Consider the following 55,763-nt stretch of genomic DNA (forward strand, 5'->3'; position numbering starts at 1 on the left):
GCGGCGGTGGAGGCGTCGGCGGCGACGTCAGCGGCGGGGGCGGCGGCCGGAGCGGCCGCGCCTTCCGGCGCCGGCGGGGTCATCGAACCGCCCTTGGAGACGACCCAGGCCTCGAACTCGGCCTGGCTGACGACGCGGATCTCGATCGGCATGAAGGCGTGGTCGACGCCGCACAGCTCGGAGCACTGGCCGTAGAAGGTGCCGACGCGGTCGGCGCGGAACCAGGTTTCATTCAGGCGACCCGGGACGGCGTCGATCTTCAGACCGAAGGCCGGCAGGGCGAAGGCGTGGATCACGTCCGCGGCGGTGACCTGGATACGGATGGTCTTGCCGACCGGCACGACGATCGGTTCGTCGGCGGCCAGACGGTAGAGGCCGTGATCCATGCCGCGCTCGGCGATCTCTTCCTCGGACAGCATGTTCGAGACGTACTCGGTGATGCCCTGGTCGGGGTATTCGTAGCCCCAGTTCCACTGGTTCCCGGTGGCCTTAACGGTCAGGTACGGGTCCGGCATGTTGTTGTAGGCGAACAGCAGGCGGAACGAGAACAGGGAGATGAACACCAGGATCAGGACCGGCAGCACCGTCCAGATCACCTCGATCAGGGTGTTGTGGCTCCACTTCGCCGGGACCGGGTTGGCCTTCTTGTTGTAGCGGACCACGATCCAGATCAGCAGCGCCAGCACGAGGATGGTGATGGCCGTGATGATCGGCAGCAGAATCCAGTCGTGGAAGAAGTGCGCCTCGACCTTGAGCGGCGAGGCCGCCGGCTGAAGCGTGATGCCGCCCGGCGTCGGTTGACCCATCCGGTCGCCTTCCGAAGCCAAGGCCGGCGTGGCGGCGAAAACGGCCAGGCTCAAGGCGGCGATACCGCCACCGATCAGCGCCCGGGCCCGCGTGCCCATCCCCATGCGAGACATCCTCATAAAACCGTTTCGTCGCAATCGTTTGCGAGTGAATCGCAAACAGACGCCGGGGCACGTGGCCCGCAGCGATACTTCGGGCGGTCCATATCGCCCCCTCCGGCGCTTGCCAAGCGTTCCGACCGATCCGCGACGTTCGGGCGCCGGATTAAATCGCATTCATGTTTCGCCAGCTACCTTGCAGCGCAAGATACCTTGCGTTACCCCTTCGGCCATCACAGGAGACCTTGATGTGCCTGAAACCATAGAGATCCAGCTGAAGAAGGGGGCCCTGACGCTATGCGTCCTGGCCGTTCTGAACCGGCGTGAAAGCTACGCCTACGAGATCGCCTCGACCCTGTCGGATGCGATCGGCATGGGCGAAGGAACCATCTATCCGCTGATGCGGCGGATGCAGGCCGACGGGCAGGTGGAGACCTATCTGGTCGAATCGCCCTCGGGCCCTTCGCGCAAATATTACCGCCTGACCGACGCGGGACGCCGGGCCCTCGAAGCCCAGCGCGCCGAGTGGCGCGCCTTCGCCGAGGCGGTCGACACCATTCTGGACGATACGGCGGCCCCCGCCGGGATCGCCAGCGGAGAGGGAGCTGAACAATGACCCGCGCCGAATTCATGGCCCGGCTGAGACAGGGCCTCGTGGGCCTGCCGATGACCACGGCCGCAGAAATCGCCGCCGACTACGACCTGCATTTCACCGACGGCCTGGCCGCCGGTCGCAGCGAGGCGGAGATCGCCACGGCCTTGGGCGACCCGTCACGCCTGGCGCGGGAGCTGCGCGCCGAAGCGGGCGCCCGCCGCTGGACCCAGGAGCAGAACCCGTCGAGCGCGGCGGGGGCCGTGCTGGGCCTGATCGGGCTGGGCGCCCTGGACATCTTCATCCTGATGTTCCTCGTCACGCCGATCTTCGGCTCGGTCCTGTCCATGCTTTTGGGCGGCATCGCCATCTTCGTCTCCGGCGGGGTCTTCGCCGTGGTCGCCCCGTTCTTCGACGGGCCCGGCGGCATCGCGGCGGCGATTCTGGGCGGGGTCGGCCTGATGGGTCTGGGCGTCTTCCTGACCGGTCTGATGGTCATGGTGTCCAAGCTGCTGATCGACCTGACCGTCTGGTACGCCCGCCTGCACTACCGCGTGCTGAAACCGGCGCTGGGCGCCCAATCCGACAACCAGGCCTGAGGGAGGACCTGACATGATGCGCAATCTTCTGGTCATCACCGGGGTCGGCTTCCTGCTGGCCCTCGTCGGCCTCGGCGGCGCGATCGCCCTCGTCGGCAACGATGTCCGCAAGCACGACTGGACCTGGGTCGTCACCGACGACGGCCCCGGCGACTCGAACTTCCGGTTCGAGCGCGGCCCGGTCCAGCCGGACATCGAACGCACCCTCGACTGGACCGGCGGCGACAGCCTCGCGGTCGACGTTCCCGGCGAGGTCACCTACGTCCAGGGCGATACGGCGGGCATCCGCATCAGCGGACCGAAGGACATCGTGGACAGCATCCGCTTCTCGAACGGCCGGCTGACCCTGGCCGGCGACGACCGGCCGGAGCGCGGCTACATCCGCTGGAACGGTTCGGGCATCCGGGTGTGGAGCGAAAGCGAAGCGCTGCGGATCACCGTCACCGCCCCGTCGGTCACGACGTTCGAGATGGGCGACAACGGCGTCCTGCGGGTCCGCGACTACGACCAGCCGACCCTGACGGTGAACAGCCAGGGCGAAGGCCGGGTCAATGCCGAGGGCCGCACGGACACGGCGACGATCGCGGTCAACGGCGACGGCGACGTGAACCTGTCCCGCCTGCTCGTCACCGACGCCACGATCACGGTGCCGGGCGACGGCGACGTGAGGGTCGGCCCGACCGGCAAGGCCGAAATCGACATCTCCGGCCACGGCGACGTCACCCTGACCCGCAACCCGGCCCAGTTGAACCAGGTCATCACCGGCTGGGGCGAGGTCGAGTTCGACTGACGGCGGTTATCGCCGGCCGAAATCTGAGCCGGACCAGGCTTCGTCTGGTCCGGCCGATTTCGGACCATGGTGACGCGGGGACGGTCAGCCCCTACTTAGGGATCATGACCGTCCTCGTTTCCCCGCCCGCCATCCTCGACAGCGCCGAGGTCGGCGCCGACGAAGCCCTCTCGATCCTGCAGGACGCCCTGACGGGAGCCGACGACGGCGAATTGTTTCTGGAGCGCTCCGAGTCGGAGTCGCTCGTTTTCGACGACGGCCGCCTGAAATCCGCGGCCTATGACGCGACCGAGGGCTTCGGCCTGCGCGTCGTCGCCGGCGAGACCGCCGGCTACGCCCACGCCAACGAAATCAGCGGCCCCGCCCTGCGCCGCGCCGCCGACAGCGCCGCCCTGGCCAGGTCGGGGCATGCGGGCGTCGCCGCGGACGCGCCGCAGGCGACCAATCGCAAGCTCTATGACGAGGTCGACCCCCTCGCCTCGCCGGCCTTCTCCGACAAGATCGCCCTGCTGGCCGAGATCGACGCCTGGGCCCGCGCCCGCGACCCGCGCGTGGTGCAGGTCTCCGCCTCTCTGGTGGGCGAGCATCGCCAGATCGAGATCCTGCGCGGCGACGGCCGGCTGATGCGCGACATGCGCCCGCTGGTGCGCCTCAACGTCTCCGTCACGGTCGAGAAGGACGGCAAGCGCGAGAGCGCCTCCTCCGGCGCCGGCGGCCGTGCGGGCTTCGAGGCCTGGATCGCCCCGGAGCGCTGGCAGGCCCAGGTCGACGAGGCCCTGCGCCAGGCCCTGGTCAACCTGGACGCCGTCGACTGCCCCGCCGGCGAGATGGACGTGGTCCTGGGGGCGGGCTGGCCGGGCGTCCTGCTGCACGAGGCCATCGGCCACGGGTTCGAGGGCGACTTCCACCGCAAGGGCTCCTCGGTCTTCACCGGCATGATGGGCAAGCGGGTCGCCGCTCCGGGCGTGACCGTGGTCGACGACGGCTCCATCGCCGGTCGTCGCGGCTCCCTGACGATCGACGACGAGGGCACCCCGACCAACCGCACGGTCCTGATCGAGGACGGAATCATGGTCGGGCTGATGCACGACCGGCTGTCGGCGCGTCAGCTGGGCGCCGCGGCGACCGGCAACGGCCGCCGCCAGTCCTTCGCCCACATGCCGATGCCGCGCATGACCAACACCTTCATGGAAGGCGGCAAGGATTCGAAGGCGGACATGATCGCCAGCACGAAGCGCGGCCTCTACGCCGCCAATTTCGGCGGCGGCCAGGTGGACATCACCAACGGCAAGTTCGTTTTCCAGTGCACCGAAGCCTACCTGATCGAGGACGGTCGGATCACTGCCCCGGTGCGCGGCGCGACCCTGATCGGCGACGGCGCCACGGCCCTGACGCAGGTCCGGATGATCGGCGACGACTTCGAGTTCGATCCGGGCGTCGGGGTCTGCGGCAAGGCCGGCCAGGGCGTCCCCGTCGGCATCGGCCAGCCCTCGCTGAAGATCGGCGGACTGACGGTGGGCGGAACGGCGGTCTAGGAATTAGGGATTAGGGATTAGGGATTAGGGATTAGGGATTATCGACGCCGGGAAAGTGATCGCCAGCCTCGCGCTCGAACCTAATCCCTAGTCCCTAATCCCTTCCTTCACTTCCACTCCGGCCCCTCGATTTCAAACCCGCGGGCCTTCAGGCTGTCCAGAACGCCCCCCTCCTCCGCCAGCAGGCGGACCGGAGCGACGCCCATGGTCGTGCCGGGCGAGATCATCGCGGTTTCGACCGCCGCCGCCCATTGCTGGTGCAATTGCGGGGCGATCTCCGGGTCGCCCCAGGGCCAGCAGACGTTCAGCGCCTGCTCGATCGGCGACCCGACCACCTCGGGAACGCGGAAGGCGCGCCAGTCCATCGCCCGGTCGCGTGACGCCTCCGGGCCCGCCTCGGCGGCGGCGATGGCCCGCTCGACGCAGGGGACGTGGGTCGCCTGGGGCGCCGAGATCAGGCTCTCGACCATCTCGTCCCCGCGCACGATCCCGACCGGACGCACATCGACCCGGGCCTGACGGCCGGAGCGCCGAACGACGTCGATCGCGTCCTGCCCTTCCCGGCCGGCGCGGAAGCCGGCCTTGTCCTGCATCAGGTCCAGCCCGAGCATCAGGAGACTCTTGCGGCGCCAGTCCTGGCTTCGCTCGCCCGCCATCACCGCCTCCAGCCGGGCCTGGGCGTCGGGCGACAGGTAGTCGGCCGTCGTGGTGCCCTCGGGCAGGCGACTGATGGTGCGCATGCGCCAGATCAAACGAAACAGATCGCTCAGGGACGCCCGCCCCTCCTGCGGCAGCAGGATCAGGTCCGCGCGGGCGGCCGCCGCCTCGAGCGCCTCGGGCCGCCAGGTGACGTCGCGGGGAATGCTGCGGATCGATCCGACCAGGATCAGGGTGCTGTCCCCGCGGGAGACCGTCCACATCGGCGCGCCGGACCGGCGCGCGAGCACGACCACCTCGTCGAGTTCGGTCGTCCCGTCCTGGGCGACCGGAACCGGGGCGGCGCCGGCGGCCTGCCCCACCGCCTGGGCCGCGACCGACGGCGCGACAGCGGAGGCGGCCAGAAACAGCAACGATGCGAAAGCGACGGATTTCATTTTCACGCCCGTTAGACTTGATGAACGACAGTATTGAATGGACACAGCAAGAACACGAAGATGACAGACCGGTAATGATGTCGCCGATTTAATCCACCTGTCCGTGATGTAACTGGAGACAGGCGGTCCGTGCGGTCACACCTCTCGTCACACGACGAGGGGAGTTCCGCAATGACCAAGATGATCCTGATGGCGACGACCGCCCTGGCGCTGTCCGCCGGCGCCGCCGTCGCCCAGACCCCGCCGCAGGCTCCCCGCGCCGCCCAGGCCGAGGCAGGCCAACAGGGCGTGCTGGTGTTCACGCCCGATTTCTTCGCTGACCAGCAGCCGACCACCGCCCTGGACATGGTCAACCGGGTCCCCGGCTTCAGCATCGTCGACGGGGACGGCAGCCGCGGCTTCGAGGGCTCGGTCGGCAATGTGCTGATCAACGGGGCCCGTCCCGCCTCGAAGAACGACAGCGGCTCGAGCGTCCTGGGCCGCACCCTGGCGGCCAATGTCGAGCGGATCGAACTGGTCCGCGGCGGCGCCCCGGGCATCGACATGCAGAGCTTCGCGATGGTGGTGAACGTCATCACCCGCAGCCAGTCGAGCCAGGAGACCATCGTCACGGGGAACGCCGTCCTGTTCGAGGGCGGACAGGATGTCTACGGCGGTTCGATCCAGTTCACCGCCCGCGACGGCGACCGGACCTGGGGCTTCACCCTCAGCGACGGTCTGTCGATGAGCGATTCGAACGGCATGGGCCCGGTCATCCGCCGCGACGGCGCCGGCGCGATCCTGCGGAACGAGACCTTCTTCAACGACCAGAGCGGCGGCAGCCAGTCGGCCCGCGTCAACTACGCCAGCCCCTTCCTGGGCGGGAAGATCGACCTGACGGCGCGATACGGGGTCAACGACTTCGGCAACATCAACCTGCAGACCGCCCCCGACATCCGCCGGGAGAGCCGGTACGGCGAGGACGGCTCCTTCGGCGAACTGGGTGTCGTCTATACCCGGCCGCTGAGCGCGCGACTGAATCTGGAGACCCGCTTCATCCACGAGTTCAGCGACTTCGACGGGGTCTCCACCAGCCGCTCGACGCTGTCCGGCGTCGACAGCCCCGAACAGCGCTTCGAGTCCGTCGGCGAGAGCTCCGAGACCATCCTGCGCGGACTGGTCCGCTTCGAGCAGAGCCCCGGCCTGACCTGGGAGACCGGCGGCGAGATCGCCTACAACATGCTGGAGACCGAACAGGCCTTCAGCATCGGCGGCGCGCCCGTTCCGCTGCCGTCGGCCTCGGTCAAGGTCGAGGAGACCCGCGGCGAGCTGTTCGGCAAGGGCACCTGGCGGGTGCGGGAGAACCTCACGGTGGAGGGCGGCCTGCGACTGGAGGGGTCGACCATCACCCAGTCCGGCGACGCCGACCAGGAAAAGAGCTTCTTCTTCGCCAAGCCCCGCCTGCAGGCCACCTGGACCCCGATGGCCAACAACCAGTTCCGCCTGCGCTTCGAACGCGAGGTCGGCCAGCTGGACTTCAGCGACTTCGCCGCCTCGGCCGATCTGGAGGACGAGAATGTCTTCGGCGGCAATATCGATCTGGAGCCCGAGCAGCGCTGGATCAGCGAACTGACCTATGAGCGGCGCTTCATGGGGGACGGCATCGTCAGCATCGGCCTGCGCCACGACGAGATCACGGACGCCATCGACTCGATTCCGCTGGACGCCGGCCTGTCGGCGGTCGGCAATATCGGCGACGGCACGTTGGACCAGCTGGCGGTGAACATCCTGGTCCCGATGGACTGGGCCGGCTTCACCGGCGGGCGCCTGGGCTTCCGCAACACCTGGAACAAGACCGAGGTGACCGATCCGACCACGGGCGAGCGTCGCCCGATCTCGGGGGTCCGCCCCTCGCAGGCCACCTTCACCGTCGCCCAGGACATCGCCTCCTGGAAGCTGCAGTGGGGCGGCGCCTGGATCCCGCTGCTGGGCCAGACCAGCTTTGATCCGGACCAGCGCTTCAGCTGGCGCGGGCGCGACTATTTTGAACTGTGGGCCGAGTACAAGCCGACCCCGACCCTCTCGATCCGCGCGCAGATGAACATCTGGGACAATTTCGACCAGGAGCGGATCGCCTACGGCAATCGCACCACCCGGCCGGTCGACTTCATCGAAACCAGGCAGATCGACCCGCGCACCTTCTACCAGATCCGTCTGCGCAAGACCTTCTGATCTCGACTCCGGTCCCGCCTCCTGGGACCGGAGGCCCGACGGCGGCGGAGGTTCCCTTGCCCTCCGCCGCCATTTTCCCGATCGCAAAGAAAAAGGGCGGAGCCGTAAGGCTCCGCCCTTTCGCTTTCAGGCGACAGATCCGGCGATCAGTGGATGCCCGCCATGCCCTTCTTGAGCAGCGGCGAGATGATCAGAAGGAAGATGCCGACGCCGACGCCGACCCAACCGATCGTTCCGAAGATCGAGCCGTAGGTCGCCAGGGCGCCCGCGCGGTCGGTGACCACGCCGGCCACCGTATCCGTCGCCGTCGCCTTGGCGATGATGCCGGCCACGATGTGCGCGACCGAGCTCGACAGGAACCACACGCCCATCATCATGCCGACGACGCGCGGCAGCGACAGCTTGGTGATCATCGACAGGCCCACCGGCGACAGGCAGAGCTCGCCGATGGTGTGGAAGAAGTAGGTCAGGAACAGGAACAGCAGCGGCACGCGGAAGTCCGCGTTGGCCATGTTTCCGGCGGCCCACATCAGAACCAGGAAGCCGAGGCCCACGAACATCAGGCCGAACGAGAACTTCACCGGGGTCGACGGCTCGGCGTTGCGCTTGCCCAGCCAGACCCACAGGCCGGCGAGGATCGGTCCGCCGATGACGATGATGCCCGGGTTGAACATCTGCGTCATGGCGGCATTGAACCACGACGGCATCTCGGTCGACTGGTCGGCGAACAGGGTCAGCGACGAACCGGCCTGTTCGAACAGGGCCCAGAACAGGACGGAGAAGAAGATCAGCACCTGCGCCACCAGCATCCGGCTGCGCTCCGAGCCCTTCAGGCGGAAGACGGTGTAGCCGACGACCAGGGCGAAGATGACGCCCGCGATCCACGGCAGGCCCGTTTCGATGATCTCGTGGCTGCGCATCAGCAGCCAGGTCGGGAAGACCGCGACCAGACCGGCGATCCAGAAGAAGGGCACCAGAGGAACCCCGAGGATGCTGCGGCCCTGGATCGGCACAGGCGGTCCGCCGCGGCCTTCCAGCCAGTTCTGGCCGAGCACGAAGGTCAGCAGACCGAACAGCATGCCGATACCGGCGAGGCCGAAGCCGTAGGCCCAGCCATATTTGATGCCGAGGTAGGAACAGGCGGCGGTGGCCAGGAACGAGCCCAGGTTGATGCCGACGTAGAAGATGGTGAAGCCGCCGTCGCGACGCGGATCGTTCTCTTCGTAGAGCGAGCCGACGACGGTCGAGATATTGGCCTTCAGGAAGCCCACGCCGACGATGATCAGCGACAGGGCCAGGAACAGCACCGGCTCGCCCAGCGCCGTGTCGCGCGAGGTTTCCAGCGAGTATCCGCCGGTGGCCGTGAAGGCCGGGAAACCTGCGGCGGCGGCGGCGACCGGCGCGGCCTGGGTCGCCGGATCCAGCGAACCGGCCGGGGCGGCGCCCTCGGTCGCTTCAGCGACGGCGGCGACCGCGGCGTCGGCGGCGTTCGCAGCCGAGGGCTCGGCGCCGACGGTCGACACGCCTTCCGGCGTGATCGCGATCTGGACGCGTTCGTCACCGTTCACGGCGAACATCTGACGATTCTGGTCCCGACCGACGACCTCGATCTGGTAGGTCGTGTCGCCGATGGTCAGGCTTTCCTTGCCGCCCGTCCCCTCGAACGCCATCGTGAAGTGACCGGCGACCAGAAGAACGGCGCCGATGATCACGGCCTTGCGCGATCCGAGATAACGGTCGGCGATCATGCCGCCCAGCACCGGCATCAGGTACACCAGCGCCGCATAGGCCGCGTAGATGCCCTGGGCTTCAGCCGGTCCGAACAGGAAGTGCTGGGTCAGGTACAGGACCAGCAGCGCCCGCATCCCGTAGTAGGAAAAGCGCTCCCACATCTCGGTGAAGAACAGGATCACCAGCCCGCGCGGATGGCCCAGAAATGTCTTTCGGGGCGACGCGGTAAGCTCGCCCCCGATGTCCGTCGTACTCAACGGCCAACTCCCATAATGCTTGCGCCCCAACCTGACGCGATGGGCGCATAAGCAGCACGCGGAGCAACACCCGACAAGGGTAAAGGGTAAATTGGCCGGAAACCGGCTTGTCCCGCCCCCTCCCAGCACGCTAGGCGCAACCCTGTATCGGCGCAGGCGAATCCCATGCCCACACGGCGCAGCACCCTGATCGGACTTGGGACGTCGCTCGCGGCGGCCGCCTGTTCGCGCGCGCCCGCCCACCACCGCAATGTGATCGCCGCGGGACAGCCGGCGGCGGTTCTGATCTGGGCCGTGGCCCGGGACCGCCTGGCCGGCTGGCCGCGTCGCCCGGATCCCGAATGCCTGACCGGTCTGGCGGCGGGGGCGGCGGATTTGCCCGAACTGGGAGCGCTGTCCGGACCGTCCCCGACGGCGGATGTCGCCGCCCTCTCGGCCTTGAGACCCCGCCTGATCCTCGACTACGGCGACACCACCCGGAAGGCCGTGGCCCGCGGACGCGCCGCCGGCGAGACCCTGGGCGTGCCCTGGGCCCTGATTGACGGCGCGCTGGAAAAGATCCCCGACGCCTTCCGCCAGGCCGGACGTCTGCTCGACGTCCGGGACCGCGGCGGATCCCTGGCCGAGGCGGCGGAACAGATCCTGTCCGAATGGCGGACCCTCTCCGGCGGCCCCAGCTTCTACTACGCCCGCGGCGCCGACGGCCTGCAGACCGGCTTCGGCGGCGCCCTGGCGACCGAGGTGCTGGAAGGCGGCGGCTGGACCAATGTCGCGGTCGGCGGCGAGGGGATCGGCCGGGTGACCCTCGAGCAGGTCATCGACTGGGACCCCGAGTTCCTGGTGACGCTCAACCCGGACTTTGCGCGGACCATACACGCCGATCCGGATTGGCGGCGGCGACGGGACGGCAGCCGGCGACGCCTGATCCTGATGCCCGACCGGCCGTTCGGCTGGGTCGATCGGCCGCCATCCGTCAACCGGCTGCTGGGCTGCATCTGGCTCACACACCACCACACCGGCCCCTCGACCCGGCTCGCGATGCTGAGCCGCCGCCTCTACGGCATGGCCCCGGCGGAGATCCAGTTGCCGCGCTGGGTTGTCTGACGGCTTGAGTTCCCCGATCGGCTGGTCGAGGTTGCGGTCATGACCCGTCACCGCCTCGCGCTCGCCGCCGCCGTCCTGTCCCTGACCGCCGCACCGGCCTTCGCACAGGAGCCGCCCCGCTGGTCCTTCGCCATCCACGGCGGCGCCGGGGTCATCGAGCGTGACAGCCTGACGCCGGAACAGGACGCCGCCTACCGCGCCGCCCTGCACCGCGCGCTGGAGGCCGGGCAGGCGATCCTGGCCGAGGGCGGCTCCGCCATGGACGCGGTGCAGGCGGCGATCCAGATCATGGAGGACGATCCGCTGTTCAACGCCGGACGCGGCGCCGTCTTCACCGCCGAGGGCCGCAACGAGCTGGACGCCGCCGTCATGGACGGCTCGACCCTGAACGCCGGATCGGTCGCGGGCCTGACCACCACCCGCCACCCCATCGCCGCCGCCCGCGCGGTGATGGATCAGTCGCCCCACGTCATGCTGATCGGCCCCGGCGCCGACAGCTTCGCCGCCTCGGTCGGGCTGGAGCAGGTGGACCCGGGCTTCTTCTTCACCGAGCGCCGCTGGCGGGGGCTGGAGACCGCCCTGCGCGCCCAGAACCTGCCCATCCCGCCGCGTCCCGCCGGCGCCCCCGGTCCGCAGGCGGAGAACACCCTGCCCGCCCCGCCCCTGAACGAGCGTAAGTTCGGCACCGTCGGCGCGGTGGCGCTGGACCAGCAGGGCCGACTGGCGGCGGGCACCTCGACCGGCGGCATGACCGCCAAGCGCTGGGGCCGCGTCGGCGACGTGCCGGTGATCGGCGCCGGCACCTACGCCTCCAACGGCGACGGCTGCGCGGTCTCGGCCACGGGTTCGGGCGAGTATTTCATCCGCGCGACGGTGGCGCGGGACATCTGCGCGACAATGAGCGTCATGCCCTACATATCAGAGCACCGTGATTTCGACCGGACGCCGGGCGGATTGGCCCAACACGTCGCTGATGAAGAAATCGGCGAGGTCGGCGCGCTGGGCGGCGAAGGCGGCGTCATCGTCATGCCGCTGAGCGGAGTCCCCGCCTTCGCCATGAACACCTCCGGCATGTATCGCGGCGCGGTCTCCAACAATGAACCCGCGAAGGTCGCCATCTACGGCGACGAAGAGCTCCGCCCGTGACCGCGGCCGTCGATCTGACCGAAAAGTTCGCCGCCTTCTCAGACCACTGGCGGCCCCGCATCGCCGCCCAGCTGAACGGGCAGGACGTGCGGCTGGTGAAGGTGCAGGGCGTCTTCCCCTGGCACAGCCACGAGGCCGCCGACGAGATGTTCCTGGTCTGGAAGGGCCGCTTCCGGGTCGAGTTCCGCGACCGGATCGTCAGCCTCGATCCCGGCCAGTTCGTCGTCGTCCCGCGCGGGATCGAGCATCGCACCGCCGCCGACGAGGAGGCCGAGGTGATGATCTTCGAGCCGTCCGAGGTCATCAACACCGGCGACGCCCCGGTGTCCGAGTTCACCGCGCCTTCAGGACAGACCGTATGACATCCAGCACCGCCGGCCCCGTCCGCTTCCCGCCGCCGCTGATCTATGTCGCCTTCCTGTTCGCGGGATGGGGCCTGGGGTCGTTGATCGGCGAGCCCACGCTGGGCCTGTCCGTGGAGCTGCGGCGCGGCCTGGCCCTGGGCCTGATCGTGCTCGGCCTGGTCGCCGAGATGGCCGCCCTGACCCGGTTCCGCCGGCTCGGCACGCCGCCCGAGCCGTGGAAGGCGACGACAGCGCTGGCCACCGACGGCCTCTACGCGTTCAGCCGTAATCCGATCTATCTCGGCTTCGCCCTGATCTACATCGGCTTCGCCATCTCCATGGACAGCTGGACCGCCCTCGCCCTGCTGATCCCCTGCATGGTGGTGGTCGACCGGTTTGTGGTCCTGCGCGAGGAACGCTATCTCGCCGCCCGGTTCGGCGCCGAGTGGGACGCCTATCGCTCGAAGGTGCGCCGATGGCTGTGAAAGACGACGAACTGTCCGAAATGGCTATCGAGGAGCTGGACGCCGCCTGCGCCCTGCCCTGGCCGGACATGAAGGCCGTCACCCCCTGGGGCGACACCTATGAAGGCGTCGCGCCGTCGGGCCGCGATGTTGAGGTCGAGCGCCGCTACCTGTGGGCGCACCAGCCCGAGGGGGCGATCAGCGTCGAGGTCGAGGTCCGGCTGATCGGCGGGCGCGAGGGCGCCGAGGCCAAGGCCCTGATCCACCCGCCGGGTTGAATCCACAGCGGCGTTAACCTTTCCCGTTGCCAAGCGGGGCTGGTCGCGCAGAATGATGTTCGGTCATTCAGCGGGAGCCATCATGTCCTACGGTGCAGACTTTCCCGCGGCCGATCCGGCCGGCGCCCCGCTGGACGCCCCCATCTTCATCGGCGCGGACCCGGCCCTGTGGGCCGTCCTGATCCTCGCCGTCCTGCTGGCCGGCCTCGCCGGCTGGGTTTTACGCGGACAATCGACCGCCCGGGGCGGAGACGCCTCGGAATCGATCTGGAAGGCGATCGACGCCGCCGCCAAGGACGCCATGAAGGCCGACGACAACGCGCTGAAGGGGCGGGCCGAGCACCTGCGGACCGTGATCGACGCGAGGCTGGGCAAGGTGCTCGCCGTGGCCGGCGGCAAGGGCGGGCTGGCGACGCGCGTCGCGACGCTCGACAAGGCGATCGAGGGCAAGCGCCCGGCGGAGAAAAAGGACGCTCACGGAACCCCGGGCCACGGTCACGGGGAGGGCCACGACCAGAAGCACGACGATCACGGCGGAGCCGAAGGACACGGCCAGACGGCGGGCGCAGCGGCGGCCGCCGCCGCGGCGAGCATCGTCATCAATGTCGCCCCGTCCGCCTCGCCCGCCACGGACAAGCCGGATCATGGCGGCCATCCGCCCCATCCGCCGGCGCAGGACGACCAGATGACGACCCGTCAGCAGATCGACGCGCTCCGGCTGGCGGTGGCGGCCTTCAACGAACACTGGCGGCACAGCAAGGCCCGGGAGACAGAGCTGCAGGAGGCTCTGGCCCAGCTGTCGGGCGAGGCCTGATCCGCCACCGACAGGGTCCCGGTTTCCCCCCGCGAGGAAACCGGCTAGGCGTTCGGCATGAAACTCGCCTCGCTCAAGCACGGCCGTGACGGCCGCCTCGTCGTCGTCTCCAGCGACCTCGCCTGGTTCACCGACGCCTTCCTGATCGCCCCGACGCTGCAGGCGGCGCTGGACAACTGGGACCGGGTCGAGCCCGATCTGAGGGCCCTCGCCGAAAGCCTGGAGCACGGCGGCGTGCCGCGCGGCCGCTTCCACGAACGCGACGCCGCCTCGCCCCTGCCCCGCGCCTATCAGTGGGCCGACGGCTCGGCCTATGTGAACCACGTCGAACTGGTCCGTAAGGCGCGCGGCGCCGAGATGCCCGAGAGCTTCTGGACCGACCCCCTGATGTACCAGGGCGGCTCGGACGGCTTCCTGAACCCGCGTGATTCGATCCCCCTGGCCGACGAAAGCTGGGGCTGTGACCTCGAGGCCGAAATCGTCGTCGTGACCGGCGACGTGCCGCAGGGTGTGACCCGCGAAGAGGCGCTGACGCACATCCGTCTGGTCGGCCTCGTCAACGACGTGAGCCTGCGCAACCTGATCCCGGCGGAACTGTCCAAGGGCTTCGGCTTCGTCCAGTCCAAGCCCGCCAGCGCCCTGTCGCCGGTCTTCGTCACCCCGGACGCCCTGGGCGACCGCTGGAAGGACGGGAAACTGCACGGCGCCCTGTCGGTCCAGCTGAACGGCGAGGACTTCGGCAAGGCCGACGCCGGGGTCGACATGACCTTCGACTTCGGGACCCTGATCGCGCATCTGGCCAAGACCCGCGCCCTGTGCGCCGGCACGGTCATCGGCTCGGGCACGGTCTCGAACCGCGACGCCGACGGCGGTCCGGGCAAGCCGGTGGCCGAGGGCGGGCTGGGCTACAGCTGCATCGCCGAGGTCCGCACCGTCGAGACCCTCCTGCGCGGCAAGCCGGAGACCAGCTTCCTCAAGCACGGCGACACCGTCCGCATCGAGATGCTGGACGAGAAGCACCATTCCATCTTCGGCGCGATCGAACAGACCGTCGGCCCGGTCGGGGGCTGAGCCCCGAAACCGCTTTACGCCCCGGCCCGGAGGGATAATCTCCGCCCCGTTCGCCTGTCATCAGTTTCGCGAACGGGGGAGGCTGCCGTGACGCCTGAACAACTGATCCCGCTGATTGTGATCGCGGCCGTGGTCCCGCTGGTGCTTCTGCGGAACCGGAAGCCGCGGACCCTGCGGCCCGAGTTTCTCTGGGTGTCGCCGCTGATCATCGTCCTGGCCATCGGCGCGGGCCTGTGGGGCATCAGCGCCAGCGGACAGGGTCAGCTTCCGGTCGATCCGATCTCCCTGCTGATCCTCGCCGCCGGCCTCGGCCTGGGCGCCGCCTTCGGCTGGCAGCGCGGCAGGATGACCACCATCCACAAGGAGGCCGACGGCACGCTGAAGGCCCAGGCCTCGCCGATCGGGCTGATCATCATCATCGCCGTCCTCGTCGCCCGTCGGGCGCTCGAACCCTGGCTTCAGGCCCACGCCGCCGACTGGCACGTCAATCCGCTCGCCATCATCGAGGCCTTCATGCTGTTCGCCGCGGCCATGGTCGTGACCCAGCGCATCGAGATGTTCATCCGCGCCCGCAACATCCGGCGCGGCGGCACGGACGCCCACGTCGAGGTCGAGGCCTGACGCCGGAGACGGTTGCTTTCCCCGGGCCGCGCCTGTAGGCGCAGACCCACGCGGGCGTGGTGAAACTGGTAGACGCGCCGGACTCAAAATCCGGTTCCGCAAGGAGTGTCGGTTCGAGCCCGACCGCCCGCACCATCAGCGCGAGCCCGGCTTCGGCCGGGCTTTTGCATTTCAGGCGATGGTTTCACCCGGGACGTAGACCCAGCCGTCCATCAGGCGGCGGGCGCTGCGGCTCATGATAGCGCGGGTGACGGTCCATTCGCCGTTGTTCTGCACGGCCTCGGCGCCGACCCGCAGCGTGCCGGACGGATGGCCGAAGCGCACCGCCTTCCGCTCGCCGCCGCCCGCCGCCAGATTGACCAGGGTGCCCGGCACCGCCGCCGCGGCCCCGATGGCCACCGCCGCCGTGCCCATCATGGCGTGGTGCAGCTTGCCCATCGACAGGGCGCGGACCAGCAGGTCCACCTCGCCCGCCGTGATCGCCCTGCCGCTGGAGGAGACGTAATCTTTCGGCGGAGAGACGAAGGCGATCTTCGGCGTATGCTGGCGCTTGGCCGCGCCTTCCAGCGTATCGATCAGGCCCATCTTCAGCGCCCCGATAGCCCGCAGCGCCTCGAACCGCTTGAGAATGGCCGGGTCGCCGTTGATAGCGTCCTGCAGCTCGGTCCCGGCGAAGCCCAGGTCGGCGGCGTTGACGAAGATGGTGGGGATGCCCGCATTGATCAGGGTGGCGGTCAGCCTACCGCCCGCGACGAGGTCCTCGGGCACGTCCAGCTCATCGACCAGGTTGCCGGTCGGGAACATCGCTCCGCCATCCTCACCCTCGTCGGCGGGATCGAGGAACTCCAGCACGATCTCGGCGGCGGGGAAGGTCACCCCGTCCAGTTCGAAGTCGCCGGTCTCCTGCACGGCGCCGCCGCTGACGGGCACATGGGCGAGGATGGTCTTGCCGATATTGGCCTGCCAGATGCGCACCTCGCGCACGCCGTCCGGCCCGGCGTCGACATAGCCCGCATGGATGGCGAAGGCCCCGGCCGCGGTCGATAGGTTTCCGCAATTGCCCGACCAGTCGACGAAGTCGGTGTCGATCGAGACCTGTCCGTACAGATAGTCGACGTCGTGTCCCGGACGGTCGCTGGGCGAGATGATGACGCATTTCGAGGTGCTGGAGGTCGCCCCGCCCATGCCGTCGATGTGTTTGGCGTAGGGGTCGGGACTGCCGATCACCCGCTGGAACAGCCGGTCCCGCGCCGGGCCGGGAACGCGACACGACGCGGGCAGGTCCTCCAGCCGGAAGAAGACGCCCTTGGACGTCCCGCCGCGCATATAGGTGGCGGGGATGCGGATCTGCGGACCGTGCGGCATCAGGCGGCGGCCTCCGAGTCGAGGAAGTCCTGGGCGAAGCGCTGCAGCACCCCGCCGGCCTCGTAGATCGAGACCTCCTCGGCGGTGTCGAGGCGGCACTTCACCGCCACCGTCTCTTCCGTCCCGTCGACGCGGCGGATGACCAGGGTCAGCTCGGCGCCCGGCGCGGGCGTCCCGACGACATCATAGGTCTCGGTTCCGTCCAGCTTCAGGCCCAGACGGGTCACGCCGTTGATGAACTCCAGCGGCATCACGCCCATGCCGATCAGATTGGTGCGGTGGATGCGCTCGAAGCCCTCGGCCACGATGGCCTCGACGCCGGCCAGACGCACGCCCTTGGCGGCCCAGTCGCGCGACGAGCCCTGGCCATAGTCGGCTCCGGCGATGATGATCAGCGGCTGGCGGCGGCCCAGATAGGTTTCGATCGCCTCCCACATGCGGACCACCTCGCCCTCGGGCTCCAGCCGCGCCAGCGAACCCTTCTTCACCGCCCCGTCGACCACGGCCATCTCATTGACCAGCTGGGGGTTGGCGAAGGTGGCGCGCATGGCGGTCAGGTGGTCGCCGCGGTGGGTGGCGTAGGAGTTGTAGTCCTCTTCCGGCACGCCCATCGCGGTCAGGTATTCGCCCGCCGCCGAGGTCGGCAGGATGGCGTTGGACGGCGACAGGTGATCGGTCGTGATGTTGTCCGGCAGGATGGCCAGCGGCCGCATCCCCTTCAGCGTCCGCGGGCTGGCCGCCAGTGCGCCGAGGCCTTCCGTGTCCCAGTAGGGCGGTCGGCGGATGTAGGTCGACTGCGGACGCCAGTCGTACAGCGGGCTGACCGGCGCGCCGATGATGGTCCGGCGCGCGAACATCGGCTCATAGACGTTCCGGAACTGCTCGGGCTTCACATACTCGCCGACGATGGCGTCGATCTCGGCGTCCGTCGGCCAAAGGTCCTTCAGGCGGATCTCGGCGCCGTCCGGGGCGATCCCCAGCACGTCCTTCTCGATATCGAACCGCACCGTCCCGGCGATGGCGTAGGCGACCACCAGCGGCGGCGAGGCAAGGAAGGCCTGCTTGGCGTAGGGGTGGATGCGGCCGTCGAAATTGCGGTTCCCGGACAGGACGGCGGTCGTATAGAGGTCGCGATCCACGATCTCCTTCTGGATCACCGGGTCCAGCGCGCCCGACATGCCGTTGCAGGTGGTGCAGGCAAAGCCGACGATGCCGAAGCCCAGGCTCTCCAGCTCGGGCAGCAGGCCGGCCTCTTCCAGATACAGCTGCGCCACCTTCGATCCCGGGGCGAAGGACGTCTTCACCCACGGCTTGCGGACCAGACCCAGGGCATTGGCCTTGCGGGCCACCAGGCCGGCGGCCACGACATTGCGCGGGTTGGAGGTGTTGGTGCAGCTGGTGATAGCGGCGATGATCACCGCCCCGTCCGGCATCAGGCCTTCGCGCTCCTCGGCCAGGGCGCCGTCCAGATCAACGGCGATGCCGCGGTCGTGCAGGGCCGAGGTCGGCAGGCGGCGGTGCGGGTTCGACGGCCCGGCCAGATTGCGCTCGACCGTCGACAGGTCGAACTCGAGCACGCGCTCATATTCGGCGCCCTTCAGCGCGTCGGCCCACAGGCCGGTCGTCTTCGCATAGGTCTCGACCAGGGCGATCTGGTCGGATTCGCGGCCGGTCAGACGCAGATAGTCGATCGTCTGCTGGTCGATGTGGAACATCGCCGCCGTCGCCCCGTACTCCGGGCACATGTTCGAGATGGTGGCGCGGTCGCCGATGGTCAGGCTGTCCGCCCCCTCGCCGAAGAACTCCAGCCAGGCGCCGACCACCCGCTCCTTGCGCAGGAACTCGGTCAGGGCCAGCACGATGTCGGTGGCGGTGATGCCTTCGTGGCGACGGCCGGTCAGCTTGACGCCGACGATGTCCGGCAGGCGCATCATCGACGGACGGCCCAGCATGACCGTCTCCGCCTCCAGCCCCCCGACCCCGATGGCGATGACGCCCAGCGCATCCACGTGCGGCGTATGGCTGTCGGTGCCGACGCAGGTGTCGGGGAAGGCCACGCCGTCGCGCGCCTGGATGACCGGGCTCATCTTCTCCAGATTGATCTGGTGCATGATGCCGTTGCCGGCCGGGATGACGTCGACGTTCTCGAAGGCGCGCTTGGTCCACTCGATGAAGTGGAAACGGTCCTCGTTGCGGCGGTCCTCGATGGCGCGGTTCTTGGCGAAGGCCTCGCGATCAAAGCCCGGCGCCTCGACGGCCAGCGAGTGATCGACGATCAGCTGGGTCGGCACCACCGGATTGATCTTGGCCGGGTCGCCGCCCTGTTCGGCGATGGCGTCGCGCAGGCCCGCCAGATCGACCAGCGCCGTCTGTCCCAGGATGTCGTGGCAGACCACGCGGGCCGGATACCAGGGGAAGTCCAGGTCGCGCTGGCGCTCGACGATCTGCGTCAGGGCGGCGGTCAGCGAGGCCGGATCACAGCGGCGCACCAGCTGTTCGGCCAGCACGCGCGAGACATACGGCAGGCCGTCATAGCTGCCCGGGCGGATCGCCTCGACCGCCGCGCGGGTGTCGAAATAGTCCAGCGCCGTGCCCGGCAGCGGCTTGCGGAAGGCGGTATTCATGACAGCACTCTCGTCTCGTCGTCTGGTCACAACGAATGCGGACGGACAGCGTCGAAAGCGCCTTCTTCCCTGCCGTTTGCGTTCCCGTGGCCATTTGGCCCTGTTTTGCCAAGTGGTAGCACGCCCCGACCGCGCAAGTCGCGCCTGAAGCAGATTCACCCTTCACCCGGCGTGGAATTCCGCTATTTCGTGCCCATCAACAGGGCGGACGCGCGATCAACGGGCGCCGCCGCGTGCAGGCTCGGGCCCGCGTCTCGCCTTCGGGGCGCCAGATGTCGCGCAGCGCTGCATTGGCCAGTGAGGAAATCGATGACCGACGCCGCCGCCCCCGCGTTCAAGCCCAAGAAGTCCGTCGCCCTGTCCGGCGTCGCCGCGGGCAACACCGCCCTGTGCACGGTCGGCAAGACCGGCAACGACCTGCACTACCGCGGCTATGACATCCTGGACTTCGCCGAGACGGCCGAGTTCGAGGAGGTCGCCCACCTGCTGATCCACGGCTCGCTGCCCAACGCCGCCGAGCTGAAGGCCTACAAGGCCAAGCTGAAGGCCCTGCGCGGCCTGCCCGCCGCCGTCATGGACGCGCTGGAGTGCGTCCCCGCCGCCGCCCACCCGATGGATGTGATGCGCACCGGCGTCTCGGCCCTCGGCTGCGTCCTGCCGGAAGCCCATGACCACAACCATCCGGGCGCGCGCGACATCGCCGACCGCCTGATGGCCTCGCTGGGCTCCATGCTGCTGTACTGGCACCACTTCAGCCAGAACGGCCGCCGCATTGAGGTCGAGACCGACGACGAGACCATCGGCGGCCACTTCCTGCACCTGCTGCACGGCAAGGAACCGTCGGACAGCTGGGTGCGGGCCATGCACACCTCGCTGATCCTCTACGCCGAGCACGAGTTCAACGCCTCGACCTTCACCGCCCGCGTCATCGCCGGCACCGGGTCGGACATGTTCTCGGCCATCGCCGGCGCCATCGGCGCCCTGCGCGGGCCCAAGCACGGCGGCGCCAACGAGGTCGCCTTCGAAATCCAGAAGCGCTACGCCAACCCGGACGAGGCCGAGGCCGACATCCGCCGCCGCATGGACGCCAAGGAAGTCATCATCGGCTTCGGCCACCCGGTCTATACGATCTCGGACCCGCGCAACGTCGTCATCAAGCGCGTCGCCAAACAGCTGTCCGACGAGGCCGGCTCGACGAAGATGTACGACATCGCCGAGCGCATCGAGAGCGTCATGATGGACGCCAAGAAGATGTTCCCGAACCTCGATTGGTTCTCGGCCGTCAGCTACCACATGATGGGCGTGCCCACGGCCATGTTCACCCCCCTGTTCGTCATCTCGCGCGTCACCGGCTGGTCCGCCCACGTCATCGAACAGCGCCAGGACGGCAAGATCATCCGCCCGACGGCCAACTATACCGGTCCCGAAAATCTCGAGTTCGTCCCGCTGTCGAAGCGCGGCTGAGTTCACGGAGTCCCCATGCCCTACCTCCTCGCCTCCGACCTCCCCACTGAATCCGCCGGCAAGCGGTTCCGCGCCGCCCTGGCCCGTGACGGCATCTGGCAGCTGCCGGGCGCGCACAACGGTCAGGCGGCCCTGCAGGCGAAGAAGGCGGGCTTCGACGGCGTCTATCTGTCGGGCGCGGCCATGACCGCCTCCATGGGCCTGCCGGACCTCGGCATCATCACCGTGGATGAAGTGGCCTTCTTCATCCGCCAGATCGCGCGCGCCTCGGGCCTGCCGCTGCTGGTGGACGGCGACACCGGCTACGGCGAGGCGCTGAACGTCATGCACATGGTGCGTACGTTTGAAGAGGCCGGCGCCGGCGCCGTGCACCTTGAAGACCAGATCCTGCCCAAGAAGTGCGGCCACCTGAACGGCAAGTCGCTGGTGCCCGCCATGGACATGGCCGCCAAGGTCGCCGCCGCCGCCAAGGCCCGCCGCGACCTGGTCATCATGGCCCGCACCGACGCGGTCGGGGTCGAGGGCTTCGACGCCGCTGTTGATCGCGCGAAGCTCTATGTCGAGGCCGGGGCCGACGCCATCTTCCCCGAGGGCCTGACCAGCCGCGAGATGTTCGAGAAATTCGCCGCCGCCATGCCCGGCGTGCCGCTGCTGGCCAACATGACCGAGTTCGGAAAGACGCCCTTCTTCACCGCGAAGGAATTCGAGGAGATGGGCTACAAGATGGTGATCTGGCCGGTGTCCTCGCTGCGCGCCGCCAACAAGGCGCAGGAAGAACTCTACGCCTCAATCGCCGAGCACGGCGGCACCCACAAATACATCGACCGCATGCAGACCCGTCAGGAGCTGTACGACACCATCGGCCTGCACGCCTTCGAGGAACTGGACGCCTCGATCATCAAGACCATCGTCCCGCAGGGCATGCCGCAGGACAGCTGACGCGTCCCTTCAGGGGAAACAGACGCCGCGCGCTCCGCAGGGACCGCGCGGCGTTTTCGTTTCGGCTAGAGAACCTCCAGCACCGTCTCCTTCGGCCGGGCCAGCACCGTCCCCCTGGGCGTCCGCACGAACGGACGCTCGACCAGCACGGGATGCTCGACCATGGCCGACAGGATCGTCGCGTCCGACGTGCCTTCGTTCAGCAGCCCCAGCCCCTCGGCCAGGTCGCCCCGGGTCCGCATCGCCTCGCGCGGCGTCAGCCCGGCGGCGGCGAACAGGGCGGTCAGCTGGTCGGCCGTCCAGCCGGTCTTCAGATACTCCACCACCTCGGGCTCAACGCCGGTGTCGCGGATCATCTGCAGCACATTGCGCGAGGTGCCGCAGTTCGGATTGTGAAAGATGGTGATGCTCATGGGGGCTGATTTACAGCCCCGCTGCGGACTTTTCACCCTTTTGCGGTTGCGATTGTCGCACCGTCACCGCATCTGGCCCGGATGACCTCCCCCCAGTCTGAACCCGCCCCCTCCGCCGCGAAGGGACCGGGTTTTCCCGAATTCGTCTGCCTGATCGCCTGCCTGATGGCGCTCAACGCCCTGGCCATCGATTCCATGCTCCCGGCCCTGCCCGACATCGGCAATGCGCTCGGCGTCGCGCGCGAGAACGATCGTCAGTGGATCATCACCGCCTATCTGCTCGGCTTCGGCGTCGCCCAGATCTTCTACGGCCCGCTGGCCGACCGGTACGGCCGCAAGCCCGTGCTGATGGTCGGCGTCGGGCTCTACGCCCTGTTCGGCCTGCTGGCCGCCCTGGCCCCGACCTTCGAGCTGCTGATCCTCGCCCGCGTCGGTTCAGGCATCGGCGCCGCCGGCCTGCGGGTGCTCGCCGTCTCCATCGTCCGCGACCGCTATGAGGGCCGGACCATGGCGCGGGTCATGTCGCTCAGCTTCCTGGTCTTCCTGGGCGTTCCGATCATCGCCCCCAGCCTCGGCGCCGCCATCCTCCATGTCGCCCCCTGGCCGTGGATTTTCGGCGTGCTGGCGACGGCCGGCATTCTGGTCATGAGCTGGGCCGCGCTCCGCCTGCCCGAAACCCTGAAGCCCGAGGACCGGCTGCCGATCCAGCCGGCCCGGATCGGCGCGGCCTTCCGCGAGGCCCTGACCGAGCGTCAGTCGCTGGGCTACACCCTGGCGATGACGGCGATCACCGGCGCCCTGTTCGGCTTCCTGAACTCATCGCAGTCGATCTTCGCCCATGTGTTCAACGCCGCGGACCTGTTCCCGCTGGTCTTCGCCGCCGTCGCGGGCGGCATCGCCGCGGCCAGCCTGCTGAACGCCACCTTCGTCGAGCGCTTCGGCAGCCGGCTGATCTCCCACACCGCCCTGCTCGGCTTCATCACCCTGGCGGCGATCCACGCCACCGTCTCCGCGACGGGCCATGAGACGATCTGGACCTTCGGCGTGCTGCAGGCCCTGACCATGTTCTGCTTCGGCTTCATCGCCGGAAATTTCGGCGCCATGGCCATGGAGAAGATGGGGCACATCGCCGGCACCGCATCCTCGGCCCAGGGCTTCCTGTCGACCACCTTCGGCTCGATCGCCGGTTTCGCCATCGGCCAGCAGTTCGCGGGCACGGCGACGCCCATGCTGCTGGGCTTCACCGTCATGGGGCTTCTGGCCCTCTGCGCGGTCCTGTTCGCCGAGCGCGGACGGCTGTTCCGGTCGCACCACGCCGCCGCGGCGACGCCCGCCCCTTGATCTTTTCCGTCCCGCGAGGCGTTGTCCGCCCAGCTTTGTGAAGAGGAACATCCGATGATCCGTACGGCCGGTCTGGTCTCCGCCCTCGCCCTTGCCCTCGCCACGGGAGGCTGCGCCACGATGAACGCCTCCGGTTCGGACATGCCGCCCCTGCCCCCCTCGGCGACCGCGCCGGTGGACTACGTCCGCGACGTCCACTCCTACGCCCGGCCCGAGATCGCCCACGTCCGCCACGTGTCGCTCGATCTCGCCGTCGACTTCGCGACGAAGCGGCTGTCGGGGGTGGCGACGCTGGATGTGCAGGGCGCGCCCGGCGCGACCGAGATCATTCTGGACGTCCGCGATCTGGACATCCGCGGCGTCTCCGACGCCTCCGGCGCGGCCCTGGCCTACACGGTCGGCGCCGCCGACCCGATCCTGGGCGCGCCCCTGACCATCCGCTTCCCGGCCCTCGCCACCGGCGAGCCGCAGAAGCTGGTCATCACCTATGCGACCCGCCCTGAAGCCGCGGCGCTGCAGTGGCTGACCCCGGCCCAGACGGCCGGCGGCCGCCAGCCCTACATGTTCAGCCAGGGGCAGGCGATCCTGACCCGGACCTGGGTCCCCACCCAGGACAGCCCCGGCATTCGCCAGACCTGGGACGCCCGCATCGTCGCCCCGTCCGACCTCAAGGTGGTGATGAGCGCCGAGACCCTGACCACCGACGGCGAGAGCGTCGCGGGCGGAAAGGCCTGGCGCTTCCGCATGACCAATCCGGTCCCGCCCTATCTGATCGCCATCGGCGTGGGCGATGTGGACTTCGCCGCCATCGACGAACGCACCGGGGTCTGGACCGAGCCGTCGCGCCTGCACGCCGCCCATGACGAACTGGTCCCGACCGCCGAGATGGTCGATGTGGCCGAGGGCCTGTACGGTCCCTACCGCTGGGGCCGCTATGACCTGCTGGTCCTGCCGCCGTCGTTCCCGTTCGGCGGCATGGAGAACCCGCGCCTGACCTTCGCCACCCCGACCATCATCGCGGGCGACCGCTCGCTGGTCTCGCTGGTCGCGCACGAGCTGGCCCACAGCTGGTCGGGCAATCTGGTCACCAACGCCACCTGGGACGATTTCTGGCTCAACGAGGGCTTCACCGTCTATTTCGAGAACCGGATCATGGAGGCCCTCTACGGCGAGGAGCGCGCCCTGATGCTGCAGTCGCTCGGCTGGGGTGATCTGCAGTCGACACTGGCCGACCTGCCCGCCGCGGACACCCGGCTGAAGCTCGACCTGACCGGGCGCGACCCGGATGAGGGCCTGACCGACATCGCCTACGAAAAGGGCGCCGCCTTCCTGCGCACCATCGAACGCATCGTCGGTCGCGAGCGCTTCGACGCCTGGCTGAAGGGCTATTTCGAGCGCAACGCCTTCCGTCCGATGACCACCGAGCGCTTCCTCGAGGACATCCGCACCCATCTGGTCAGGGGCGATGCGGCGCTGGAGCGTCAGCTGATGATGGACGCCTGGATCTACCAGCCCGGCATGCCGTCCAACTGGGTCCCGCCCGTGTCGAACGCCTTCGTTCCCGTCGATGCGGCGGCCCAGGCCTTCGTGGCCGGCGGCCCGGCCTCGGCTATTCCGTGGGCCGGGTGGTCGACGCAGGAGCGCCAGCGCTTCCTCGCCTGGCGGCCCGCGAACCGGACCGAGGGCGCCGACTGGCTGACCCCCGCCCAGCTGGCCGATCTGGAATCGACCCTGAACCTGAAGACCGAGGGCAATGCCGAGGTCCTGTACGCCTGGCTGCAGATCGCGGTTCAGCACCGCTATCAGCCCGCCGTGCCGACGCTGGAGCATTTCCTGACCACCCAGGGCCGCCGGAAATTCGTCCTGCCGTTGTTCGCCAGCCTGTGGGCCGAAGGCGACTGGGGCCGTCCGATCGCCACCCGCGTCTACGCGATCGCCCGCCCGGGCTATCACCCGGTCACCACCGGCTCGGTGGATGCGGTCGTGGGGCGGCCGAACTAGAAAATCTCCCTCCCCTCATGGGGAGGGTGGCTCGCGAAGCGAGACGGGTGGGGAACGGTCGCACGGTCAAGCTTTGCGGCGGCTTCGCCATTCCCCACCCGGTCGTCGCTGCGCGCGCCGACATCCCTCCCCACGAACCTGTGTCCCGCTCCACCTTGGCTTCGGGGGTTCCGGACACTAGGTTCCGCGCCAGAACAGCCGCCCCGGATCAACCGGGGCCGCGCGCCTATTTCAGGAGACGCCCCATGACTGACGCTGCCCGCATCGATCAGGAAAACCCGCTCGGCGTCGACGGCTTCGAGTTCGTCGAATTCACCGGCCCCGAGCCCGAGGCCATGGTCGGCCGTCTGGAGCTGATGGGCTTCACCCGCACCCATGTGAACCCGGCCACCAACGCCGTCCGCCTGAAGCAGGGCGACATCACCATGTTGGTGAACCTGTCGCCCAAGGGGCAGGCCGCGGACTTCGCCCGCGACCACGGTCCGTCGGCCAACGGCATGGCCTTCCGCGTCGCCAATGCGAAGGAGGCCTATGAAGGCGCTCTCGCTCGCGGCGCCGTCGCCGCCACGGACGCCGCCGGCGGCGCCCTGGGCAACGACTATCCCTGGATCCTGCAGGGCATCGGCGGTTCGCTGCTCTACGTCATCGACCAGTACGGCGCGCAGGGCTCGCTCTACGACGGCTGGACAGAGATCGAGGGCTGGCAGGCGGCCGAGAAGGCGAACTCGATGGGTCTCGAGGTGCTCGACCACCTGACCCATAACGTCCGTCGCGGCCAGATGCGGACCTGGTCCGGCTTCTACAACTCGATCTTCAATTTCGAGGAGCAGAAGTATTTCGACATCAAGGGCAAGGCGACCGGCCTGTTCTCGCAGGCGATGATCGCGCCGGACCGCGCCATCCGCATCCCGCTGAACGAAAGCCAGGACGACAACTCGCAGATCGAGGAGTTCCTGCGTCGCTACAATGGCGAGGGCATCCAGCACATCGCCCTGACGACGGAGAACATCTACGAGACCGTCGAGGCCATGAAGGCGCGCGGCGTCGACTTCCAGGACACCATCGAAACCTATTTCGAGCTGATCGACAAACGCCTGCCCGGCCACGGCGAGGACGTGGCGCGGATGCGCAAGAACCGCATCCTGATCGACGGATCGGACGAGGAGGGCCTGCTGCTGCAGATCTTCACCCAGGACACCTTCGGGCCGATCTTCTTCGAGATCATCCAGCGCAAGGGCAATGAAGGCTTCGGCAACGGCAATTTCCAGGCCCTGTTCGACTCCATCGAGCTGGACCAGATCCGTCGCGGCGTCATCAAGGTCGACGCCTGAATGCAGATGCGCCCGCCGTCCTGGCTGCCCTGGCTCGGCCCCGTCCTCGCGGCCGGGGTCGGGGCGCTGGCGGGCGAATTCTGGCTGGGCGGCGGCTTCTGGACCGTCCTGATCGCCGCCCTCGTCTGCGGCTTCGCCCCCATCATCGGCTACCGCATCTGGAAATGGCGCTGGTTCCGGAAGGGGTAGGGGCCGCTCCATGACGGTCCGCTACCTGCACCTGCCCGCCGGATCGGAACCGCCCGTCATCGGACAGGACGGACCGTTCAAGGCCGTGGTGGTGATCGAGCAGGAGACCCCGCAAGATTGGCGGGACCGGATCGGCGACTGGCTGGTCCGCAGCGGCTGCCTCTTCATGATGGCGTGGGGACGGGACGCGTCGGCCTGGCACGACAGCGTCGACTGGGCGCTGCTGACCCTTCACGACTTCGGGGACATCCCGGACGACAAGCACGTCCTGACCACCTGGCATGACGATGAGCCGCTGGCCGAGGTGTTCTGGTTCTCGGGCTACGGCGCCTGGCATGACGCTGCGCCCGGGATGGGCGTCTGGATCATCGATATCAATCCCGACGACCGTCAGGCCCTCATGCTTGAGGACTATGCCGCGGCGCAGGACGCCGAACCGCCTGCCTAGTGAAAATCCCGCGACCCCGGCAGCACCCGCACATCCCTCGGATGCCGTCCGCGCGTCGGCGCATGGCCTGAGCCGGGCGCCGCATCCGGCGACAGGTGGCCCAGCATCGGGGTCCAGTCCTCCAGGTCCTCGACGACCAGATGGGTCACGCCCTCGGCGGTCTGCACCTTGCCCCGGGCCAGCACCATCCGCGCCCCCATGGCGACCGGGCGCAGGCGTTCGAAGACGTCGGGCCACAGCACCAGATTGGCGACGCCGGTCTCGTCCTCCACGGTCATGAAGCAGACGCCCTTGGCCGTGCCGGGCCGCTGGCGGACCAGCACCACGCCCCCGACCACCACCCGCCTCCCGTTCGCCACGGCCGGATAATCCGCCGCCGTCGACGCCCCCGCCGCCGCCAGCCGGTCGCGCAGATAGCGGACCGGGTGGCCCTTCAGGGACAGACGGATCGTCTGGTAATCGCCGACCACCTCCTCGGAGGGCGCCAGCTCCGGCAGGGCCTCCGGTGGCCGCCCGTCCGCCTCGCGCAGGCCCATGGCCTCGAACAGGGGCGCGCTCGACACTGGCGGCGCCCCGCGCGCGGCCCACATCCCCTGTCGCCGGCTCAGCTTCAGCGAGCCATAGGCGTCGGCTTCAGCCAGACGGTCCATCGCCGCCGGGGTCAGCCGGGCCCGCAGACGCAGGTCGTCCAGATCGGCGAACGGTCCTTCGGCCCGCGCCGCCATGATGGCCTCGGCCCAGCTCTCCTTGAACCCGTCGATGGCGCGGAAGCCCAGTCGCATGGCCCGCCGCCGCCGCCGGGGCCGCGGCTCCAGCGTCGCATCCCAGTCGCTCATGTTCACATCCGGATGCCGCACCTCGACCCCGTGCTCGCGCGCATCCCGCACGATCTGGGCCGGGGCGTAGAAGCCCATCGGCTGGCTGTTCAGCAGGCAGGCGGCGAACACATCCGGGTACAGCCACTTCACCCAGGCCGACACATAGACGAGGTGGGCGAAGGAACAGGCGTGGCTCTCCGGGAAGCCGTACTCCCCGAAGCCCTTAATCTGGTTGAAGCAGTTCTGGGCGAACTCGGGGTCATAGCCGCGCGCGACCATCCGCCCGATCATCAGGTCCTCATAGTTTCCGATGGTGCCGTTGTGCCGGAAGGTCGCCATCGCCCGTCGCAGGCCGTTGGCCTCATCACCGGTGAACTCGGCGGCCACCATGGCGATCTTCATCGCCTGCTCCTGGAACAGGGGCACGCCCAGCGTCTTGCGCAGCACATTGGCCAGCTCATCGGGATCCGCCGCCGAGCCCGGCATCGAAAACCGGTAGCTGCCCGGCCCATGGGCCCGCTCATGCGCCCGCCGTTCCGCCCGGCGCTGCAGATAGGGATGCACCATCTTGCCCTGGATCGGACCGGGCCGGACGATGGCCACCTGCACCACCAGATCGTAGAACTCGCGCGGCTGCAGCCTCGGCAGCATCGACATCTGCGCCCGGCTCTCGACCTGGAAGACGCCCAGCGAGTCCGCCCTGCACAGCATCCGGTAGACGCCCCGCCGCTCGGGCGGCGCGGCCGCGGTGTCCTTCAGCGGCCGCCCGTAGGTGGTCTCGATCATGCGGAAGGCGCGCTTCATCGCCGTCAACATGCCCAGCGCCAGCACATCGACCTTCATCAGCTTCAGATGATCGATGTCGTCCTTGTCCCATTCGATGAAGGTCCGGTCGGCCATGGCCGCATTGCCGATGGGAACGATCTCCACCAGCGGCGTCTGGCTCAGCACGAACCCGCCCACATGCTGACTCAGATGGCGGGGGAATTTGATGATCTCGGCCGTCAGCTCCAGCGCCAGCTTCATCCGCGCATCGTCCCGGCTCAGGCCCGTGCGGTCGACGTGCTCATCCTTCACCGCGTCGCCCCACGACCCCCAGACGGTGTCGGCCATGCGCGCCGTCACGTCCTCGGTCAGCCCCAGCGCCTTGCCCACGTCGCGGATGGCCGAGCGGGGGCGATAGTGGATGACGGTCGCCACGATAGCCGCCCGGTCCCGCCCGTAGCGGGCATAGACGTACTGCATCACCTGCTCGCGCCGCTCGTGCTCGAAGTCGACGTCGATGTCGGGCGGCTCGGATCGCTCCGACGAGATGAAACGCTCGATCAGCACGTCCTGTCTGGTCGGATCGACATTGGTGATGCCCAGACAGAAGCAGATCACCGAGTTCGCCGCCGAGCCCCGCCCCTGGCACAGGATCGGGTCGGGCCGCGACCGCGCCCAGGCGACGACGTCGTGCACCGTCAGGAAGTAGGGGGCGTAGTCCAGCGTGCGGACCAGCCGCAGCTCCTTCAGGATCGTCGCGCGAATGTTCGGCGGCACGCCCTGCGGCCAGCGCATCCTCGCCCCCTTCAGGGTCAGCCGCGCCAGCCAGCCCTGCGCCGAATACCCCGCGGGAACCGGTTCGTCCGGGTACTGATAACTGAGCTCGCGCAAGGAGAAGGTGCAGGCCCGCGCCACCTCCATGGTCCGCGCCAGCGCCGCCTCATACCCCCGGAACAGCCGCGCCATCTGGGCAGGCGGCTTCAGGAAGCGCTCGCCGTTGGCCTGCAGCCGTCGCCCCGCCCGATCAATGGTCGTCCCCTCGCGGATACAGGTCAGCACGTCCTGCAGCATGCGCCGGTCGGGGTGGTGGTAGAGCACCGCATTGGTGGCGATCATCGGCGCCCCGGTCCGCTCGGCCATGGCCGCCAGACGGGCCAGCCGCCGCCGGTCATCCCCGCGCCACAGCGGCGCCGCGGCCAGATACAAATCGTCCGGCCACGCCGCCCGCCAGCGCTCCAGCCGGGCCTCGAAGACCGCATCCGGCATCTCCGGCGCGGGGACCAGCGCGATCATCCCCTCACCCAGCCCGGCGGCCTGTTCGAAGATCAGCCGGGTCTCGGCCTTCTCGATGCGGTCGCCATCGGCCTGGGCGCCAGCCTGTGGCACCGCCTCGCTCTTGCCCAGGGTCAGCAGGCGGCACAGGCGGCCATAGGCGGCGCGGTCGCGCGGGAAGACGATCAGGTCCGTCCCGTCGGTGAAGCCCAGACGGGCGCCGACGATCAGGGGGATGTCCGCCTCCTCCGCCCCCATCAGGGCGCGCACCATCCCGGCCAGGGTGTTGCGATCGGCCACCCCGACGGCGGTCAGCCCCAGGGCCTTGGCCTGATGCATCACCTCGCCCGGATGCGAGGCCCCCTCAAGGAAGCTGAAGTTGGTGATGGCTCCCAACTCCGCATACTGACCATCCCAGCCATTCACGCCAGCACCCCGTGCATCCACCAACTCGGCGCCCGGCGGTGATCGCCCTCGCCCGTATAGTCCCAGCCGTAGCGGCCCTCCCGGAACAGCCAGTAGCGCCCGCCCTCGCCGTCCTCGACGCGGTAGTAGTCGCGGGTCCGGGTCTCGCGCCCGTCCGGACGGGGCCGCCACCATTCGGGCGACAGCCGCTCCGGTCCCTCGGCCCGCACGATGCGTCGGCTGACGCGTCGCCAGGTGAACCGGGCGGGCGCCCCGTCCGGCAGGTCGAACACCGGGTCCTCCAGCGGCTCGGGCGGATCCAGCAGCAGAATGGGCCGCCGCCCCACCTCCGCCGTATCCGGCGCGGGGACCCGTCCAAGGGCGGGGACCAGACGCTCGGCCCGTTCGGGGATCCAGCTGTCCACCGGCTCGGACGTCAGCACCCGCCCCTCGCCCAGCCGCGCCGTCAGCCGGTCGATCAGCACCGCCAGATCCTCCGCCTGCCTCGCCTCCGCCTCACTCTCCAGCGCGCCCTGCCGCGCCGCCATGACCTCGGTCTCGTCCGCGGTCAGCATCAGGGCGTCCAGCCCGAAGCCCAGCTCCAGCCGCCCGAACCCGGCCTCGCGGAACAGCCGCATCCAGATCGTCCCATCGCGGCCGGGCAGCCCCATCCGCACCGACAGCGACGTCGTCTCCCCATCGGTGCGGAAGCCGGTCAGGGTGAGGGCCTTGGCGCCCTGCCCATCCCGCTCAAGCGCCCGTGACAGGTCGGCCGCCAGCTCCGGCAGGCGCGCCTCCACCCCGGCGATATCGCCCAGCGGCTCGGCGAAGGCCTGCCAGGCGCGATAGCGGGCGGGCGGACGCACGGGCGTCAGCGCCTCTCCCACATGGCCCCGCGCCTGGTCCAGCCGCCTCACCAGCCCGACGGCGTCACCGTCGCGGAAACGCCGCGCCAGCCCTGAGCGCGGCATGGCGCACAGGCTGCCGATGGTCTTCAGACCCAGCCGCCGCGCCCCGGTGATCGTCCGCTCGTCCAGCCGCAAGGCCTCCACCGGCAGGTCGGCCAGCAGGTCCGAAACCGTCTCGTCGGTGGCGATCGGGTCCCGTCCCTCGCCCCAGCGCGCCAGCGCCCAGGCCGCCCCCGGCGTCGGGGCCATGGCCACGCGCGCGGCGGTCCCGGTCTCGGCCAGCCGCCCCCGGATCGCCGCCAGCAGGGCCGCCTCGCCGCCGAACAGATGCGCCGCCCCCGTCACATCCAGGAACAGCCCCTCCAGCCCCTCTTCCGACGGGTCGAGGCTGACCGACGGCGACCACCGCTCGGCCCACACCGCCAGCGCCTCAAGCGCCCGGCCGTCGGCGGCGACGTCGGCGGGCTGGCACAGCAGGTGCGGGATCATGGCCAGGGCGTCCGCCTGGGTCTGGTCGCGCCTCAGCCCCGCCGCTCGCGCCGCCGGGTTCAGGGCATGGATCACCGCCGCCCCCCGGCGGTTCTTCAGGATCAGGGCGAAGGGGTTGGCCGGGTCGAGCGCCGGATCAGGCGGCGAGGCCGGTCGCCGCGCCCGTTCCAGCGATCGACGGCGGACCGAAACCGGCCAGTCGATCAGCCAGACGGAGACGATGCGTCTCATCATCCTGCTCCATCATCCAGACGCCGGGTCGCTCGCCCCGGCCCCGCGTCATCCCGGCCGCCAGCCGCGTCCGCCCCGGCGCGCGCGGGTCCTCGGCATCCGGTGCGGACAGGGCCGTTTCGATGCGCCAGCGGCGACGGGCCGCGGTCAGCCCCTCGGGCGCGCGCGGCAACATCAGCCCGACCGACCCGCCCTCCTTCGCCGCGAACTCCAGCCGTCGCGTCTGCGCCAGACTGGCGCCGTCCACCGCGCCCAGGGCCAGGGACACCGCCCCGGACCGCAGGGCCTGTTCCAGCACCCACAATCCCTCCGCCGCCGTCGACACCGGCGTCAGGATCAGGGCCGCCCCGGCAAGACCCGGTCCATAGGGACGCCCGTTCTCCCCCAGCCAGACCCGGGAGGCGGCGAACAACACCGGCCGGCCGTCCGTCTCCGGCCGGCGCGACAGGGCGAACATCAGGGCCGCCGCCCGATCCCGCGGGGTCGGCGCGCAGACCTCCTCCAGAGGCGCAGCGACCTCCGGAAACGGCTCCGATGACAGGGCGGATGGACAGGGCATGACAGGCTCAAGGGCTGAATGTTCATTATTTGTTCCAGCCTTGACAGAGTCAAACCGGAATCGAGCCGATGTCGGCCGGGTGACAGATTCACCACCCTTGATTGCAGCCCCGGCCCGGTCCGTGCACGCTCCCGTTCGAGAACCCCTGCCGGTTCCCGAAACGGGACAGCATCATCATGACGCTGAGAGAAATCACCGAGGCCGACTATCCCGCCATCCAGGCCCTGCACCGCAGCGTGGGCTGGCCGGAGCGCTCCCAGGCGGGGTGGCGCTGGCTGCACGCCAATCCTGCCCGTCTCGACATCGGGGCGCCCGCCGGCTGGGTCGCGGACGGCCCGGACGGACAGCCCGCCGCCCATGTCGGCAACCTGATCCAGCGCTTCCGTCTGGGTGACCGCCGCCTGCATGGCGCGACGGGCTTCAACATCATCGTGACCCCGACGGTGCGGGGCATCAGCCGCCAGATGCTGCAGACCTTCACCCGTCAGCCGGGGGTCTTCGCCCGCTACACCCTGAACGCCAACTCGAAGTCTCAGCCGCTGTACGCCCGGCACGGCATGCAGGCCTGGCCGGAGCGGACCCACGCCCTGAAGCTCAGCTGGGTCGTCGCCCCCCTGCCGCTGGCGATCAGCCGGGTGTGGAGACGCCTGTACGCCCTCGCGCCGGATCGCTTCGACGGCCTGGGCGAGCAGTTGATGAACGACCGGCTCGGACGGGAAGCACGCCCGGACCTGCCCCGGGACGTCCATCGTCTGACGGATTTCGGCGACGTCTCCCCCTACGCCGCCTTCTGGGCGGCGCTGGTCGCGGAGGGCCGGCTGCTGGCCGACCGCAGCCCCGCGGTGCAGCGTTGGCGACTGCAGGATCCCGACCTGACCCAGCCGCCGCTGATCCTGTCGGTGATGCGCGACGGAGCCATGGTCGCCTACGCCATGGCCATGATGGCCAAGTCCAACATCCTGGAGCCGCCGGTTCTGGAGATCCTCGACCTGGAGTCGCTGGCGGATCACGCCGACGCGGTTCCGGTGCTGATGACCGCCCTGACGACCGCCGCCCGCGCCATGGGCGCCGCCAAGCTCAGGCTGCAGGCCGTGACGCCGCGCACCCTGGACCGGCTCGGCGCCTTCGCCGGAAGCGCGCGACAGGAGGGCGGCTGGGGGCACTGCCATGTCGAGTTCGCGCCCGGGTCGCCCGATCCGGCCCTGTGGTCGCCCACGCCCTATGACGGGGACTACGCCGTCTGCCTGCGCCCCGTGCCATTGGCCGCGCCGCTGACCGCACAGCGCCGCAACCGACAGGCCCCGGCACGCTCTGCGCGGACGGCGTCCAAGGCCTAGGCGTTCGGGCGGGCCTTCAGCTCATCGCGGATCTCGGCCAGCAGGGCTTCGGTCGGCGTCGGCGCCGGCGGCGCGGCGGGAGCCGGATCAGCCGCCTGTTCCCGACGCAGCCGGTTGACCAGCTTGACCATCAGGAAGATCACCACCGCCACGATCAGGAACTGGATCACGGTGTTGATGAAGGCGCCGTACTGGATCGCGACCTTCTCCACCTCCTCGGTGGCCGGATTCTCCGGAACCAGCACCCATTCCAGATTCGAGAAGTCGACACGGCCCAGCAGCAGGCCGATCGGCGGCATCACCACCTGTTCGACCAGGCTGGTGACGATCTTGCCGAACGAGGCGCCGACGATCACGCCGACGGCCAGGTCAATGACATTGCCGCGGGCGATGAATTCCTTGAACTCGGTAACCAGTCCCATGGGACTCCTGTAGGTCAGTCGGCGTTCAGCCGCTCGCGCAGCTCCTTGCCGCTCTTGAAGAACGGGACCGCCTTGGCCGGGACGTCGACCGACTCGCCCGTGCGGGGATTTCGACCGGCGCGCGCCGGGCGGCCCCTGACGGAAAAGGCGCCGAAGCCGCGAAGTTCCACACGACCGCCCTCGCCGAGCGCGTCGACCATGCGGCCGAGCACGACATTGACCACGCGCTCGACCTCGGCATGGGTCAGATGCGTGTTCTCGGCCGCGAGCTTTTCAATGAGCTCGGATTTGATCATGCAGGCCCCCGCCCTTTTCAGCCCGTCCCGGGCCCATACGGGTGCATCTGAACGCCGGATGCAACCCCACCCTAACGCTCGCGTGGCGCGGGAAAAAGGGCCTAAGCCCCGTTAAGCCGCCAAAATGTGGGTTAACTGTCGGCTACCGTACACAATTTTACGGCCACCCCGGTCACCGGGCACGAAAAAGGCGGCCGGATTTCTCCGGCCGCCTGATCGCATTTTCGCCTGTGGCGAAGAGGCTTAGTCCTTCGAACCGGCCTTTTCGCGCAGGGCGGCGCCCAGGATATCGCCCAGCGAGGCGCCCGAGTCGGACGACCCGAACTGCTCGATGGCTTCCTGTTCGTCCTTCATCTCCAGGGCCTTGATCGACACCGAGACGCGGCGCGAGGCCTTGTCGACGCCGGTGACCATGGCGTCGACGCGATCGCCGACCGAGAAGCGCTCGGTGCGCTGCTCGTTGCGGTCGCGCGACAGGTCCGACTTGCGGATGAACGAGGTCACCGGAGCGTCGTCTTCACCGAACTTGACTTCGATGCCGCCGGTTTCGATCGCCGTCACGGTGACGGTGACCTGCTGACCCTTCTTCCAGGTGTCGCCTTCCATCGGGTCGCCGCCGAGCTGCTTGATGCCCAGCGAGACGCGTTCCTTCTCGACGTCGACGTCCAGGACCTTGGCCTTGACGGTCTCGCCCTTGCGGTAGCGCTGAATGGCTTCCTCGCCCGACACGTTCCAGTCCAGGTCCGACAGGTGGACCATGCCGTCGATGTCGTTGTCCAGGCCGATGAACAGGCCGAACTCGGTGGCGTTCTTGACTTCGCCCTCGACGGTCGAACCGATCGGGTGAGCGGCCACGAAGGCATCCCACGGGTTGTCCTGGGCCTGCTTCAGGCCCAGCGAGATGCGGCGCTTGGAGGCGTCGACGTCCAGCACGACCACGTCGACTTCCTGCGAGGTCGAGACGATCTTGCCGGGGTGGACGTTCTTCTTGGTCCACGACATTTCCGAGACGTGCACCAGACCCTCGACACCGGCTTCCAGCTCCACGAAGGCGCCGTAGTCGGTGATGTTGGTGATGCGGCCCGACATCTTGGCGCCCACCGGGTACTTGGCTTCCACGCCGTCCCACGGGTCGGCCTGGAGTTGCTTCATGCCCAGCGAGATGCGTTGGGTGTCCGGGTTGATCTTGACGATCTGGACCTTGACGGTGTCGCCGACCGCCAGGACCTGCGACGGGTGCGAGACGCGCTTCCACGACATGTCGGTGACGTGCAGCAGGCCGTCGATGCCGCCCAGGTCAACGAACGCACCGTAGTCGGTGATGTTCTTGACGACGCCTTCGCGGACTTCACCCTCTTGCAGCTGGCCGACCAGCTCGGTGCGCTGTTCGGCGCGGGCTTCTTCCAGGATGGCGCGACGCGAGACGACGATGTTGCCGCGCGGACGGTCCATTTTCAGGATGGCGAAGGGCTGTTCCTTGCCCATCAGCGGGGCGACGTCGCGCACCGGACGGATGTCGACCTGCGAGCCCGGCAGGAAGGCCGAAGCGCCGCCCAGATCGACGGTGAAGCCGCCCTTGACGCGGCCGACGATGGTGCCGTTGACCGGCTGGCCGTCGGCGAAGACGACTTCCAGACGGGTCCAGGCTTCCTCGCGGCGAGCCTTGTCGCGGCTGATGACCGCTTCACCCAGGGCGTTTTCGACGCGCTCCAGATAGACTTCGACGTTGTCGCCGACCTTCGGGATCACGGCGCCTTCGCCGATGCCGAATTCGCGGGCCGGGATGCGGCCTTCGGTCTTCAGACCGACGTCGATGATCAGGATGTCCTTCTCGATGCCGACGACGCGGCCGTGGACGACCTGGCCTTCGCCGAGGTCACGACCCTGCAGTTGCTGGTCGAGAAGCGCGGCGAAATCGTCGCGGGTGGGGGAAAGGGTATCGGTCATGTAACTCTGGAGTTGGAGGAAAAGGTCTTGCGCGCGACCGGACGGTCCCGCGCGAAGGGGGTTCAAAAGAGGAAATCAGGTCGTCGGGACGCGAGGCTTGAAACTCAGCCAGAGCGCCCGCGGAAGCCGAGGATGGGAGCGTTGGATTTGCGAAGGCGGTCTACAGACCGTGTTTCGCGCGCGCCGCCTCGACGATACGGCGGGCCGCATCGAAGGCGGCCTCTATATCCATATCGGTCGTATCCAGCAAGACGGCGTCTTCAGCCTGCACCATCGGGGCCGCGCCGCGCCCGGCGTCGCGCTCGTCCCGTTTGATGATGTCGGCCAGCATGGCCTCGAAGGCGATGTCGTGCCCGCGCGCCGTCAACTGCTTCCAGCGCCGGGTCGCCCGCACCTGCGGCGTCGCGGTGATGAACAGCTTGGCCGGGGCCTCCGGGGCGATCACCGTACCGATGTCGCGCCCGTCCAGAACCGCCCCGCCCGCCTGGGCCGCGAAGGCCTTCTGGAAGGCCAGCAGGGCCGCGCGCACGGCCGGATAGCCGGCGATCCGGCTGGCCGCCTCGCCCGCCTCGCCGCTGGTCAACCGGTCGGTGTCGGTCAGGTGGCTGGCGTCCAGCGACCGCGCCACGGCCTCTGCGGCGGCTTCATCATCCAGCGACCCGCCCGCGTCCAGCACGCCCACGCCCACGGCCCGGTACAGCAGGCCGGTGTCCAGATGCGGCAGGCCATAGGTCGTCGCCAGCCGCGCGGCGATGGTGCCCTTGCCCGAGGCGGCGGGTCCGTCGACGGCGATGATCAGGGGAGCGGTCATTGATCCGCCGCGATATCGGCCCCGAGGCCGTTCATCAACTCCACGAAGCCCGGGAAGCTGGTGGCGATCATGTCCGGCTCATCGACCGTGACCGGCTGGTCGGCGGCCAGGCCCAGCACCAGATGGCTCATGGCGATGCGGTGATCGTGGGCGGTGCGCACCGTCCCGCCGCCCCTCACCGGCCCGCCGGTGACGATGAAGCCCTCGGGCTCCTCCTCCACCGCGACGCCGCAGGCGCGCAGGCCGTCGACCATCAGCTTGATGCGGTCGCTCTCCTTGACCCGCATCTCGCCGACGCCGCGCATGACCGTCTGGCCCTCGGCGAACGCGGCGGTGGCGGCGAGGATGGGATATTCGTCGATCATCGAGGCGGCGCGCGCCTCGGGCACCACCACGCTCTTCAGCGCCGAGTGACGGGCAGTGATGTCGCCGACCTCCTCGCCCCCGGCCATACGGCGGTTGGCGATGGTCAGGTCCGCGCCCATTTCGCGCCAGGTGTCGAACAGGCCCGTACGCAGCGGATTCAGCATCACGCCCTCGACCGTGACGTCCGACCCCGGAACCACCAGCCCCGCCGCCAGCGGGAAGGCCGCCGAAGACGGATCGCCCGGCACCGCCACGAACGTCCCCGTCAAAGGCTGGCCGCCCTTCAGGGTGATGACCCAGCCCTCGCCGTCTTCCTCGACCCCGACCTCGGCCCCGAAGGCGCGCAGCATCCGCTCGGTATGGTCCCGGCTCTTCTCCGGCTCGGCGACCGTCGTCACGCCCCCGGCGTTCAGCCCCGCCAGCAGGATGGCCGACTTGATCTGGGCCGACGCCACGGTCTGCACATAGGCGATGCCGGTCAGGCTGCCCCCGGTCAGGCGCAGCGGCACCCGATCCTCGGCCGCCAGCCACTCAAAGCTCGCGCCCATCTCCGCCAGCGGGCCGGTCACCCGCTTCATCGGCCGCTTCCGCAGCGAGGCGTCGCCGTCAAAGGCCGCGGTGATCGCATAGCCCGCCGCCGCGCCCATCAGCAGTCGCACGCCCGTCCCCGCGTTGCCGCAGTCGATGACGCCGTCCGGCGAGCGGAAGCCCCCGGCGCCGGTGATCCGCCAACGCCCGTCGCCCAGCCGCTCGACCGTGGCCCCGAAGGCCTCGGCGGCGCGGGCGGTGGCCAGGACGTCGTCCCCCTCCAACAGGCCTTCGACCTCGGTCACGCCGGTGGCCATGGCCCCGAAGATCATCGAGCGATGCGACATGCTCTTGTCGCCCGGAGCGCGCACGGAGCCGGTCAGCGCGGGGCTGCGGCGGGCGGTCAAATGTGTGCTGTTCGTCACCCAACGGTCTCCGAAAGGGCGGGTAGGGCGCGGGTGGCGCGGAGATCGCTTTTGACAGCGGCTCCAAGGGGTGGCAAGGGACGCGCCCGAATTCCCCCCATGAACGTGAGAGGCGCCTCCGTGGCTAATCCCGAACTGGGCCAGAAGCAGGTCTGCCCGAACTGCCAGGCCAAATTCTACGACCTGAACCGTCGTCCGGCCCACTGCCCCAAGTGCGGCACCGACTTTGATCCCGAAGAAGCCCTGAAGCTGCGCAGCCGCCGCGGTCGTCCGGCCGGCTATCCGGCCGACGACGAGGCCGAGGATCAGGTCAAGGACAAGTCGGCCGACGGCGACGAGGACGAGGAGGAAACCAGCTCGACCCCGGAGATCGACGAGGAAGGCCATGAGCCGATCCTGACCCCGGACGACGACGATGACTCCCCGACCGACCCGACCGAAGAGAACGGCATGGGCGAGGCCGGCGATGACGACGACGTCCTCGGCGACGACGATGATGACGACTCGGTGCCCTTCATCGAGGACGAGGACGACGACGACTCGTTCGAGGACGAGATCGGCAAGCCCGAGAAGGACGAGGACTGACGGAATTCCGGGCGGATCGGAGCCTTTCGATCCGCCCGGAAATCACCTTTCGAACAGCGTTCGAAAAAGGTGAAAATAAATGGCGAAACCGGGCTTGATCCTGAATCGGGCCTGACATAGGTTCCGCCGCCTCGCCGGGGGCCAACACCAATACCTCGGCGGACTGACCGGCAACGGTTCGGGGCTATAGCTCAGTTGGTAGAGCGCTTGCATGGCATGCAAGAGGTCAGCGGTTCGACTCCGCTTAGCTCCACCATGAAGGCCTCGCGGGACACCGCGAGGCCTTCTCCAATTCCGGCTTCCGGAAACCCTACAGACTGATGGTGCGGGCGCGGCCCAGGTTGGCGTCATCCGGCACGGCCACGTTCTGCGAGCGCAGCAGGGCCGTCACGGGACCAATCATCGACCCCACGGCGTTCAGCTGCGATCCCGCCAGACCGCCGAGCGTGCGCAGATGGCCGACCTTGCTGATGTTGGCCGGGTTGCGCGCGGCCGACGACAGCATGTTGGAGAAGTCACCCATCAGCTGGGCGTCGATCAACCCGGCGCGAATCATGTTCACCCCGGCGTCCAGCATCAGGCTGCGCTGGTTGCGGTTGGCCGAGTCGTAGATGGCCTGCAGATCGGCGGCGTCCGACGCGTTGGTCTTCAGAGCATCGATGTCGTCCTCGAAGGCGGCGTTGTAGGCCCCCAGCTCATCCGCGCTCTCGATGTTCTGAATGGCGTTCACCCGCATGCGGATCCCCGCCATGTCGTCCTTGTTGCGCGCCATCTGGGCCAGGACCGCGGCCGCGACCATCATCTGCTTCGTCGCCTCGACGCCCTCGCGCAGGAAGACGTCAGGATCATGGGCCGTGGCGCGCGAGGGGCCGTTGCCGAAGGGATTGGGGATTGCGCCCCGGCCGAGGGCGCGCAGATCCTGGGTCCCGGCGCCGGCGGCCAGGGGCTGGGCGACGGCCAGCCCGAAGGCGAGCAGGACGACGGCGGTCTTGGTGGCTTTCACTGGGTTTCCTCCGAGGCAGTGACAGGGTTGATTATCGTGGCGGCGCCGTCTCCAGCGCGGCCTGTCGGGCCATGGTCGAGGTCGCCTCGGCCAAGGCCTGCTGCAGCACACGATCGCGCGTGGCGGGGTCCGCATCGGTCGCGACCGCGACATCGTTCAGGGTCTGCTGTTTGCCCACCCCGCCCTCGACCCTCTGGCCCGCGCGCCGCAGGCTGTAGCCGACGGTCAGGTCATAGTCGGACAGGATCAGCCCCGGACGGGATCGCCCGGCGCCGCGCGGCTCGACGGCGTACACCGGCTCAAAGCAGACATCCTCGGGCGGCGGCGTCAGCACGCCCATACGCTCCAGACCCTCGAACTGCCCGACCAGAAGCGGGCGCAGCTCATTCTCGAAGCCTCGAATGCGAACCGGCGCGCGGAAGGCGCCGGCGAAGGCATTCAGGGCGATAGGCCCAAAGGTCGACTGCCGGATGGAGCCCCGCTCGCTCAGCGTGGGGACGCCGCGCGCATCGGCGCACTGCATGAACCAGCGGCGTGAGGCCGTCGCCAGCGCCGGCGCCTCCCAGGCCAGTTGATCGCCGGAGCGAACGGCGGAGTCGTCCACGCCCGCGAACCGGGCCACGGCTCCGGCGTCATCCGTGGACACAACCTCGACCTCGGCGACCGGCGCCCAGACCTCGCCCTCGACGCCGGACATCCGGCCGACCCGACGCAACACCGAGGCCGACAGGCCGGGGGTCAGGGCGCCGCCCGCATCCGCGATCCGCACACCCTCCCCCGCAGGACTGGCGGGCAGACGCAGAGGCTGGGGCCGGAAGTCCCGCCCGATCGCCTCGGCCGCGTGACCTACGGCGGCGGTCAGGGCGAGGTCGTCTCTCTGATCCGCTGAAAAGCTGAGGTCCTCCACCTCGGCGGCGCGCCAGCTCTCGACACCCTGACCGGCGAAAAGGACCCGCCCGGCGCGATCGACCACCTCGACCAGCACCCGCGCCTGGTGCGCCCGGATCGGCACGCCGCGGGACGCCGAGCTCATGCTGACGGGTGGCAGGATCATCGCGGTCACGCGCAGGAAGTAATCCGGCAGGGCGCGCGGACGGTAGGCGGCCCCCGACTGCCCCAGCGCCAGATCGCGGATCTCGACGAAGCTCGGATTGACGGGTGCGGCCGAGAAGGACGTCGCCTCTCCCAGCGCCGTCTCCATCATGGCCGCCAGATGCCGACGCCCCACACGCTCGGGGGCGTCCGCCACGACCACCATCATGGACGGCCGGGCCAGCGCCGCGGTCGGCTGGGCTACCGATCGCGACACCGGCTGCCCTACGGTCAGCGAGCCCAGAAGCGGCTCGACGATGGCGTAGGCGGCGTCGGCGTGAACCACGCGAATGTCGCCGTCCAGAACGTCCCCGTCGCGCAGGCCCGAGGACCGTCCCTGATCGATCACGAAGCGATCCCCGGCCCGCCCCCGCACCCGGGCGGTGAGGGCGCGCGGCTGGAACCTCGCTGCGGCCTGGTCGACAAGAGTGTCGATCGCCGTCTCCAGATGGGAGTCGATCTGTCCCTGCACCTGCCGCAGATCATCGCCGCGCGACATGACGCCCCGGACGCCGCCGTTCAGGGTCTCGCTGAACAGCACCTCGCCGGTGGCCATGTCGGACACCAGAAGGGTCAGACCCAGCGGCGCATGGACCTCGACCGTGCGGTTGTTCGGGACCCGCCAGAAGTCCAGCCGGGTCAGGTGAAGTGAGGCCACCGCCGTACCGGTGACGGTCGCCTCGCGGGTCACGCCCGCGCCTTGCGCGGCCGAGAGATCGGTCACCACGCCCGGAAAGCGCGCCGCCACCCGCTGCCGGAACCGCTCGCCCAGCGCCGCCCGACGCTCGGGCGTCACCGCGAAGCAGAGATCGGGCGAGACATAGGCCGTGTCCTGACCGGCGACAGCGCCCGCCGGTCGCCCGCAGGCGGTGGCGTCCAGGCCGAACAGGCCGCCGACCGGATAGACCCCCAGCGACTGCGCCTGAGCCGTCGCGCCCGCAGACAGCAGGAGAGCGCCGCCGAGGGCGGCGAGGCCGAATCCGGGGCGCATGGGGCTCAGCAACCGCCCGGCAGGCAGACAATGACCTGACGGCCCACGGTCTCACTGGTCGCATTCGCGAACCCCGGCTTGCCGCGCAGACGCTGGTAGAGCGCCAGATGCAGGGGGGTCGACCCGTCGTAACGGACCTGCAGGCTCATCTGGGAGCCTTCCTGGCCGAGGAAGGCGTGGCTCTGCACGCCCGGCAGGCCCTGCAGCGCGTCCAGGACGTCCGCCTGCGCGCCCATGTCCGGGACACCCCGGATGATCAGGGTGTAGTCGGCGGGCCCCTGGGCTGCCGCCACGGCGCTGGCCATGCCGCGCGACTGGTCGCGCCAGTAGCGCTGGACCTGCGGCCCCAGTTCCTCGGCCGCCAGACGGGCGAGGTTCTCGGACAGGCGGGCTGCGCACAGCTCATAGCTGGAGGCGGCGTTCTCGCCCGACTTGCTGGTCGCGGCGATGTCCTGCGAGGTGCTGGTGGCGAAGGCCTGGGCGTAGAGCTGGCCGGTGCAGGTCGCCTGACCGGTGTTGGGGCTGCGGCCGTTGTCCTGAATGCTGAGCTGTCCACCCATGAAGAAGGGCGCGCGGCTGGTCCGCCAGGCGTCGGCGAGGAAGGCTGTCAGCTGGCCGCTGTCGCGCAGTTCGGTGAACAGGGGCGGCGCGCCGGGCGAAAACTGCGCGAGGGCGTTCATCCCGTTGGCGGTCGCCACATCGTAACGCAGCAGCTCCCCGGTCAGGGCCGCGACCGCGGCCTGTCCGACCTGGGTGGTGGCCGTCGCCTGATAGACGACATGCTGGCGGTAGCGGGTGGCGTCGACCGAGGTCGACTGAACATTGTTGCGGTCCTCGAGGCGGGTCGACCGCCCGTAGGCGTCGACATCCGTCCGGCGACTGGCGCCGGCGCCGTACCAGCTTGCATAGGCCCCGGAGCGCTGCGACGCCGAGAGCTCGGCCTCGCGATCCGAATAGCTGAGGCTCGAGGTATCGCTGAAGGTGGAGCCGCGGAACCGATCGTACTCGGTCGTCACCTCCACCGGCCGATTGGTGTCGCGGGACGGCCCGACCGCCTCGTCCAGCATGATGAGGATACGGGACGCCTGCCCTCCCGCCCGGGCGCTGGAGGACGACACGCCCTCATCGTCCAGCCGCGCCTGGAACCACGCCCGGTCTATCCGGGCGGACAGCGTCACCCGGAATTCCTGACCGACACGCTCGGACGATCGGTCGACGATCATCCCGCCGGTGATCTGGTTCGCCAGCCGCGTGGTCAGATCCGGCGTCAGTTCCCCCAGTCGCTCGACGCCCAGGACCTGTCGGGCCATGTTGCGCACCAGATCGGCGCGGGCGGCCGCCTCGGCATTGGCCCGCGTGGCGTTGGCGTCCCGCGTCACAACCGCACTGCCCGTTCCGGACACAACGCCGTCCTGCGCCATTGCAGCGAACGGAACGGACATCGCGGCGGCGGCCGCGACCGATATGAATGCACGCATGAATAGCTCCCCCGACGCTCAAGCGTCACCATACGCTACCCAAGGCTGCGCTTCATTCCAGCGTTTTCTGAGCCGGACTCACGAAAGTTCTGTGACTTGCCGCCCGGCCAGGAAGGCCCCATCTAAACAGCGTTCAGATCTCGCCATTCCGGGAGAGCTGATTCAGCAGCCTGCTTCGGGGGCCAGAGACATGACGACGCGCACCATCCTGTTCGACAGCCCCTTCCTGCTGGGCTTTGACCACACCCGGGCCCTGATCGACCGGGCGCAGAGGGCGGCCGCGGACAGCTATCCACCCTACAATGTCGAGCAACGCGGCGAGCGGGCCGTCCGCATCACCCTGGCGGTGGCGGGCTTCGGGCCCGACGACCTGGCGATCACCCTCGAAGGCCGCCAGCTGACCATCACGGGCAAGCGCGAGGAGGCGGGTCGCGACCCGCAGGCCTTCCTGCACCGGGGCATCGCCGGACGGGGCTTCGTGCGCAGCTTCGTGCTGGCGGACGGTCTGGAGATCGACGGCGCCACCCTGGAGCACGGCCTTCTGCACGTCGACATGAGCCGGCCGGACGAGGTCCAGACCCTTCGCCGGATCCCCATCACGACGGGCTGAGCGCCGTCGTCACCCCGGTCGCCGCATTCGGGACCGAACCCAAGCGCCCCCGTGGCGTTAGTTCAGCGTAAGGAGGCGGTCACATGACGCCGGAACAGAAGATGACCCGACAGGACTTCGCCCATCTGGGAGCCCCGGACCTGGTCTATGTGCGCGAAATCCGCGCGGCCGACGTGCTGGCCGATACGCCGATGACGGCCATGCAGGGCCTCTCGGTCGACCCCGAGGCCACCCTCTACGCCGTTCACGGCGCCGACGGCGAGCGGCTGGCGATCATGCTGGACCGCGAGACCGCCTTCGCCACGGCCGTGGCCCACGAGCTGGAGCCCGTCTCGGTCCACTGAGTCATCGAGCGCCCGATTGAAAGCCAGGCGAAGGCGGCCCCTAGGCCGCCGTAGCCGGTGCGCGGTCGCTGACGAAGAGGGCGTGGATGGCGTCGGCGGTGTGCGCCTGACGCAGGTGCTCGCGCATCTCGGATGAGCGGAGGGCGCGGGAGACCGCGGCCAGGGCGCGCAGGTGTTCGGCGCCGTCGCTGGGCGGAGCGAACAGGGCGAACAGCAGATCGACCGGGCGATCGTCCACCGAGCCGTAGGCCACCGGCGTGTCCAGACGCACGAAGACGCCGGTCACCTGACGCACGCCGTCCAGACGGGCATGCGGCACGGCGACGCCCGAGCCGAGGCCGGTCGAGCCCAGGGCTTCACGCTCCAGCAGCGCTTCCAGCACCTTGCCCTCGGGCAGACCGAGGGCGTGGGCGGCCGCGTCGGCGACCGTGTGGAGGGCCTGACGCTTGGAGGACGCGCCGCTGCGCAGGACGACGCCGCCGTCCGCCAGCAAATCACCGATGTCCATAGAAACCCCGACTCTACTCGATCTTCCCGGGTGGGCGGGCGCCGTTTAGACGACCCGCCCGGTTGTGGGAAGCACTATGACGTACGACCGTTTACCGAACCGTGTGCGGCGAGCGAGACGCCCTTCCGGTCGGGATCGATCCAGCCGACGTTTCCGTCGGGACGGCGATAGACCACCGAGATGCCGCCGTGGGCGGCGTTGCGGAAGACCACGACCGGGTAGCCGGTCATGTCCAGCTCGGCCACGGCGCGGCCGACGGTAATGGTGCGGATCTCGGTCTCGTTCTCGGCGATGACCATGCCGACGGGCGGGGGCTCGTCCGGCGCGCCGGCGTCGCCGAAGGCGTCATCCTCGACCTCGTCGGGATTGCGCAGGACGATGCTGCGGGCGACCTCGCGGGCGGCGTCCTCGGTCTTCTCGGGCGAGAGACGCTTGGGCCCGATGTGGTGGTCCTTGAGGCGGCGCTTGTAGCGGCGCACCCGCTTCTCGAGCTTGTCGAGCGAATCGGAGAAGGCGCCGTGGGCGTCCCCGCCCAGCCCCGTGGTCACGATCGCCTGACCCGAGGCGAGGCGGACCCAACAGTCCACCTTGAATCCGTGACCGTCCTTCGAGACGACGACCTCAGCATCCTGAGCGCCGCGTTCGAAGTATTTTCCGATCCCGTCTTCGAGTTCCTGGGAGATGCGCGAGCCTAACGCTTCGCCGACATCTACGTGCTTGCCGCTGACCTGGACTTGCATGTCGATAGAACGCGACCGATCGGTTTTGGTGTCAACGAAGAACGCAGAATTCGACAGTCACGCTTGCGCGATTGGTCGCACTTTTTTGGGCCGCGGATCGTCGGCCCCTTGGGGGACCTCCCGACCCGACGCGGCCGTGCGCTGCGCGCCTGCCACTCACTGACGAGAGCATAGCCTGCCCAAGCGTTTGGAGGCAAGAACAAATAGCGAACAGCGAGCGAGGGCCGGCGTTTCAGCCCGCCTTGAGCATCCGCTTGCGTTCGACGGACGACGGGATGCGGAGCGCTTCCCGGTACTTGGCGACGGTGCGGCGGGCGATGTCGATGCCGGCCTCACTGAGCAGTTCGACGATGCGGTCGTCGGACAGGATGTCGCCGTCGCGGGCCTCGCCGTCGATCATCGACTTGATCCGGTGACGGACGGCTTCGGCCGAGTGCAGGGCCCCGCCGTCGGAGGACTGGATGGCGGCGGTGAAGAAGAATTTCAGCTCGAACACGCCGCGCGGGGTCGAAACGTATTTGTTCGAGGTCACGCGGCTGACGGTCGACTCGTGCATGCCGATGGCGTCGGCGACCGTCTTCAGGTTCAGGGGGCGCAGGAACTCGACGCCGAAGGCCAGGAAGGCGTCCTGCTGGCGCACGATCTCGGACGCCACCTTGAGGATGGTCCTGGCCCGCTGGTCCAGCGACTTGACCAGCCAGGAGGCCTGGGCCGCGCAGTCGGCGACGAAGGTCTTCTCGATCTCGGTGCGGGCGCCCGACGCCACCACCCCGTGATAGCGCTTGTCCATGATCAGACGCGGCAGGGTGTCCGAGTTCAGCTCGACCTTCCAGCCGCCGGCCGGATCGGCGCGGACGTGGACGTCGGGAATGACGGTCTGGGCCGGTTCGCCGCCGAAGCCCGCGCCGGGACGGGGCGTCAGGGCCTTCAGCTCGGCGATCATCTCGGCCAGGTCCTCGGCGTCGACGCCGCACAGCTTTCGCAGCCCCGCCAGATCCCGTTTCGCCAGCAGGTCGAGGTTCTCCAGCAGGCTTTCCATCGCCGGATCGAAGCGGTTGCGCTCGACCAGCTGCAGCTTGAGGCATTCGGGCACTGACCGGGCCATGACGCCGGTCGGCTCGAACCCGTGACAGACCGACAGCACGCCCTCGACCCGGTTCGGGTCCACCCCCAGCCGCTCGGCCAGTTCGACCAGGTCGCCGCGCAGGTAGCCGCCCTCGTCGACCATGTCGATCAGGGTCAGGGCGATGCCGTGATCGGCGGCCGAGAAACCGGCCTGCGAGGCCTGGGCCTGCAGATGCTCCCACAGGGTGGCGTCGCGGGTGTCGGGCTGTTCCCGGCCTTCGCCGTCCGGCAGGCCGCCGCCGGCGCCGACCCGGGACCAGTCGGTCAGACCGGGCTGGCCGTCGTCGGTGCGGTCCGCGCCGCGCTCGCCCGGGGCGGCGTCGCCATAGACGTCGTCGCCGCGCGCATCGACGGCGTCGCCCGCGTCGGCGGCCCGGCCGTCCTCGAAGCTCATCTCGGCGCGATCGGCGACCTCGGCGGAGACCTCCGCCGGACCGTCGGGGGCGTCGACGCCGCCCGGCTCCGCGTCCTCACGCTGCAGCAGGGGGTTCTTCTCCAGCTCGGCCTCGACGAAGGCTTCGAGCTCAAGGTTCGACAGTTGCAGCAGCTTGATGGCCTGCTGCAGCTGGGGCGTGATGACGAGCCCCTGCCCCTGTCTGATCTCGAGCCTTTGACCGAGCACGCGTTTTTCCCCTGCCCCGGCCGATGTGGCCCGGAACTTGCTACGGCGACCATGTCGCCGAACCGGTTAACGTCGATTAAAGGGCTCGAAGCCCTTCCGGATGCGGTCCGGGATGGTCACGGCCGACGGCTCGCCGCGCGACATGATCGCGGGCTGACGGACGCACAGGCCTACGGGACCTGACGTTCGCTCCAGATGTCCAGACTCGCCTCGCGCCCGATCAGGGCCAAGCCCGAGGCGATGGATTCGAACTCGCCGCCGGTCTCGATGCGGTCGGCGCCGAAGCGACGGTGGAAGATGTCACGGACGGCCGGGACGAATGACGTGCCGCCGGTCAGGAAGACCCGGTCGATATGGCCGGGCTCCAGCCCCGAGCGCTGAACGGCCTCGTCCACGGCGGCCTCGATGGCGGCGAGGTCGGGGGCGATCCAGTCCTCGAACTGCGCGCGGGTGACCGGTCTCTCGATGCGGATGGAGCCGGCGGCGAAGCTGAAGTCGGCATGTTCCTGACTGGACAGCGCCATCTTGAGCGCGGCGACCGAGCGGTAGAGGGCGTAGCCGTGATTGTCGTCGAGGACCTCGATCATCCGGTCCAGCTTATCGGGCTCCAGGGCGGTGCGGGCCAAGGCGCGGATGTCGCGCATGTCCTTCGACGCGCGCAGCAGGGCCAGCTGATCCCAGCGGGCGAAGGCGGCGTAGTAGCGCTGCGGGATGGGCAGGGTCTTCCCGAAGGTGCGGTACTCGCTCCCCTTGCCCAGCTCGGGCGAGACCAGATGATCGATGATCCGGTAGTCGAAGGCGTCGCCCGCGACGCCGACGCCGGACCGGGCCAGCGGAGTGGAACGCAAACCCTGTGCGCCGCGCTCGAAGCGGACGATCGAGAAGTCGCTGGTGCCGCCGCCGAAGTCGGCGACCAGAACATTGGCGTCGGCCTGAAGCGTGCGGGCGAAGAAGAAGGCCGCGCCGATGGGCTCATAGGCGTAGCGGATGTCGGTGAAGCCGAGCCGGGCGAAGGCCGTCTCGTAGCGGGTCAGGGCCAGCTGCTCGTCCGGCGACCCGCCGGCGAAGGTGACGGGCCGACCGACGATGACGCGCGCCGGAAGCTCGGCCATGCCCTCGCCGCCATGGGCGCGCAGGCGCAGCAGGAAGGCGCTGAGCAGGTCCTCGAACTTGTAGCGCCGGTTGTCGATGACCGTGTCGGTGAAGGCGGCGTTGGCGGCGAAGGTCTTGAACGACTGGATGAAGCGGGTGTCGAGCGCATCCTCGACATAGGCCTCGATAGCCCAGGGCCCGGCCTCGACGATCCGCTCGGGCGGTCCGCCGTCGGCGGACGGATGCATTTGGAAGCTCAGGGTGGAGCGAAAGGCGGTGACCCGACCGGTCGGGGCGTCGAAGCGCAGGACGGTCGCCTCGCCGTCGGCGCCCGCAAAGGCGACGACGGTGTTGGTCGTGCCGAAGTCGATACCGACGGTGGGCGCGATGTCAGAGGTCATGAAAGCGGCTCCCGGCGGTGGGCGGCGCTTCTAGCGCAGACGTCGGTGTCAGTCGCCCCCGGACAGCACCTCATCGACATAGGCCGGCCCGGCGAAGGACTCCTCGAAATACCAGATGTTGGGACCGCCGGTGAGAAGCAGGCGGACGCGGTCGCCCGGCTGCCCGACCTCGATGGCCCAGCAGCCCCCGCTATGGCCGATGACAAAGACGTCCTGAACCGGCCCCTTGAGAACCCGGACGGCGCGAACGAGGGCCGGTTGATCACGGGTCTGAGCCTGCAGGACCTCACCCTCGATGATCGCCGTCGAGCGGTCGACGGTGGCCTGCGCGGCGGCTCGTTCCTGCTCCGGCGTGGGCGGGACGACATAGCCGTAGTCGCAGGCCGATGCAGCCACCGGGCCCGCGGCGAGCGTCAGAAGGACGGCGGCGAGCAGGACGGTGCGCTTCATGAGCCAAGGGTGGCGGAGAAGTCGCCGTCCGGCAATGCTTCAGGCGCGCAGCACCTTCTCCATCGCCTTCCCCTTCGCCAGCTCGTCGATGAGTTTGTCGAGGTAGCGGATCTCCTGCATCAGGCCGGGCTCCATGGCCTCGACGCGGATGCCGCAGATGGTTCCGGTGATCAGCTGGCGGGCCGGGTTCAGGGCGGGGGCGTTTCCGAAAAAGGTCTGGATGTCGGTCCTGTCGGCGATCAGGGCCTCGAGCCGCGCGGGCGTGTAGCCGGTGAGCCAGAGGATGACCTGGTCGACCTCGGCGCGGGTGCGGCCCTTCCTTTCGGCCTTGGCGATGTAGGCCGGATAGACGCTGGCGAAGGGCATGGTGAAGAGGCGGTGGGTCATGGGATCGCTCCTGTATCCGACGCCCCTCCACCGCCTTCGGCGGTCCCCCTCCCCCGCAGGGGGAGGAACGAGAGCGGGGCGAGTTCAAGACCCCCTCCACCCTCCCCACCTTCGGTGGAGAGGTGAGCGGACTACGGTTGCCCGTCTCGTCCCTGGCGGGCCGAGACTGTGATCCTGCCTGCGGCAGGATCAGCCGTACATATCGCCCAGGTACACCCGGCGGACCTCCGGGTCGCGGACCACGTCCTCGGCCTTGCCTTCGAACAGGACCGCGCCGCCCGAGATGATGGAGGCGTGGTCGATGATTTCGAGGGTTTCGCGGACGTTGTGGTCGGTGATCAGGACGCCGATGCCCTGGCCCGCGAGGTAGCGGATGACCTGACGGATGTCGGCGATGGCCAGGGGGTCGATGCCGGCGAAGGGTTCGTCCAGCAGCATGAAGCTGGGGCGGCCGGCGAGGGCGCGGGCGATCTCGCAGCGGCGACGCTCGCCGCCCGACAGGCCCGAGGCCGGGGCCTGGCGCAGGTGGTCGATGCGCAGCTCTTCCAGCAGGCGGGCGACCTCCTCGTCGATCGCCTTCTGGCCCGTGTGGTGCAGTTCGACGACGGCGCGGACGTTCTGTTCGACCGTCATGCCGCGGAAGATGGAGGCCTCCTGCGCCAGATAGCCCAGACCCATGCGGGCGCGCTGGTACATGGGCTGGGCGGTGATGTCCTCGCCGTCCAGCCAGATCGAACCGGAGTCCGGCGGGATCAGGCCGGTGATCATGTAGAAGCAGGTGGTCTTGCCCGCGCCGTTGGGACCGAGCAGGCCGGCGACCTCGCCGCGCTGGACGGTCAGGGAGACGTCGCGGACGACCTGACGCGCCCCGAAGGCGCGGGCCAGGTTCTCGGCGCGCAGACCCGTGGGGCGCGCGGCGGCGGCCGGCGCCGGGGCGGCGTCATGGACGTTGAGGGCGGAAAGTTCCTTGCGGGCCAAGCGTCGCTCCGGGCCGTCGGCTCAGTTGCCCCGTTCGGGGTAGAAGACGCCCTGCACCCGGCCGCCGGAGCCGCCTTCCATCTGCGCGGACTCGGTGCGGGTGTTGTAGACGAGGCGGGCGCCGGTGATGACGTTCTCGCCCTGGGTCAGGATCACGTCGCCGGTGAGGACGATGGTGTCGTTGGCCGGGGTGTAGACGGCGCGATCGCCGCGGATGGTCTGTTCCGGAGTGACGAAATAGACGCTGCCCGAGGCCTCGACCCGGGTCAGGGTCCCGCCGTTCAGCCCGGCCTCGATCGATTCGGCGCGGATGCGGCTGTCGCCCTGGATCAGCTCGGCGCGGCCGCGCATCGACAGGGCCGTCGGCGTGCGCGAGACATTGTCCGCGCCCCACATGATCGGCTGGTTGCCCTGGAAGCTCTGGGCGTCGCCGATGGTCGGCAGGGCCATGAGGCCCAGGCCGAACGCGACGGCGGTGAGGAGTCTGGTCTTGATCATCCGTTCGACCTCGCCGGGTTGATGGTCCCGCGCACCTTGTTATCGCCCGAGCCGCTGAACACGACCCGTTGGCCCTGTTCATAGATCGCATAGGACGAAGCGTTGATGGTTCCAAGAGGGCCCGTGCCCTGAACGCCCTTGTTCCCGGTGACGACGCCGGTCGAGGTGTTCACCACCGCCTCGGGCGTGACCAGGGTGAAGCCCGAGCCGCCGTCGGAGATGCGGACGTTGGGCCCGATGGTCACGGTCTTGCGGACCTCGTCATATTCGCCGCCGTCGGCGGTCAGGGTGGTGACCTTGCGGCCGCCGAGGTTCAGGCGCAGCGCCGGACCGACCAGGCGGAAGCGGCCGGTGTTCGGGTCGCGCACCGCGCCCCGCGCCCCGACGACGAAGCTGCGGCCCTCGGCGTCCTGGCCGTGGAACATGGGGTTGTCGAGCCGGACCTCGCGGCTGGTCCCGGCCTTGCGCTCGACGTCGGACATGACGGTGCGCAGGACGACCCAGCTGACCGTGCCGCCCGCCAGGACCAGGATCAGGGCCGGCAGCAGGCGGCGCAGCAGCTGGACCCGGCGCGAACGCGCGCGGAAGGCCGAGGCCGTCGCGGCGACGCGGGCCTCGTCTTCCGCCTTGCGGGTCTCAACCGGCTCCTGGCTCATCGGGCCTCAGTCTCAGGCGTGGGCGAAGATGTCCTGCTCGTCCCAGCCGGCCAGATCGAGGGCGGCCCGGGTGGGCAGGAAGTCGAAACATTTGCGGGCCAGTTCGGTGCGGCCCTCGCGCGCCAGCATCTCGTCCAGGCGGTTGCGCACGGCGTGGAGATACAGGACGTCGGAGGCGGCGTAGTCGAGCTGGGCCTGGGTCAGGACCGGCGAGCCCCAGTCGCTGGACTGCTGGGCCTTGGACAGCTCCACGCCGGCGCATTCGCGCACCACGTCCTTGAGACCGTGGCGGTCGGTGTAGGTGCGAGCCAGTTTGGAGGCGATCTTGGTGCAGTAGACCGGGGCGGTGTCGACGCCCAGGTGCAGCTGGAACATGCCGATGTCGAAGCGGCCGAAGTGGAACAGCTTGAGCACCTGCGGATCGGCGAGCACGCGCTTCAGGTTCGGGCAGTCGTAGGCGGGGCGGTTCAGGCGCACGACATGGGCGTCGCCGTCGCCGGCCGACAGCTGGACCACGCAGAGCGGATCGCGGCGGAAACGCAGGCCCATGGTCTCGGAATCGACGGCCACCACCGGGCCGAGGTCTAGGTCGTCGGGCAGGTCGCCTTCGTGCAGATAAACGGTCATGGGGGTGTCTTAGCGCAAACTTCGCCGCGTCTATAGGCCAGTGACGAGTGCCAGTGAGCGAGAAGTGAGCGGATCGAGCACGCCTGTTACGCCAGCGGCTCACCCCTTGGCTCACCAGCACTCGTCACTGCCACAGGCCCGGAATCAAAAACGGCGCCGTGTCAGTGACACGGCGCCGTTTCGAAAACTGGTGCCCAGAAGAGGACTCGAACCTCCACGACCTTTCAGTCACTGGCACCTGAAGCCAGCGCGTCTACCAATTCCGCCATCTGGGCCAGACATCCGTGCCGCGAGCGGCGTTTCCGTCTGGAAGGCGCGGACCTCTAAGGCAGTGCCCGGGTCGGGTCAACAACCTTTTCCAGCATTTTTTGCGTTTGCGTTGCGAGGCCCGCGACCATCGTCTAATCCCCGCCCCAGCAAGGGGTTATCCCGAGCGCCGTTCGCCTTTGGAGTCTGACATGAGCGAAGTCGCCCCCGGCCTGATCACCGTCTTCGGCGGGACCGGATTCATCGGCAGCCAGGTGGTGCAGGCGCTGGCGCGCCGCGGCTGGCGCATCCGCATCGCCTGCCGCCGCCCGGACCGGGCCTGGAAGCTGCAGACGGCGGGCACGGTCGGCCAGATCCAGGCGATGCGCTGCGACGCCGCCGACCCCGCCCAGGCGGCCGAGGCCATTCACGGCGCGGACGCGGTGATCAACCTGATCGGCATCCTGTACGAAACCCCGGGCCGCAAGTTCGAAGCCCTGCACGTGGGTGTGTCGCGCACGATCGCCGAGGCCTGCGCCGTCGCCGGGGCGCGACTGGTGCAGATGTCGGCCCTGGGCGCCAACCCGGAAAGCGATTCGACCTACAGCCGCACCAAGGCGGCCGCCGAGATGGCGGTGCGCGAGGTCAAGCCGGACGCCATCATCGTGCGCCCCTCGGTCGTCTTCGGCCCCGGCGACGACTTCCTGAACACCTTCGCGAAGATGGCGCAGACCGCGCCGGTCCTGCCGCTGATCGGCGGCGGCCAGACGAAGTTCCAGCCGGTCTATGTCGGCGACGTGGCCGCGGCCATCGCCACGGCGATCGGCGACACGGCGTCGGACGGCCAGACCTATGAGCTGGGCGGTCCGGCCGTGATGACCTTCGAGGATATCCTGAAGCTGGTGGCCCGCGAGACCTATCGCGAACCGGGCTTCGCGCCCCTGCCCTTCCCCGTCGCCAAGGCGATCGGCGCCCTGGCGCAGATCACCGCCGTGGTCGGCATCAAGCCGGTGCTGACCGAGGATCAGGTGGTCCTGCTGCAGAGCGACAATGTGGTGTCGGACGGCGCCGCCGGCCTGGCCGACCTCGGCATCGAGCCGACCGGCATCGAGGCCGTGGCGGGCAGCTATCTGTGGCGCTACCGCAAGGGCGGCCAGTTCGCGGCGGAAAAAGCCGCAGCCTGACGCCGCACGCCGGACATGCAAAGGCCGGGCTGGAGCGATCCGGCCCGGCCTTTTGTTGTTCGGCGGCGAAGGCTCAGTACAGCCAGAGGGCCAGCAGGCCGACGGTTCCGACCACGATCCGCCAGACGGCGAACGGGGTGAAGCCGTAGTTGGAGACGAAGCTCAGCAGGAAGCGGATCACCACCAGACCGGCGACGAAGGCGCTGATGAAGCCGATGGCGATGACCCAGCCGAAGCTGAGATCGAGGTCGCCGCCGCTCTTGATCAGGTCATAGGTGAAGGCGCCGACCATGGTGGGAATGGCGAGGAAGAAGGAGAACTCGGCCGCCGCCGGCTTCTCCAGCCGCAGCAGCAGGCCGCCGGCGATGGTCGAGCCGGAGCGCGACACGCCGGGCACCAGGGCCAGGCACTGGAACAGGCCGATGAGGGCCGAGGTCTTCCACGTCAGCTGCATGGCGTCGAAATGCTTCGGCTGCGGCGCCCAGCGGTCCAGCGCCATCAGCAGGAAGCCGCCGACGATCAGGGTGATGCAGATGATCTGCGGCGTCTCGAACAGATAGTCCTTGATGAAGTCGTAGAGGAAGGCGCCCGCCAGCAGGGACGGGATGAAGGCGATCAGGACACTGATCGCGAAATGACGGGCCTTCGGATCGGTCGGCAGGCCGATCAGCACCTTCCAGAGCCGCGCGAAATAGAGGAGCACCAGGGCCAGGATGGCGCCCAGCTGGATCATCACCACGAAGGAGGTCCAGCGCCCGTCGTCCAGACCCAGCGCCTCGCGCAGAAGCAGCAGGTGGCCGGTGGACGACACCGGAATGAACTCGGTCAGACCCTCGATCAGGCCGAGGAGAATCGCCGCAAGCCAGTCAGCCATGAAATTTCCCTGGTCCCCCGGG

53 protein-coding genes and 3 tRNA genes are annotated in these 55,763 nt (G+C 69.1%); 27 read left to right on the forward strand and 29 right to left on the reverse strand.

Annotation, left to right across the window (positions count from 1 at the left end; all coding sequences use genetic code 11):
• A partial coding sequence (gene coxB, locus ACLQ7T_RS11220) for a cytochrome c oxidase subunit II (protein ID WP_420479510.1) occupies positions 1-911 on the reverse strand: 911 nt, incomplete at its 3' end.
• 244 nt (positions 912-1,155) lie between these two features.
• Here coxB and ACLQ7T_RS11225 point away from each other — a divergent pair.
• From ACLQ7T_RS11225 to tldD, 4 genes are all read left to right on the forward strand, one after another.
• Positions 1,156-1,521 (forward strand): PadR family transcriptional regulator, encoded by a 366-nt coding sequence (locus ACLQ7T_RS11225; RefSeq protein ID WP_420479511.1) that lies wholly within the window; start codon positions 1,156-1,158, stop codon positions 1,519-1,521.
• Complete coding sequence (locus ACLQ7T_RS11230) at positions 1,518-2,096, forward strand: DUF1700 domain-containing protein (RefSeq protein ID WP_420479512.1); 579 nt, start codon at positions 1,518-1,520, stop codon at positions 2,094-2,096. Before ACLQ7T_RS11225 ends, ACLQ7T_RS11230 begins: the two co-directional genes overlap by 4 nt.
• Positions 2,097-2,109: 13 nt before the next feature.
• Positions 2,110-2,886 (forward strand): GIN domain-containing protein, encoded by a 777-nt coding sequence (locus tag ACLQ7T_RS11235; protein WP_420479513.1) that lies wholly within the window; start codon positions 2,110-2,112, stop codon positions 2,884-2,886.
• A 104-nt stretch (positions 2,887-2,990) separates the two neighbouring features.
• Entirely contained in the window at positions 2,991-4,421 is a 1,431-nt protein-coding gene (tldD, locus tag ACLQ7T_RS11240; protein ID WP_420479514.1) for a metalloprotease TldD, read from the forward strand.
• Between the two features lie 107 nt (positions 4,422-4,528).
• On the opposite strand, the gene ACLQ7T_RS11245 is transcribed toward tldD, so the two are convergent.
• Complete coding sequence (locus tag ACLQ7T_RS11245; protein WP_420479515.1) at positions 4,529-5,515, reverse strand: TraB/GumN family protein; 987 nt, start codon at positions 5,513-5,515, stop codon at positions 4,529-4,531.
• A gap of 171 nt (positions 5,516-5,686) precedes the next feature.
• On the opposite strand from ACLQ7T_RS11245, the gene ACLQ7T_RS11250 reads away from it, so the two are divergent.
• Positions 5,687-7,726, forward strand: a complete 2,040-nt coding sequence (locus ACLQ7T_RS11250) for a TonB-dependent receptor plug domain-containing protein (protein WP_420479516.1) — start codon at positions 5,687-5,689, stop codon at positions 7,724-7,726.
• Between the two features lie 146 nt (positions 7,727-7,872).
• Here ACLQ7T_RS11250 and ACLQ7T_RS11255 read toward each other — a convergent pair whose 3' ends face one another.
• Positions 7,873-9,714 (reverse strand): peptide MFS transporter, encoded by a 1,842-nt coding sequence (locus tag ACLQ7T_RS11255; RefSeq protein WP_420479517.1) that lies wholly within the window; start codon positions 9,712-9,714, stop codon positions 7,873-7,875.
• A 165-nt stretch (positions 9,715-9,879) separates the two neighbouring features.
• Here ACLQ7T_RS11255 and ACLQ7T_RS11260 point away from each other — a divergent pair, with 165 nt between their 5' ends.
• From ACLQ7T_RS11260 to ACLQ7T_RS11300, 9 genes are all read left to right on the forward strand, one after another.
• Entirely contained in the window at positions 9,880-10,818 is a 939-nt protein-coding gene (locus ACLQ7T_RS11260; protein WP_420479518.1) for a TroA family protein, read from the forward strand.
• A gap of 39 nt (positions 10,819-10,857) precedes the next feature.
• Positions 10,858-11,964, forward strand: coding sequence for an isoaspartyl peptidase/L-asparaginase family protein (locus tag ACLQ7T_RS11265; protein ID WP_420479519.1), 1,107 nt, complete (start codon positions 10,858-10,860; stop codon positions 11,962-11,964).
• Positions 11,961-12,326, forward strand: a complete 366-nt coding sequence (locus ACLQ7T_RS11270) for a cupin domain-containing protein (protein ID WP_420479520.1) — start codon at positions 11,961-11,963, stop codon at positions 12,324-12,326. The genes ACLQ7T_RS11265 and ACLQ7T_RS11270 overlap by 4 nt, the downstream gene beginning before the upstream one ends.
• On the forward strand, positions 12,323-12,793 hold the full coding sequence (locus tag ACLQ7T_RS11275) for a methyltransferase family protein (RefSeq protein WP_420479521.1): 471 nt from the start codon (positions 12,323-12,325) through the stop codon (positions 12,791-12,793). The genes ACLQ7T_RS11270 and ACLQ7T_RS11275 overlap by 4 nt, the downstream gene beginning before the upstream one ends.
• Entirely contained in the window at positions 12,784-13,050 is a 267-nt protein-coding gene (locus ACLQ7T_RS11280; protein ID WP_420471265.1) for a hypothetical protein, read from the forward strand. The genes ACLQ7T_RS11275 and ACLQ7T_RS11280 overlap by 10 nt, the downstream gene beginning before the upstream one ends.
• An 82-nt stretch (positions 13,051-13,132) precedes the next feature.
• Positions 13,133-13,864 (forward strand): hypothetical protein, encoded by a 732-nt coding sequence (locus ACLQ7T_RS11285; RefSeq protein WP_420479522.1) that lies wholly within the window; start codon positions 13,133-13,135, stop codon positions 13,862-13,864.
• 57 nt (positions 13,865-13,921) lie between these two features.
• Complete coding sequence (locus ACLQ7T_RS11290; protein ID WP_420479523.1) at positions 13,922-14,935, forward strand: fumarylacetoacetate hydrolase family protein; 1,014 nt, start codon at positions 13,922-13,924, stop codon at positions 14,933-14,935.
• A gap of 87 nt (positions 14,936-15,022) precedes the next feature.
• On the forward strand, positions 15,023-15,556 hold the full coding sequence (locus ACLQ7T_RS11295; protein ID WP_420479524.1) for a CcdC protein domain-containing protein: 534 nt from the start codon (positions 15,023-15,025) through the stop codon (positions 15,554-15,556).
• 50 nt (positions 15,557-15,606) lie between these two features.
• Positions 15,607-15,691 (forward strand) — tRNA-Leu (locus tag ACLQ7T_RS11300).
• Positions 15,692-15,727: 36 nt separating this feature from the next.
• Here ACLQ7T_RS11300 and prpF read toward each other — a convergent pair.
• Both prpF and acnD read right to left on the reverse strand, forming a co-directional pair.
• Positions 15,728-16,921, reverse strand: a complete 1,194-nt coding sequence (gene prpF / locus ACLQ7T_RS11305) for a 2-methylaconitate cis-trans isomerase PrpF (protein WP_420479525.1) — start codon at positions 16,919-16,921, stop codon at positions 15,728-15,730.
• The gene (gene acnD, locus ACLQ7T_RS11310; protein WP_420479526.1) at positions 16,921-19,545 is read right to left on the reverse strand and encodes a Fe/S-dependent 2-methylisocitrate dehydratase AcnD; all 2,625 of its coding nucleotides are present in this window, start codon (positions 19,543-19,545) and stop codon (positions 16,921-16,923) included. The genes prpF and acnD overlap by 1 nt, the downstream gene beginning before the upstream one ends.
• A 309-nt stretch (positions 19,546-19,854) precedes the next feature.
• Between acnD and prpC the strand changes: the two genes are divergently transcribed.
• On the forward strand, positions 19,855-21,009 hold the full coding sequence (gene prpC / locus ACLQ7T_RS11315) for a bifunctional 2-methylcitrate synthase/citrate synthase (protein ID WP_420471259.1): 1,155 nt from the start codon (positions 19,855-19,857) through the stop codon (positions 21,007-21,009).
• Positions 21,010-21,024: 15 nt separating this feature from the next.
• A complete protein-coding gene (prpB, locus tag ACLQ7T_RS11320) occupies positions 21,025-21,948 on the forward strand; it encodes a methylisocitrate lyase (protein ID WP_420479527.1) in 924 nt (307 codons plus the stop codon).
• Between the two features lie 65 nt (positions 21,949-22,013).
• Here the strand turns inward: prpB and arsC are convergent, their stop codons facing one another.
• Positions 22,014-22,361, reverse strand: coding sequence for an arsenate reductase (glutaredoxin) (gene arsC / locus ACLQ7T_RS11325; RefSeq protein ID WP_420479528.1), 348 nt, complete (start codon positions 22,359-22,361; stop codon positions 22,014-22,016).
• An 81-nt stretch (positions 22,362-22,442) separates the two neighbouring features.
• On the opposite strand from arsC, the gene ACLQ7T_RS11330 reads away from it, so the two are divergent.
• From ACLQ7T_RS11330 to ACLQ7T_RS11350, 5 genes are all read left to right on the forward strand, one after another.
• Positions 22,443-23,702 (forward strand): multidrug effflux MFS transporter, encoded by a 1,260-nt coding sequence (locus ACLQ7T_RS11330; RefSeq protein ID WP_420479529.1) that lies wholly within the window; start codon positions 22,443-22,445, stop codon positions 23,700-23,702.
• 54 nt (positions 23,703-23,756) lie between these two features.
• Positions 23,757-25,703, forward strand: a complete 1,947-nt coding sequence (locus ACLQ7T_RS11335) for a M1 family metallopeptidase (RefSeq protein ID WP_420479530.1) — start codon at positions 23,757-23,759, stop codon at positions 25,701-25,703.
• Between the two features lie 245 nt (positions 25,704-25,948).
• Complete coding sequence (gene hppD / locus ACLQ7T_RS11340; RefSeq protein ID WP_420471254.1) at positions 25,949-27,034, forward strand: 4-hydroxyphenylpyruvate dioxygenase; 1,086 nt, start codon at positions 25,949-25,951, stop codon at positions 27,032-27,034.
• Positions 27,035-27,040: 6 nt separating this feature from the next.
• Positions 27,041-27,223: a hypothetical protein gene (locus ACLQ7T_RS11345; RefSeq protein ID WP_420479531.1), complete on the forward strand. Its 183-nt coding sequence runs from the start codon at positions 27,041-27,043 to the stop codon at positions 27,221-27,223.
• 10 nt (positions 27,224-27,233) lie between these two features.
• Positions 27,234-27,671, forward strand: coding sequence for a DUF7684 family protein (locus ACLQ7T_RS11350; protein WP_420479532.1), 438 nt, complete (start codon positions 27,234-27,236; stop codon positions 27,669-27,671).
• Here the strand turns inward: ACLQ7T_RS11350 and ACLQ7T_RS11355 are convergent.
• The 3 genes from ACLQ7T_RS11355 to ACLQ7T_RS11365 are packed head-to-tail and all read right to left on the reverse strand — an operon-like array spanning position 27,668 to position 33,118.
• A complete protein-coding gene (locus ACLQ7T_RS11355) occupies positions 27,668-30,952 on the reverse strand; it encodes an error-prone DNA polymerase (RefSeq protein WP_420479533.1) in 3,285 nt (1,094 codons plus the stop codon). The genes ACLQ7T_RS11350 and ACLQ7T_RS11355 overlap by 4 nt on opposite strands.
• On the reverse strand, positions 30,949-32,559 hold the full coding sequence (locus ACLQ7T_RS11360; protein WP_420479534.1) for a Y-family DNA polymerase: 1,611 nt from the start codon (positions 32,557-32,559) through the stop codon (positions 30,949-30,951). Before ACLQ7T_RS11360 ends, ACLQ7T_RS11355 begins: the two co-directional genes overlap by 4 nt.
• Positions 32,465-33,118: a hypothetical protein gene (locus ACLQ7T_RS11365; protein WP_420479535.1), complete on the reverse strand. Its 654-nt coding sequence runs from the start codon at positions 33,116-33,118 to the stop codon at positions 32,465-32,467. The genes ACLQ7T_RS11360 and ACLQ7T_RS11365 overlap by 95 nt, the downstream gene beginning before the upstream one ends.
• Before the next feature lie 176 nt (positions 33,119-33,294).
• Between ACLQ7T_RS11365 and ACLQ7T_RS11370 the strand changes: the two genes are divergently transcribed.
• Positions 33,295-34,455, forward strand: a complete 1,161-nt coding sequence (locus ACLQ7T_RS11370) for an N-acetyltransferase (RefSeq protein WP_420479536.1) — start codon at positions 33,295-33,297, stop codon at positions 34,453-34,455.
• On the opposite strand, the gene mscL is transcribed toward ACLQ7T_RS11370, so the two are convergent.
• The 5 genes from mscL to aroA all read right to left on the reverse strand — a co-directional run bounded on the left by mscL (position 34,452) and on the right by aroA (position 39,232).
• On the reverse strand, positions 34,452-34,877 hold the full coding sequence (gene mscL / locus ACLQ7T_RS11375; protein ID WP_420479537.1) for a large-conductance mechanosensitive channel protein MscL: 426 nt from the start codon (positions 34,875-34,877) through the stop codon (positions 34,452-34,454). The genes ACLQ7T_RS11370 and mscL overlap by 4 nt on opposite strands.
• A 14-nt stretch (positions 34,878-34,891) precedes the next feature.
• Positions 34,892-35,173, reverse strand: a complete 282-nt coding sequence (locus ACLQ7T_RS11380) for an integration host factor subunit beta (protein ID WP_331044946.1) — start codon at positions 35,171-35,173, stop codon at positions 34,892-34,894.
• Positions 35,174-35,416: 243 nt separating this feature from the next.
• Positions 35,417-37,120: a 30S ribosomal protein S1 gene (gene rpsA / locus ACLQ7T_RS11385; protein ID WP_420479538.1), complete on the reverse strand. Its 1,704-nt coding sequence runs from the start codon at positions 37,118-37,120 to the stop codon at positions 35,417-35,419.
• A 160-nt stretch (positions 37,121-37,280) separates the two neighbouring features.
• Positions 37,281-37,931: a (d)CMP kinase gene (cmk, locus tag ACLQ7T_RS11390; RefSeq protein ID WP_420479539.1), complete on the reverse strand. Its 651-nt coding sequence runs from the start codon at positions 37,929-37,931 to the stop codon at positions 37,281-37,283.
• A complete protein-coding gene (gene aroA, locus ACLQ7T_RS11395) occupies positions 37,928-39,232 on the reverse strand; it encodes a 3-phosphoshikimate 1-carboxyvinyltransferase (RefSeq protein WP_420479555.1) in 1,305 nt (434 codons plus the stop codon). The genes cmk and aroA overlap by 4 nt, the downstream gene beginning before the upstream one ends.
• Before the next feature lie 138 nt (positions 39,233-39,370).
• Here aroA and ACLQ7T_RS11400 point away from each other — a divergent pair, with 138 nt between their 5' ends.
• Together ACLQ7T_RS11400 and ACLQ7T_RS11405 are read left to right on the forward strand one after the other, a co-directional pair.
• The gene (locus ACLQ7T_RS11400; RefSeq protein WP_420479556.1) at positions 39,371-39,835 is read left to right on the forward strand and encodes a TIGR02300 family protein; all 465 of its coding nucleotides are present in this window, start codon (positions 39,371-39,373) and stop codon (positions 39,833-39,835) included.
• 180 nt (positions 39,836-40,015) lie between these two features.
• Positions 40,016-40,091, forward strand: a tRNA-Ala gene (locus ACLQ7T_RS11405).
• Positions 40,092-40,145: 54 nt separating this feature from the next.
• Here ACLQ7T_RS11405 and ACLQ7T_RS11410 read toward each other — a convergent pair.
• Genes ACLQ7T_RS11410 through ACLQ7T_RS11420 form a run of 3 tightly spaced genes read right to left on the reverse strand, consistent with a single transcriptional unit; the run spans position 40,146 to position 44,399 of the window.
• On the reverse strand, positions 40,146-40,838 hold the full coding sequence (locus ACLQ7T_RS11410; RefSeq protein WP_420479540.1) for a hypothetical protein: 693 nt from the start codon (positions 40,836-40,838) through the stop codon (positions 40,146-40,148).
• Between the two features lie 31 nt (positions 40,839-40,869).
• Complete coding sequence (locus tag ACLQ7T_RS11415) at positions 40,870-42,921, reverse strand: hypothetical protein (RefSeq protein WP_420479541.1); 2,052 nt, start codon at positions 42,919-42,921, stop codon at positions 40,870-40,872.
• 5 nt (positions 42,922-42,926) lie between these two features.
• Positions 42,927-44,399: a hypothetical protein gene (locus tag ACLQ7T_RS11420; protein ID WP_420479542.1), complete on the reverse strand. Its 1,473-nt coding sequence runs from the start codon at positions 44,397-44,399 to the stop codon at positions 42,927-42,929.
• Positions 44,400-44,589: 190 nt separating this feature from the next.
• On the opposite strand from ACLQ7T_RS11420, the gene ACLQ7T_RS11425 reads away from it, so the two are divergent.
• Complete coding sequence (locus tag ACLQ7T_RS11425) at positions 44,590-45,009, forward strand: Hsp20 family protein (RefSeq protein ID WP_420471242.1); 420 nt, start codon at positions 44,590-44,592, stop codon at positions 45,007-45,009.
• Positions 45,010-45,092: 83 nt separating this feature from the next.
• The gene (locus tag ACLQ7T_RS11430; RefSeq protein ID WP_420471241.1) at positions 45,093-45,353 is read left to right on the forward strand and encodes a DUF1150 family protein; all 261 of its coding nucleotides are present in this window, start codon (positions 45,093-45,095) and stop codon (positions 45,351-45,353) included.
• Positions 45,354-45,393: 40 nt separating this feature from the next.
• Here the strand turns inward: ACLQ7T_RS11430 and ptsN are convergent, their stop codons facing one another.
• The 11 genes from ptsN to ACLQ7T_RS11485 all read right to left on the reverse strand — a co-directional run bounded on the left by ptsN (position 45,394) and on the right by ACLQ7T_RS11485 (position 53,712).
• A complete protein-coding gene (gene ptsN, locus ACLQ7T_RS11435) occupies positions 45,394-45,861 on the reverse strand; it encodes a PTS IIA-like nitrogen regulatory protein PtsN (RefSeq protein WP_420479543.1) in 468 nt (155 codons plus the stop codon).
• Positions 45,862-45,935: 74 nt separating this feature from the next.
• A complete protein-coding gene (gene hpf, locus ACLQ7T_RS11440) occupies positions 45,936-46,601 on the reverse strand; it encodes a ribosome hibernation-promoting factor, HPF/YfiA family (RefSeq protein ID WP_420479544.1) in 666 nt (221 codons plus the stop codon).
• Positions 46,602-46,833: 232 nt separating this feature from the next.
• Positions 46,834-48,348 carry an RNA polymerase factor sigma-54 gene (gene rpoN / locus ACLQ7T_RS11445; protein WP_420479545.1) on the reverse strand — a complete coding sequence of 505 codons (1,515 nt, stop codon included), beginning with the start codon at positions 48,346-48,348 and terminating at the stop codon, positions 46,834-46,836.
• A gap of 170 nt (positions 48,349-48,518) precedes the next feature.
• Positions 48,519-49,841, reverse strand: coding sequence for an Hsp70 family protein (locus ACLQ7T_RS11450; protein ID WP_420479546.1), 1,323 nt, complete (start codon positions 49,839-49,841; stop codon positions 48,519-48,521).
• Positions 49,842-49,889: 48 nt separating this feature from the next.
• Positions 49,890-50,291, reverse strand: a complete 402-nt coding sequence (locus ACLQ7T_RS11455; protein ID WP_420479547.1) for a hypothetical protein — start codon at positions 50,289-50,291, stop codon at positions 49,890-49,892.
• A 39-nt stretch (positions 50,292-50,330) separates the two neighbouring features.
• Positions 50,331-50,678, reverse strand: a complete 348-nt coding sequence (locus ACLQ7T_RS11460) for a DUF2200 domain-containing protein (protein WP_420479548.1) — start codon at positions 50,676-50,678, stop codon at positions 50,331-50,333.
• Between the two features lie 189 nt (positions 50,679-50,867).
• A complete protein-coding gene (gene lptB / locus ACLQ7T_RS11465) occupies positions 50,868-51,656 on the reverse strand; it encodes an LPS export ABC transporter ATP-binding protein (protein ID WP_420479549.1) in 789 nt (262 codons plus the stop codon).
• Between the two features lie 21 nt (positions 51,657-51,677).
• Positions 51,678-52,154, reverse strand: coding sequence for an LptA/OstA family protein (locus ACLQ7T_RS11470; RefSeq protein ID WP_420479550.1), 477 nt, complete (start codon positions 52,152-52,154; stop codon positions 51,678-51,680).
• Positions 52,151-52,810 (reverse strand): LPS export ABC transporter periplasmic protein LptC, encoded by a 660-nt coding sequence (gene lptC / locus ACLQ7T_RS11475; protein ID WP_420471227.1) that lies wholly within the window; start codon positions 52,808-52,810, stop codon positions 52,151-52,153. The genes ACLQ7T_RS11470 and lptC overlap by 4 nt, the downstream gene beginning before the upstream one ends.
• Positions 52,811-52,822: 12 nt before the next feature.
• Positions 52,823-53,437, reverse strand: a complete 615-nt coding sequence (locus ACLQ7T_RS11480; protein ID WP_420479551.1) for a ribonuclease D — start codon at positions 53,435-53,437, stop codon at positions 52,823-52,825.
• A gap of 188 nt (positions 53,438-53,625) precedes the next feature.
• Positions 53,626-53,712 (reverse strand) — tRNA-Leu (locus ACLQ7T_RS11485).
• Positions 53,713-53,895: 183 nt separating this feature from the next.
• On the opposite strand from ACLQ7T_RS11485, the gene ACLQ7T_RS11490 reads away from it, so the two are divergent.
• The gene (locus ACLQ7T_RS11490) at positions 53,896-54,867 is read left to right on the forward strand and encodes a complex I NDUFA9 subunit family protein (RefSeq protein ID WP_420479552.1); all 972 of its coding nucleotides are present in this window, start codon (positions 53,896-53,898) and stop codon (positions 54,865-54,867) included.
• A 73-nt stretch (positions 54,868-54,940) separates the two neighbouring features.
• On the opposite strand, the gene ACLQ7T_RS11495 is transcribed toward ACLQ7T_RS11490, so the two are convergent.
• Positions 54,941-55,741, reverse strand: coding sequence for an undecaprenyl-diphosphate phosphatase (locus ACLQ7T_RS11495; RefSeq protein ID WP_420479553.1), 801 nt, complete (start codon positions 55,739-55,741; stop codon positions 54,941-54,943).
• Between the last annotated feature and the right edge of the window lie 22 nt (positions 55,742-55,763).

The sequence above is a fragment of the Brevundimonas sediminis genome (assembly GCF_048799765.1).
Lineage (GTDB): Bacteria > Pseudomonadota > Alphaproteobacteria > Caulobacterales > Caulobacteraceae > Brevundimonas.

What these genes read in the sequence shown, in the direction of transcription:
- ACLQ7T_RS11285 (WP_420479522.1), top strand. Translation starts at nt 13,133, where the DNA reads ATGTCCTACGGTGCAGACTTTCCCGCGGCCGATCCGGCCGGCGCCCCG.
- ACLQ7T_RS11480 (WP_420479551.1), bottom strand. Translation starts at nt 53,437, where the DNA reads ATGACCGTTTATCTGCACGAAGGCGACCTGCCCGACGACCTAGACCTC.
- ACLQ7T_RS11330 (WP_420479529.1), top strand. Translation starts at nt 22,443, where the DNA reads ATGACCTCCCCCCAGTCTGAACCCGCCCCCTCCGCCGCGAAGGGACCG.
- ACLQ7T_RS11490 (WP_420479552.1), top strand. Translation starts at nt 53,896, where the DNA reads ATGAGCGAAGTCGCCCCCGGCCTGATCACCGTCTTCGGCGGGACCGGA.
- ACLQ7T_RS11230 (WP_420479512.1), top strand. Translation starts at nt 1,518, where the DNA reads ATGACCCGCGCCGAATTCATGGCCCGGCTGAGACAGGGCCTCGTGGGC.
- ACLQ7T_RS11280 (WP_420471265.1), top strand. Translation starts at nt 12,784, where the DNA reads ATGGCTGTGAAAGACGACGAACTGTCCGAAATGGCTATCGAGGAGCTG.
- arsC (WP_420479528.1), bottom strand. Translation starts at nt 22,361, where the DNA reads ATGAGCATCACCATCTTTCACAATCCGAACTGCGGCACCTCGCGCAAT.
- ACLQ7T_RS11245 (WP_420479515.1), bottom strand. Translation starts at nt 5,515, where the DNA reads ATGAAATCCGTCGCTTTCGCATCGTTGCTGTTTCTGGCCGCCTCCGCT.
- tldD (WP_420479514.1), top strand. Translation starts at nt 2,991, where the DNA reads ATGACCGTCCTCGTTTCCCCGCCCGCCATCCTCGACAGCGCCGAGGTC.
- prpB (WP_420479527.1), top strand. Translation starts at nt 21,025, where the DNA reads ATGCCCTACCTCCTCGCCTCCGACCTCCCCACTGAATCCGCCGGCAAG.
- ACLQ7T_RS11360 (WP_420479534.1), bottom strand. Translation starts at nt 32,559, where the DNA reads ATGAGACGCATCGTCTCCGTCTGGCTGATCGACTGGCCGGTTTCGGTC.
- ACLQ7T_RS11415 (WP_420479541.1), bottom strand. Translation starts at nt 42,921, where the DNA reads ATGCGCCCCGGATTCGGCCTCGCCGCCCTCGGCGGCGCTCTCCTGCTG.
- rpsA (WP_420479538.1), bottom strand. Translation starts at nt 37,120, where the DNA reads ATGACCGATACCCTTTCCCCCACCCGCGACGATTTCGCCGCGCTTCTC.
- ptsN (WP_420479543.1), bottom strand. Translation starts at nt 45,861, where the DNA reads ATGGACATCGGTGATTTGCTGGCGGACGGCGGCGTCGTCCTGCGCAGC.
- ACLQ7T_RS11275 (WP_420479521.1), top strand. Translation starts at nt 12,323, where the DNA reads ATGACATCCAGCACCGCCGGCCCCGTCCGCTTCCCGCCGCCGCTGATC.
- hppD (WP_420471254.1), top strand. Translation starts at nt 25,949, where the DNA reads ATGACTGACGCTGCCCGCATCGATCAGGAAAACCCGCTCGGCGTCGAC.
- ACLQ7T_RS11495 (WP_420479553.1), bottom strand. Translation starts at nt 55,741, where the DNA reads ATGGCTGACTGGCTTGCGGCGATTCTCCTCGGCCTGATCGAGGGTCTG.
- ACLQ7T_RS11290 (WP_420479523.1), top strand. Translation starts at nt 13,922, where the DNA reads ATGAAACTCGCCTCGCTCAAGCACGGCCGTGACGGCCGCCTCGTCGTC.
- ACLQ7T_RS11450 (WP_420479546.1), bottom strand. Translation starts at nt 49,841, where the DNA reads ATGACCTCTGACATCGCGCCCACCGTCGGTATCGACTTCGGCACGACC.
- acnD (WP_420479526.1), bottom strand. Translation starts at nt 19,545, where the DNA reads ATGAATACCGCCTTCCGCAAGCCGCTGCCGGGCACGGCGCTGGACTAT.
- prpC (WP_420471259.1), top strand. Translation starts at nt 19,855, where the DNA reads ATGACCGACGCCGCCGCCCCCGCGTTCAAGCCCAAGAAGTCCGTCGCC.
- ACLQ7T_RS11430 (WP_420471241.1), top strand. Translation starts at nt 45,093, where the DNA reads ATGACGCCGGAACAGAAGATGACCCGACAGGACTTCGCCCATCTGGGA.
- ACLQ7T_RS11455 (WP_420479547.1), bottom strand. Translation starts at nt 50,291, where the DNA reads ATGAAGCGCACCGTCCTGCTCGCCGCCGTCCTTCTGACGCTCGCCGCG.
- lptC (WP_420471227.1), bottom strand. Translation starts at nt 52,810, where the DNA reads ATGAGCCAGGAGCCGGTTGAGACCCGCAAGGCGGAAGACGAGGCCCGC.
- ACLQ7T_RS11470 (WP_420479550.1), bottom strand. Translation starts at nt 52,154, where the DNA reads ATGATCAAGACCAGACTCCTCACCGCCGTCGCGTTCGGCCTGGGCCTC.
- ACLQ7T_RS11335 (WP_420479530.1), top strand. Translation starts at nt 23,757, where the DNA reads ATGATCCGTACGGCCGGTCTGGTCTCCGCCCTCGCCCTTGCCCTCGCC.
- ACLQ7T_RS11425 (WP_420471242.1), top strand. Translation starts at nt 44,590, where the DNA reads ATGACGACGCGCACCATCCTGTTCGACAGCCCCTTCCTGCTGGGCTTT.
- mscL (WP_420479537.1), bottom strand. Translation starts at nt 34,877, where the DNA reads ATGGGACTGGTTACCGAGTTCAAGGAATTCATCGCCCGCGGCAATGTC.
- ACLQ7T_RS11370 (WP_420479536.1), top strand. Translation starts at nt 33,295, where the DNA reads ATGACGCTGAGAGAAATCACCGAGGCCGACTATCCCGCCATCCAGGCC.
- ACLQ7T_RS11260 (WP_420479518.1), top strand. Translation starts at nt 9,880, where the DNA reads ATGCCCACACGGCGCAGCACCCTGATCGGACTTGGGACGTCGCTCGCG.
- ACLQ7T_RS11420 (WP_420479542.1), bottom strand. Translation starts at nt 44,399, where the DNA reads ATGCGTGCATTCATATCGGTCGCGGCCGCCGCCGCGATGTCCGTTCCG.
- ACLQ7T_RS11460 (WP_420479548.1), bottom strand. Translation starts at nt 50,678, where the DNA reads ATGACCCACCGCCTCTTCACCATGCCCTTCGCCAGCGTCTATCCGGCC.
- cmk (WP_420479539.1), bottom strand. Translation starts at nt 37,931, where the DNA reads ATGACCGCTCCCCTGATCATCGCCGTCGACGGACCCGCCGCCTCGGGC.
- ACLQ7T_RS11365 (WP_420479535.1), bottom strand. Translation starts at nt 33,118, where the DNA reads ATGCCCTGTCCATCCGCCCTGTCATCGGAGCCGTTTCCGGAGGTCGCT.
- ACLQ7T_RS11250 (WP_420479516.1), top strand. Translation starts at nt 5,687, where the DNA reads ATGACCAAGATGATCCTGATGGCGACGACCGCCCTGGCGCTGTCCGCC.
- ACLQ7T_RS11345 (WP_420479531.1), top strand. Translation starts at nt 27,041, where the DNA reads ATGCGCCCGCCGTCCTGGCTGCCCTGGCTCGGCCCCGTCCTCGCGGCC.
- ACLQ7T_RS11350 (WP_420479532.1), top strand. Translation starts at nt 27,234, where the DNA reads ATGACGGTCCGCTACCTGCACCTGCCCGCCGGATCGGAACCGCCCGTC.
- ACLQ7T_RS11265 (WP_420479519.1), top strand. Translation starts at nt 10,858, where the DNA reads ATGACCCGTCACCGCCTCGCGCTCGCCGCCGCCGTCCTGTCCCTGACC.
- ACLQ7T_RS11380 (WP_331044946.1), bottom strand. Translation starts at nt 35,173, where the DNA reads ATGATCAAATCCGAGCTCATTGAAAAGCTCGCGGCCGAGAACACGCAT.
- hpf (WP_420479544.1), bottom strand. Translation starts at nt 46,601, where the DNA reads ATGCAAGTCCAGGTCAGCGGCAAGCACGTAGATGTCGGCGAAGCGTTA.
- ACLQ7T_RS11235 (WP_420479513.1), top strand. Translation starts at nt 2,110, where the DNA reads ATGATGCGCAATCTTCTGGTCATCACCGGGGTCGGCTTCCTGCTGGCC.
- prpF (WP_420479525.1), bottom strand. Translation starts at nt 16,921, where the DNA reads ATGCCGCACGGTCCGCAGATCCGCATCCCCGCCACCTATATGCGCGGC.